Origin of the sequence: Microcoleus sp. Pol14D4 (genome assembly GCF_036701245.1) — a bacterium.
Taxonomy (GTDB): domain Bacteria; phylum Cyanobacteriota; class Cyanobacteriia; order Cyanobacteriales; family Microcoleaceae; genus Microcoleus.
Genome location: NZ_JAUBQM010000002.1, coordinates 1 through 57,671, shown reverse-complemented (window position 1 = coordinate 57,671; position 57,671 = coordinate 1). Strand labels below are relative to the sequence as shown.

The following is a 57,671-nucleotide window of genomic DNA, read 5'->3' as shown; positions in this document are numbered from 1 at the left end:
ATATTTTAAAAGTATAAGTTGTGAGTCAAACATATATTGGACATTAATGATGATATTTCATACAGTGATTAATAGGCGACATTGAAAATTAAACAATGGCTAATTTGGATATCAAAATTAGAGAAGCAGAGCTAGCAGATTTGGAATTAATCATGGATTTTATCTCGCAAAAAAGCGAATTTGATGGATCTAAAAATTTGTTGGCAGCAACAGCAGATAAATTGCAGCAAACGTTGTTTTGCCAGCCTCTGCTAGTGCGGGTTTTGTTGGCTGAAGTTGCAGGAACAGCGGTAGGCTTTGCTCTTTTTTATTCCTCCTATTCAAGTTTATTGACGCAGCCGTGTCTTTGGCTTGATGATTTATTTGTGCGAGATCCTATGCGAGGAATGGGAGTCGGCACAGCGCTGTTAAAGTATTTGGCACAAATTGCTGAGTCCACAAATTGCGGGCGTATGGAATGGACTGTTAATACTGGCAATGCGCCGGGAATTGCTTTTTATGAAAAGCAGGGAGCGCGCATTTTGGAAAATATTAGGGTTTGCCGAATCGAGGGAAGTGCGATAGCCCAACTCGCCAACAAATAAGTTGGTTGGTTTTGTGAAGAAGAATTTTTTTAACCGCAGAGAACACAGAGAACACAGAGAAATAGAAGACAAATTTAGGGTAGTTATCATGGCACAAAATTCTTGGAATACCGCTCTTTATGAGAAAAATCATGCTTTTGTTTGGCAGTACGGCGAATCTCTTTTGGAGTTACTTGCTCCGAAGGCTGGTGAACAAATTCTGGATTTGGGCTGCGGTACGGGACAGTTAACTGAAAAGATTGCTCAAAGTGGTGCTTTGGTGCAAGGTATTGATTCATCTTTGTCGATGATTTCCACGGCCAAAGTTAACTATCCTCACATCAAGTTCGATACAGCGGATGCGATGACTTTTCAAGTAGAAGAGCCGTTAGATGCTGTGTTTTCTAATGCGGTTTTGCATTGGATTAAACAGCCGGACGCTGTGATTAATTGTGTGGAAAAAGCGCTGAAGCCTGGAGGGCGTTTTGTGGCTGAGTTTGGCGGTAAGGGGAACGTGGGGGCGATCGTCCGGGCAATTTTGAGTGTTTTGTCAGAAATTGGCTGCCAGGAGCCTGAAGCGCTTAATCCTTGGTATTTTCCGAGTATTGGCGAGTATGCTGGGCTTTTGGAAAAGCAGGGATTTGAGGTTAGTTATGCCGTTTTGTTCGATCGCCCGACTTCCCTAGAAGGTGGCAGCGCGGGTATGGTAAATTGGATTGAAATGTTTGCTGGCGAGTTTTTGTCGGGGTTGTCTGATGGTGTGCGATCGCAGGTAATGAACTCCGTTGAAGAGCGTTTGCGGCCGACGCTGTACCGCGATGGTAATTGGATTGCAGATTATCGCCGAATTCGCGTTGTTGCTGTCAAAAATTCCTATTGACAAATATAAGGCTACAAATCTCCCCGATTTGTAGCCTTCGTCCACTCAGTATCCCCATCGCGCCGCACGCTAGTCCCAGCAGTTATTTTCTTTTCCTATTGTAACTGCGCTTTTGTGTAGATCCCCATCAATTATCCCCTGCCAAAAGCTTACGAATCAGGCTTTTCGGATGTTGAATTTTACAGTCATATTTGTAGGGGTAAGCCGGCCAAATAAAAAATATTGTTGGCATGATACTTAGCCTCAACCAAAATAGACTCTTCCTTAACAAATAATAATCTAAGCTGACGCTTCCATAGGGAGCCGAAAGCAAAAACGAACTAACACTTAAAAACATACATAACAAATACTACAAAAGTTACGGTCAAAGCGTTTAGCCCTTCTCCCCAGTGCGACCAATTTCCCGCAGCAAACTGCCCCGCTAGCCATTTGTAAATTTGCTGATAGCGAAAAACTCGATCGGGAAAATGTGCGATCGTAAATTCGTATCCGCAAACACCGCAACAACTCGGTTTCATGGATAAACCGGGTTGCTAAACACAGACCTTAGTTTAAATCTGTTCTTCCCCTTGATTAAAACGCTGAATTTCGTGATTTTCCTCGATTTGCAAAGTAGCATCATTGGGAATATTGAGGATTCCTGTAAATTAACTTTGGCTTATTTTCCAAGCTTGTTCCTTATTTTTGTGTTCGGCAAGTTCTCGCTGTAAATTGTCAATAATCTGTTGAAACTGAGCGGCTTGTCTCAGCATTTCTTGTTCTGAAAAGTCCAGCAATTGCATCAGAGTAGCCACTTGATATTCCAGTAATTGGGTTTCGCAATTATTGTTATTTGTAAGAAAGGTTGTAGGCTTTTCTGAATATTCAAAAACACTCTTTTCGTCGGGAAGGAACAATGCTGTTTTGACACTAAGTGCCAAATCTTTAAACATTTCAGCCCTGCGTTGGGAAATTTTAACTTTCAGGAACATCACTACCGCAAACAAACTTCCTGACGGCAGAAGTCCCCCAAATCCCAAGACAGACTTGACATTGTAGGGAATAATTAAAGAATTTTGCTCAGGAATAAAGGGGCTGCCTTTTGCCTCTGATACATAAAAAATATTTAATACTGCCGGCTCTAATTGCAGGAACCTTTCTGGCTCACTTCCGAGGAATGTAGGAATGTCTAAACCAAACTGCCGGATTATTTCCGAAATCGCCGGCATTTGAGCCACTAATTTTGTGCTAACTAATGGAATAGCTCTATTTTCTGCTGCTGTGTGCCGAGAATTCCACTGCGGTTCTGTGCCTGCGGCTGCTAGCAGAGTCCAACATTTCATGTCGGCGGCGGGGGAATTGCCCTTCATCAAGCGGCGGGCGGATTGTTGCAATGAGTCTTCTAATTCCCGGTAGGGATGAGTTTTGAACAAACGCACTAAGGCACAGCTATTTTCTCCAGTTTGCGAATCGCAAAAATGTTGGTAAATATAGTTAACAATCTTCTGGCTGGTGGCTTCCATACTAGCAGTATTTCTACCTAAGTGGCGCAGGACTAAGCTGCATTTAGCCATGTCTTGCGGGGTAAATAAGGTAATATCGTACATGAAAAAATGCTCTCCAAGAGCTCAAACACTCTTGTTCATTTATCGTTAAGGCCGCTACGGCATCCGGAATCCTACTGAGAGTTTTGAACAAAGTGTTAGTGAAAATATGTATAAAATTAGCCCGCCAAATGCAGCCCTTGTCTGGCAGGATACAGAAATTAAGATTAAAGCAAAAAAAAATCTATTTCCTAGGGTAGGCGACAAGGACAGAAAAGCAGATGTACAATCCTTAAAAAAAAATTTAATGACAACTCTCCTAAAGAAATTAAAGAAACGGAGTTTTTCACCGGATATGCCTCGCGTTTTACAGGGCATTTTCGTAGATAAAAGTCGGTTTCTGGGTAAGCCATATTCACCGAACTCCTAGAAACTCAATCTGCAATTTTTGTGGCGGGCGATCGCACGCCGATCGATCAAAAATTGGTAAAATTTCGGCAGTCTTGGACGCAGAAACCGGGTTTGCTTACAGAGAAAAAACCCGGTTTCCTGGGTATTGGTAAGTAGAGGGTGTGTTCAAAACTTTTAACCACCCTAAACAACTCTATTGAGCTGGTTGAGACTTTGCTTCCAGGGCATCTTTAGCAGACAATCCCTGATCTTGAACGCCAAAATACCACAAACTAGCAGCAGCTTCGGCGCGAGTCACGGCTTTCTTCGGCTGAAACAGAGTAGTAAAACCAAAAACGCGGCGAATATTCGCCAAATCTCCATTGTTAAAATCAGCTAAAACTGCCCGCGATGCCTGGGAATCAATCTTAGAAGCATCTTGAAAACCCCACTTTTCTTTCACTCCGTCAATGTTAGCTGTCGGTAAAACTTGACGACTATCTAAAGGCACTTTCCAGAGAATCATTGTTTCGCGAGTTAAAGGTGCATCGGGGCGAAATTTCACATCTTTACTTTCACCCGAAAGCGAACTCGGAATTACACCGGCTTCTGCTAAACCTTGAATTGCTGAAAAATCCGGGTCTGTTTTGGGTACGTCAGAAAAGGCTGGTTCGCTAGAGTCTACAGCTAATCTAATTTGTTTGGCTTGACGGCTAGCATAAATCTGATTGTTAGCTGCTACTAACCAGCGGGCGTATTCGCGGCGAGTGACAATTTTGTTGGGTTTGGGCAAAGTGCTGGCTGTTTCTAAATTAGCACTTTCTGTCGTTAGCGAAGCGCTCGGAGAGGATCGCACTTTCAGCACTTCCAACTGACTTAAATCAGCTACATACTGCCGCAACTGTTGAGGAATTTGGGTATCTAGTTGGCTAACTTGTGCTGATTTTGGCGAGGCGGATGGCGTTGGAGTAGTTTCCTCTGAATTAGATGGACTTGGTGAAGCGGTTGGAGATGCGCTAGACTCGGAATTGTTAGGTTGGGGACTGGTGGCAATTTCGGGGCTTTCTTTGCTGTAGTCGATCGCAAATTCTGTAGAACCCCCTACTTTCTGAGTAGGAGAAAGCGACACAGTTACCCGTAAATTATCTCGCGTTGCTACCAAAGAACCTTGTCCCTCGGCGGTGGGGCGGCTGACTATTTCCCAGTTGCGACGCCCAAACTCTGTGGAGTAAAAGTTCTGAACCGAATTAACAGGATCAGTGCTTTCCCAGCGCAGCCGCACATTTTTTTGCGACGGATCGGTTTGCCCACCAACTTCTATTAACTCAGCATTAGGATAGAGTGGAATCTCTGTCGGGAAATCGGGAGGAAGTTTGGCGGTAGAGTTTGTCTCTATTGCTGTCGCTGGTGGCGGGGAAGAGAAAACTACTGGGTTTTGTTTTAATGTGGGATCGGCGGCTAATGATTCTTCGAGGGCCTTGCTGTTGGGGCTGTTTGCACAAGCTGTGACAGCAGCCAACAGACACACAGCCAGCCAAGTATTTACAGCAGCGAGTATATTGGTTTTAGATCGACCTGGAGATTTGCCTTGCCGTTGAGTAAATATAATATTCAGCATAAATCGCCCCTTTGCAGATATATTTCTAGGCTAGCGCAGATCGATCGGGCATATATAATTTTTACCCAAATGAAATTTCTGTATTTACTTCTAGTTACTGCTACATTAGTTTCATACCCTGTCAAGTTTGCCCGTCCCGCTGCATCTCAACCAGCCCCGCTGCGGGCAGAAATTCAGACGCCAGAGTGGCAGCCATTTTGCTCGGCGATGGGTCAGTTTGCGATCGATATGCCCGCAAATCCCAAAATTAATTCCGAAACTTTTTCAAATCAAATTATTGCTCATACATACCGATCGAACTTAAAAAACAAAGAAACTTATTTGCTTCAATACTTTGACCTTGATTTTCGGCTGAGGAACAATAATATCAATAATACCAGAATTACTTTAAATAATGCCGTTGATTTTTTCGTCGTGGCAGCGAATGCTAAAGTTTTGCAGGTGCGGGATATTTCCCTCGGAGGCTATCCCGGAAAAGAATTTGAGTTTCAGCCGCTTTCTCCCAGTGAACCCGTAGGTGTAGGTCAAGTTTTTTTGGTGGAAACGCGCGTTTACGGCCTGGTTGCCACTACCCCAGAACCAGAAAGTGCTCAAAAATTTCTAGACTCTTTTCGTTTGTTTTGAAGCAGGAAGTTTGGCAATGAGTAGTGTAGGAAATTTAACATATTTAATGGAGAGAGGTTGAGGGAATAAGTCACAGGTTCCAGGGAATAGAGAAAAATTAGTTGGGATTGGCGATCGAATTTATTAATAAAACTTACGCTTTTCAACTTGTTGTCTAGGAAAAAAGTGACCTGGGCAAAGAAAAATTTCGGCATCAACCGAGTTTCTGAGGAATAATGCGGTCAGAACTCATTAAGTTAAATGTGACTTAAGACCTTATTTTATTTTTTGTACTCTATCTAACGGAATAGATAAATTTTACACCTGTGGAGCGATGTAGATACTTCCTCAAGTTTATATATTTGATATAAGGATTTTTAAATCGCAGAAAGCACAAGCAAAGATGCTCTCTTGCTCCATCTGGCTCCCATCTGGCTCCCATCTGGCTCCCATCTGGCTCAACAAAGTCAAGGAAGTGAAGTCAAGGAAGTCAGGCTCATCGAAAGCTTACCCGGAGGGTATTAACATATTATGAACAAACTAACACCCATTCTCCTCAGCGGCATCCTGTTATTTGGAGCTGCTGCTTGCAGCGAAGGGGCTAAAACTAGCGCTGATGCTCCTAATTCTACCACAGAAAATACCACCAGCCCGCCCCCAGCGGAGACAGTTCAAAAAACTCAGGGTGACGCAACGAGCGATATTCGCAAAAACCAAGCAAATTCTGATATCAGGGCCAGAGAACAGCGCAACAATGTGACGGGTGGCGATGCTATAAGAGCCGATGGCGACCTCCAAAGTGAAGTGCGCTCCAAGTTAGAAGTAAACATCACTAAAGGTCAGCTAACTGTTGATGCAAAAGACGGGGTTGTCACCGTAGGTGGCACAGTTCCCAATCAAACTGATTTAGCTAAAATTGAGCCACTAGCTAAAGAGATTAAGGGTGTTAAACAGGTCAATGTTACCGCTGTTGTCGCCCCCGCTGCATCCGCATCGCCTAGCAGCAATCAATAAATGTGAAGGAAGAAGTCCGAGGAAAAGAAGGGAAAAGGATGTAGTTATCTAGGAGAGAAGTCTGAGGGTAGAGGGTAAAGTTTGGCATTGTAAGATTGCTTTCGGAGCTGATCGCAACGCTTAGGTAACTCTATAGGGAGAGCGTGGTTTTAAGTTAAAGAGTTTAAATTGAAGTTAAAATTCATGAACTCAAAACTCCCGCAAGACCTACACTTTCCCCTTCCTAATTTCCGATTTCCCATCCCGGAGAATTAGTTGGAAACCAGCCTGAAGATAGAGACAGAGGTTATTCCCAGCGACCGATGAAAATTGTTGGGAAAGAATGAATAAATGTGATTGATGGCAGCAAGCAGAGCATAAATTCTGTGGTTGTGAAAAAGTAGTATATTTTGCAGGAGAAAGAAAATGGCTTTAGGTCAACACAAGCGAGCTGTAGGAGCATTTTCTACTTACCGAGATACGGAACTAGCCCTGAAGGAGCTACAAAGTTCCGGGTTTCCGATGAATAAAGTTTCGGTAGTTGGGGAAAATCTCGATCGCAACGAAATTGCGGGCGCTACCGCTGGTAAGGGTACCGACGAGAAAGTGGGCGGTGGTGCCAAAGCAGGCGCGACAGCGGGAGCAGTGACGGGGGGTTTGATTGGGTTACTCGGAAGCATTGGAGCGCTAGCGATTCCGGGAGTGGGTCCGGTGATGGCAGGGGGTGCGATCGCAACTCTGCTGGCAGATACTGTGGTCGGAGGCGCGATTGGGGCTGCAGCAGGCGGTTTGGTCGGCGGTTTGGTCGGCTTGGGAGTTCCCGAAGAAAAAGCTAAAGTTTATAACGATCGCGTCTCGCGCGGAGAATATTTGGTATTCGTAGAAGGAACAGATGCCGAACTTGCCACAGCCGAAGGAATTATGAGCGTGCGGGGCATTCAGGATTGGGGCATTTACGATGTGCCGGCAGACACCGGTCGCAGAGCTTCGGGTCGCCAGAAGCGCGCCGTGGGAGTATTTTCAACCCGCCGCGAAACGGAACACGCACTGGGAGAACTGAGAACTGCCGGTTTCGACATGAATCGGGTTTCGGTCATCGCTAAGGATGCTGACTCGAAAGGAGACATCGCAGGCATTGACGTTCATGACAGCGCGGACAACAAATCCGATGAAGGAGCCACAAAGGGCGCACTCACAGGTGGTACTTTGGGCGGTTTGACAGGCTTGTTGGTAGGTCTGGGCCTAGTGGCAATTCCGGGAATCGGGCCGATTATGCTGGCAGGAGCCTCAGCTACGGCGATCGCCACTACACTTGCCGGTACGGCTTTGGGTGCAGCAGCAGGCGGCTTGATCGGAGCTTTAGTCGGTATGGGAATTCCCGAAGAGGAAGCTAGAGCATACAACGATCGCGTAGCGAGAGGAGATTACTTGGTACTGGTTGACGGCAGCGAAACAGAAGTCGCTCAAGCCGAAAGCATTCTGAGTCGCGGAGGTATTCAACATTGGAACACCTACGACTATCCCAGCGTAGATACTTCTCGGGCTGATTACGGCGCTCCTGGCACTCCCGGTGTTGATACCACGGCTGATATTTACGATCCCAATCAGGGCATCACCGGCCACCGTCGGATTTAATAATAATTCAGACTTTGTTTGGGGATTGTTTCTACTTCCAGCAGGGTAGTCGCACTCCCGGACTCGGATTGTCGAAAGCGATCCAACCAACATCGGCGAGCTAGCGGTTTTACGCTTCGTCGGTAAAATTATCTCAAAAGTCGGCTTTTTATCTGAAAGCCGGCTTTTGTTTTGTTCTGGGAACTTAAAAAAGCCACCTGTCAAAAGTTTAATTTTGATTGGGGTCCCAGTCCGTGAGCTCGGCTTTGCGCCGGAGGATCGATCGGCTCCCTGAATTTTAACAGCAGAAATCCGCAGCGGTTTTTTAGTCTGTAACACTCACTACTGCTCGATTTTAAACCCCGCAGTATTATCAAATTTAATGACCTAAATTACCACAGATATTGCCCAGTTAGTCAAAGAGCGACTATCTTTAATTATGGGTAGCTAATTTCAGCAACTTATACAGGTGAAGTAGCCAGTCCCGCGCGCCGAGTACGGCATGCAGTGGTCGGCAGCTATTAGAATAATATTGTCGTCGCCTTCCCGCAAGACTTAGGCTGGTCATTGCTTGGCTGTAGCAGCCCAATTGCTGTTGGCAAGACCTGCGGCATGAATACAGTTTTTCTGGGAATGCCTCAGAGAAACATTTGAGAAGCCCAGGAACAGCTTTTATGTCCGGGAGCGCGTCTGGTGTCGAGAGTTCTGTAAATTAGAACCGCAAGCGCTCATGGATCGAGAAAACATTAACAGCAAGCACAGCAGCGCGGGAATACGGGAACGACTCGCGATCCATTTTTTCGCGCAATCTCAGGCTCAGCACAGCGTATTGCTTGCTTCGCCGGCGATTCGCTCAGCACTCCGAGGGAAACAGCCTTCCTGTTGGTTTTCACTGGCACGGAGCACAGTGGGGGGAGGTGACACTAGCTGAGCTGGCCTGGTGCTGCCGTCCGGGTTACTCGAAGGTAGAAAGCACTTATTTAGAAGGCATTAGGCGTTGAAGCTCGGATATCTTCTTTCTTGATTGCACTCATAAATTCGATCGCCTGTACTGGCAAATTTTCGGGTGAGAAGGCCGCGCGGATGCCGCCAGCAATAATCCAAATATTCGATCGACCTTGACAAGATCGATCGACAACTTCTCGGTATTTTGGTAAAGAGTTAGCAGGTAATATTTAGTTGTTACCAGTTAGTATAAATACAACTAACCATTAACAACTAACCATTAACAACTAACTAATTACTAGCAAAATAATACTTACAGGACTTACAGGCGGCGAGAAACGCGATTTTTTCATAACTTCCGCGCTAGCCAAACTCAGATTATACCAGAACCCGGTTTATTTTCATAAATTATAACTAAGTGAGCAGGGTGATGGTAGGAATCAAGCAGTTTTGACAATTGTTAATGTGGCAGTATTAGTTTAAAAAACTGACTGGCAAACACGATAGTACAAACTTTCACACAACATAGAACATCGAGAAATTAAGGAAACTCACTCAATTTTTTTATGAATTTCACTGAAATTTTAAGTGCCGATGAACTTTTAATTAGACATAGAAACGGGGAACGAGATTTTCGAGGGACCAACCTCATTGCAGCTCATTTGAGTGAAGCTAATCTCAGTAGAACAAATTTGAGCAGCGCTAATTTGAAAGGTGCTAACTTAATTAGAAGCAAACTGATTGGATCTAATTTAAACGCCGCCGACTTGAGCGGGGCTAATTTGTCTAAGGCGAAATTAATTGAAGCTAATCTGGGGAGTTCTAGTTTAACTGGAACTGTGGCGATCGCCGCAGATTTTAGCGGGGCCAATCTCAGCGGAGCAATACTGTCTCAGGCTGACTTGAGCAAAGCAGTTATGACTGGAGCGAGTTTAGTAGGAGCTTGTTTGCTAAGCGGCTCGAAACTAACTGAGGCTAATTTGAGCGGGGCGACGCTGAGCCGAGCAATTATGAGCGGTGTTGATTTAAGCAGAGCTAATCTGACTAGAGCGATTCTCAGCGAGGTAGATTTGAACGGGGCGAACCTGAGCGGAGCAACTTTAACTAGGGCTTATCTCAATCGCGGAAATCTCAGCGGTGTCAATTTGGTTGGGGCTAGTTTGAGCGAAGCAAGTCTGCGGGAGGCTTCTATTTGCGCTGCTAATTTGAGCGGAGCTGACTTGAGCGGTGCTGACTTACAATCCGCCAATCTAAATGGCTCTAATTTGAGCGGTGCCGATTTGCAGGGAGCTAATTTGAGCAAAGCAAATTTGAATGGTTTGATTCTGCACAATGCTGATTTGAGGGCTGCGAATTTGAACAAAGCTTCTTTGCGGGGAGCTAATTTGAGCGGTGCGAATTTGGCAGGTGCTAGCTTGCTGGAAGCGGATTTGCGGGGGGCGAATTTGAGTCACGCCAATTTATCGGGAGCGGGTTTGCTGCTGAGTTCTCTGACCGGGGCGAATTTGACAGGAACTAATTTGTCGGAGGCTAATTTGATTGGGGCGAGCTTGAATGTTGCTAACTTGAATGAAGCAGCTTTGGGCGGGGCGATTTTGCCCAATGGAGCTACTCACAGCCGGGATTGATGAGTTGACTAACCATAATTAAGTGGCTCAACTTCAAAAAATCGAACACCGAGAAACCCGGTTTATGTAGGGGCTGTGCCAAGAGTGCTGGCCCTTCCTGCTTTCTAGCCTTTTCCATCGCCACGAGCTGATTAAAGCGGTTGGGCTTTAACCGCATTCTACCGAAAGCCGATTTTGGCAGGAAATATCGAACTCAAATCGAACTCAACCCGAACTCGATCGAGGTCAGAGCGCCCCAAAAAACCCTGATATCCTCGCGATCGCCGCTATTTTTGAAATATTTTTGGAATTTACTTGAAAATTTCTAGACACCGTGCTATCGTCAAAAGGTTTGAGACATTGTGAGTTAGAGGTAAAACCCCGCAGAATGAAACAATTGGGAACCCATCTGGTCGCTGATGCTTGGCAGTCTCCTGGAGACCTGCTCAACGATCCTGAACGTATCCGCCGCGCCATACTCGATGCGATCGAAGCCGGAGGAGCTACTCTCATCGATTTGTGCGTACACCAGTTTAGTCCTCACGGAGTGACAGCTACTGCTACTTTGGCAGAGTCTCATATAGCAATCCATACTTGGCCTGAACACGGTTATTTTGCTGCAGACTTATTTTTCTGCGGAGCCGGCGACCCTCACCGAGCCATGAAGGTGCTACAGACAGCTTTGGAAGCTAAACAGGTAAAACTCACTGAGTTTACGCGCGGTTTCGAGCCAGGGGTGGGCATCGTAGGTTCTGCTTGTGAAGAGCAGTATGCGCCTCGTTCAGTAGAAACGAGTGCCGCCCGAGCATGATGGCCAATTAGCGTAACTTTGAATATTTTATGCTAGGTTTTGTTTAAAATCCCACGGCTTGAGCCGTGGGATTCTTGTTGGAATTTACTTTTTCATTAATAAAGGGCGGACAACTAAATAACCTGCGCCGAAAGCTGCAATGACAATCAGAAAAATCGCGATGGCCAACCACAATCCGCTTAAGTCTGAGGTTTTTTTGGGTTGAGATATCACACGGTAAGGAGTTTCCTGCACCTCTGTAAATAATTTTTCTGGAAGTGGCTGCGGCATCGGGGAGCCTTTTGGCTCCGGTTCCGGTAGTGGGAAGGGGAAAGCCACTGTCTGAGGTGGTTGAGGTACCGTAGAGTTAGTCCGCGAGGTGGCAGGTGCTGGGGGCGGAGGTTCAATGCTGAAATTGAATTTGACTGAGGGCATCTGAGGCATCCCTGTCTGGGTGACACTCTGAGCAGAGTTGACTACTTGCTGTAACTGTTGGGATACTTGAACTACTGTTTCTACTTCTCGCCGCAGTTGTTGATTTTGTTGGACTAATTGCTGATTGTGGGTTTTGAGGGAGTCCACCATCGCTTGGGCTGCTTGCAGCTCTGCCGTGACTTCTCGATAGAGGGAAATTGGTACCGATGGAGAGTAACTATTTGAGTTTTCAGGGGAAGTATTGTCAGATAAGGTAGTATTTTGCATAATTGTAGATGGCGAGGGTGAACTTGTTTTAGTTTAGCCTGAGAGTATTTGCAATTAGATCGATCGCAACACAATTCGTCAAGATATTTGTTACAAATATTGAACGTAAATTTAATTTAATGTTACAAGTTATTAGTCAATCGCTATGAACAACTACGCCACCGAACAAAGTATGTCGCAAAAGTCAAGCACCGAGGAAATGAAATACGGCGAACGCCAGATATTGGAAGGGGAGTTAATTACTTTCCCGAATCCGCGAGTCGGGCGGCGCTACTCTATTAACATTACTTTGCCGGAGTTTACTTGCAAGTGTCCGTTTTCTGGCTATCCAGATTTTGCGACAATTCACGTTACTTATGTGCCCGACGAGCGGGTGGTAGAGTTAAAGGCGCTGAAACTGTACGTTAACAGTTATCGCGATCGCTACATTTCTCACGAAGAATCGATCAATCAAATTTTAGACGATTTTGTGGCGGCTTGCGCGCCGCTGGAAGCGACGATTAAGGGAGATTTTTCGCCGCGGGGGAACGTGCACACTGTGATTGAGGTGTCGCACCAGAAGTAGGGTAGGTATTGAGCTGTTGTGGCATTGAGATTTAATTGTGGGGCGGCGTCGAAGCGCACCCCACAAGGGTTTTAAGCAATAAAATTGTTAAAATTAGTAAGTAATTGTAGAGTGCGTCAGGGCAGCCCTCTTAATGTAGTCAAAAATTCCTTCAAACGCTTAAACTCTCGTAGTTGGTAGGGTGTGTACTGCGCGTAGGTTGAGTTTGTTCCCCATCGGAGAGTACCGAGAAACAGGCGTTTCAGCATTTGGATTTTGTAAACCAAAGCTCAGTATAGAAATTTTCATTACTTGAAATTTGAAAACTCGGAAAGTGAAATAGCGGTTTTCTGCTTTTTCTCCGGTTCACATTGACCACCTCAACAAATCTGGCAAGGCGCACCCTACAAACTCAACTAATCTTTTTGATATTTATCGTTGGTGTAAGGTGCGCCTAGCGCACCCTACGGTTAGCTTTGACTTGCAACAGAAGCCGGGGCGATCGTACTTTTTTCCTCTGCTGTTTTCGATTCTGCCAACTTGTCCAAAATCTCCACAACTTCTCTTTCAAAACTTACCTGGGCACGATTCGTGCGCCCGCCGACGTAGAGTTTGCCGTTTTTTTCCAAAGCCCAAATTTGCGAGTGAGACAGATAGCTCATCAGCACGCTGAGCATTAGCAACCCGAAGCCAGTATAAACTATTGGAATTCCTGGATCGGCTTTAATTTGCAATCCCGTACTGCCTACAACTTCGTCAATTGTCAGCATCACTCCGTTAACTTCTACCGCCGTCCCCGCGCGAACTGTAGTTAACAATTTGCCATCCGTACCGTACACTAACATCGTTCCTTGCAAGTCTTTTGCTAGCAGAGAAACTCCCGCACTCAAATCTGGTTTTGTGGGAATCCAAGCACCCCAAATTCGACCTTTACCTTGAGTGTCTAACTGAGCCATTGGCAATTGTAAAACCGGGCTTTTGTTGAGGCGAACTCGCAGGGCGGATATTGCCCAATCTGCTTGATAAAAAGTGACTCCCCGGTATCTGAGGGGCTGGTTAACATGAATGGTTTTGCGATCGACCTCTTGGCCTGTTTTGTCCAAAACTGACAGGTCAGAGTAAAATTGGTCGATGCCACCCTCGGGAGTGTAATCAATCCAAAACCGATTAACTCGCATCGACCAATCCTTCGGTATTTGCGGCCCCGCCCAAGGCCCCGCATCCAGGATATTCTGCACCTGAAATGTTTCACCGCTGGGAACCATTTCTTGACCGAGAAATCCCGTCATCGCGCCCCACATCGACCCAGCTAAAATAATTAGCATACTGGCGTGAACAATAATCGGACCGATTTTACCAATTATTCCCTTGCGAGCATAAACTTTTTCGCCTTCTCGAAATATGCGGTAGTTTTTTTGCTGCAAAAGTTGTTCTAACGAAGTTAAAGAAACTGTTTCTAATTCAGCACTGAGAGCTAATTTTTCAAACTGCTTTGGTTCTTCATAAAATTTCCAGCGGCGGGCGGCTTTTAATGCGGGAAATTGTCGGGTAAATGTACAAGCTGTTAAGCTGCTGCCGAACAAAATTAGGATTGACAAAAACCACCAAGTCCGGTATACGTGGTCTAGTCCTGCAATTAGCACAACTTTCCAAGTTAGAAAGCCGAACAAAGCGGGGTGTTCTGGATAGTTAGATTGGTAAAATGGTACTGATTGACCTTGTTCGATGACAGTGCCAGAAATGCTGAAAAATGCGATCGCCAGCAGCAAGATAATTGCCAGCCGCAAATCTGCTAGCACCGGCAAGATTTCTCGCTTGAAAAACTTTTGAGGGGCTGTCGCCCAGTTTGATTCTGATGTCATCGGTTATTGGTTATTTGTTATTGGTTACTGGTTATTAGTTATTGGTTACTGGTTATTTGTGAGTAACACATAATATCAGATTCCGCTTGAATCTCCCCATTCTTTCTTAGTCCGCGGAGGCGGACTGTGTTTGTGTAGTAGCGGTTTCAACCGCCGCTTCAAGCCGAATAATGTCGATTTTAATTAAGCCGGAAGTATCCGGGAAAGCAGAGAGAAAACGCCAAATCCTACTAGCAAAACGCCGCTAACAGGAGTAATCCAACTCGACCACCGACGTAATTCTAACAACTTTTTAATGCTAGCAGTGAAAGTCCCTGCTATAATCAGCGGAGCGACGTAGCCAGCAGCATAAAACAGCAGCAGCACACCGCCTAAAACTGTATCTCCCGTTTTGGAAACCCAAGCTAAGAGTGTAGCTAAAACAGGCGTGCTGCAGGGAGACGCTACCAAACCAAAAGTTAAGCCCAATAAGTACGATCGCACGCCTGCGGGCAAATCTTTCGGCACCCACCCCACAGCGTCAAAAGACGGCATTTGCAAGGGTAAAGCTTCGAGTAAATTCAGCCCCATTAGAATAGCAATAATGCTGACAAGAATCGGCAAACCCAGGCCAATTTTGCCGTAAACTTGTCCGGCAAAGGATGCTACAATACCTAAACCCGCAAGGGTGGTGGCTAATCCCAGGGAAAACCACGCAGACTGGGCTGCAGCTTGCAGGCGACTTTTTGCTTCGTATCCACCGATGTAGCCGATCGTGATCGGCAACATGGAAAGCATACAGGGCGTTAAGCTCGTTAGCAACCCTGCCAAAAAGATGACTCCGACGCTGACTAAACTGAGGTTTGTCAGTTGAGTGTTTACTAAATTATTAGCAAATTGTGCTAGTTCGTAAAGTTGAGTTTGCAGGGTTTCCATCAGTCGATTTTAGATTTTAGATTTTAGATTTTAGATTTTAGATTTTAGATTGACTCTACAGCAGAGCGATTTTAGACCTTAGATTTTAGATTTTAGATTGACTCCACAGTCGATTTTATATTTTAGAGAGCCTCTACAAATGAATCTGGGAGCTTAAACTAAATATCTAATATTTTTGCTGTTGACGACTCCTGGCGGGGGCTTGTATCCCTAGGCAGGTGCCTTCAGCTTAGGGGCTGTTCGGGCTTTGTTGAAAATTGTAACAGATGCGCGCAGGTTCGGTTTGAGATTTAAGATTTTATTTACTGGTTCGGAGTTAAAAGGTCGATCGCACCCTGGTTTGAATTGATATCTTGACAGCATCCTCAACAAGCTATGGGCAACGGGCGCAGCTTGGGAGTTAAAAGGTCGATCGCACCCTGATTTAAATTGATATCTTGACAGCATCTTCAACAAGCTGTTGGCAACGGGCGCAGCCTATTGCACCAGATAATTCATTGACTGCGAAATCAGCCCTAAAGCCTGTTGTTGAAATTATTCAAGCAGACTTTAATTTTACTCTACTGTAAATTAAAGCCACTTTCTTCATTAATAGACCCGTCCGGCATTATTGCCCCTGCTAGCACCGCACCTCTGAGATTTGCGCCCGTTAAAATAGCGCCTTCTAAATTAGCATTGCTCAAATTTGTGATTTGTTTGGAACCTCGGAAAAAGAAGCTGTGCAAGTCAGCACCTGTTAAATTAGTGTCGGCCAAATTAGCATATTGCAAGTCAGCACCGTGCAGCGTCGCATCCATTAAATTAGCTTGGGTAAGATTGCTTCCCCAAAGCCGAGAATCTAAGACATTAGCATCTTGTAAATTGGCGCGGCTCAGATTTGCCAAAGTCAGATTAGCATCCCACAACTTCGTGCCGTTGAAATTAGCTTCGGTCAAATTGGCTCGACTGAGATCCGTGCCTAAAATATCAGCATTTGCTAAATTAGCGCCGGTGAGGTCTGCGTCAGAAAGATCCGCATTCTTTAAGTTAGCACCGGACAAATTAGCGCCGGACAAATTAGCGCCGGACAAATTGGCTTCTTGGAGATTAGCGCCCCGCAAATCTACAGTGCTCAAATCGCATTGCTTCCACAGAAAGCTGACGCACCAATTATCTTTTAATAGGTGACTCAAATCCTCCGAATTGGCGGCCATCACAGGAGGAGTTAAGTAGAGAGTGAACAGGAAGATCGCCAACAATGCAGCGAAGAAAGTTTTCAACCTCATAACTTTTTTCATTGGCACTAATTTGCGTCATAAATTATTGATGTCTAATCAAAGCATAGCAAATAATCTGCAACTTCCCTCAGCAAGATTACTCAAAAATATTAGTGTAGTGAAAGGTTAATCAGGGTTGGCGCAGGCACAAACTTAACTTAGCTACTCTTAGACGCGCTTTGAGCTAGAAACCCGGTTGATTCACAGATACCTCGCTGCCAAACTAATATTTTTCCTAAAAACCTGGTATAAAATGACCGCAAGTTTGACCGGGATTTGCCAGTGGAATATCGCTACAAAGTAATACTTGCCGCAGGCAGTTGCGATCGCTCCCCCAGGGGCATATCTGCAAACAATCCTGGTATAAACTCCTCAATATGGGAATAAAGAAACCGCTCCTCTAGCCTACAAGCCTTATATTTAAAGGATTCTAGACGGCATTTTTGTTAATTGCGATCGGCATCACTAACTAAGCCCAACTTTCATCACACAACTCAAGCCCCAGCATCACGCACTCTCATCAAACTTATCACGTACCTGAGACTGCGGATATCACTGTTAATAGCTCAGCTATGGAGGAAAATAAGAGCATACAGTTGAACAGCACTTCTCCCATGCCTACTATCCCCCTTTTCCCAACCCAATTAGTTGTCACAACTATTTTCAATTCGATCGAATCTTTGGGATTCACTAATATTGCTGGCGTATTTTCGGGGGAGCAAGCTGAATCCCGACAACAGGCAAATTTAAAAATTAGTACCAAAAAGTTTTACACTCAAGGTTTAAAAAATCTAGAACAACAAGACTTGCACGGCGCTATTAAAAATTTTACTGCCACAATTAACATTAATCCGCAATTCGCGTCAGCTTACCACGATCGCGGTGTGGCACGCTACAAATTAGGCTACAAGCAATCGGCGATCGAAGATTTAACTACAGCCATCGAACTCAATCCTTACCAAGCCAAGTATTACAGCAATCGCGGGTTTATGCTGACTCGTTTAAAAGATTATACTGCGGCGATCGCAGATTACACCTCAGCACTACTGCTCAACCCTAATGTAGCTCAATCTTATTTTAACCGAGGTGCTATCCACCTGCAAATGGAGAATTCCCTGGCAGCACTAGCTGATTTTGAATCAGCAATTCGCCTCGATAGCGATTTTGCTAAAGCTTACTTCAACCGAGGAGTAACTAGATATAAACTGAGAGAGGTTCAGGGAGCATTTGAGGATTTCCAAAAGGCGGCTGAGCTTTTTAAGCAGCAGGGGAGAATGGATTCTTATCAAGAGGCAGTTTCTCAAATTACAAAGCTATGGTGTTAGTTTAATTTCGTAATTATCAATTGGCAATTGCCAATTGATAATCAGGTAATGTGTACCGAAAAGCACCCTACACCTATAATTATTGCCTCAGTCTTGTTAGAGTTAGCCAATACTCAAGGCGGCGTCTCTGGAAGGCAAGCTATCGGCAACGACAGCAGTAGAAAAGTTAATTGTAAAAGCAGCATTTTGAACTGCTGCGGGGGTGGCATTTTGAACGACAGCCAAAGTAGCTCCTCCAAATTGAATGAGTGTGTTGCTGCCTGATTGGGTGAAGGAGGTGTTGGATAAACCGCTGGTTAAGCCAATACGATCGCCATCTCCCGGCCTAAAATCAAGAATTATATCGCTCGACCCATCCAACTCCAGATTTTCACCCGTAACCAGAACAAACGTATCAGTACCGCCACCGCCGGTCAGAGTATCACTGCCAACATCGCCAAGTAAAATATCGTTACCATCGCCCCCGATTAAAACATCGTTTCCTCTGCCGCCTCGCAAAAAGTCATTACCAGCATCGCCATTGAGATTATCGTCGCCGAGATTTCCGTTGATAATATCGTTGCCAACACCGCCGCTAATCGAGTCGTTACCTTTGCCGCCTCGCAAAAAGTCGTCGCCTGCTTCGCCCGTGAGGGTATCGTTGCCTTGGCTGCCATTAATTGCATCATCAGTGGGTGAACCGAGGATGCGATCGTTTGCGCTACCTCCCACTACACCGTTAGGATTTTGCTGAGAGTCTTGGGAAGTGACTTGATAGTTGTTTGGGGTGTTGGCCAATCTGAGGGCCCCCAAAGGCAGATTTACAAAATTGGTACTATTAATTAAATCGTTGAGCACATTAACATCGCTAATGATGCTAGAAACCCGACTGGGGACGATTCCTCCAACGACTTTTGCTGTCGAAATGCGATCGCCCTGCTGCACCGCATTCACCGTTTCAAAACCTTGAATAACGTTGCCAAAAACAGCATAATTACCATCCAAAAATGGCAAATCATCCAAAGCAAAATAAAACTGCGAAGAAGCCGAATCCAAAGCATTAGAACGAGCCATTGCCACGGCCCCGCGATTGTGCCGCAACTGCGGCGTCTGGGTTACAACTTGGTTGTAAACAGGTTGCGCGGCCCCTTGCGGCTTAATTTCCAAAGGAATAAAACGCGCCTGATTGGTATCCGGGTCAATAAAACTACCCGTTCCCAATTGACTTGCTGGAATTGTCGTATCTCTGCTGCGCGGGTCGCCTCCTTGCACCACAAAAGGATCTGGCTGACGCACAACTCGGTGAAACATCACCCCGTCGTAAATGCCGCGTTCAACTAAGTCAACAAAATTTCCTCCAGTAATCGGGGCATTAGTGCCGTCTACTTCGATCGCAACGGGTTGACCGTTAATTACCTGGACTACTATAGCTTTGCCTGTTAACGGGAGTGCAGCGCTCATGGGTAAATTGCTATTTGAGTAAGTGATATTGGGGTTTTAGAAGCAATCCACGAATTGCCCCTACCCATTTAATCAGAAAACTGTAAACTTGTCTTAAGTACAGTTCTACTTCTAAATTTATGATGTCTCGCCGCAAGTTTTTTACCACTTTATTGGCAATTTGTCTAGTTTTTCTAAGTTTCAATTTTGCCACACCTGCATTTGCCCTCGGCGGCAAGCTTCCGACGGTAAATCAACCAGCGCCGGAGTTTTCTTTGCCAACAAACAGCGGCGACGGACAAGTCTCCCTCTCTGATTATCGCGGTAAGTGGCTGGTAGTCTATTTCTATCCGAAAGACTTTACATCGGGTTGTACGATCGAAGCACGTCGATTTCAGCAAGACTTGCCGAAATACTTGGCAAAGAATACTCAAATTATCGGCATTAGCGCGGATGATGTCGATTCTCATGCGGAATTTTGCGATTCCGAAGGTTTGAAATTTCCGCTGTTAGCTGATACCGACGGTAAAGTGAGTAAAGCTTACGGTTCTTGGATGAGTTTTATCTCGGCGCGCCACAGTTTTATTATTGACCCTGAAGGCATTTTGCGGGAAACTTTTGTGAAGATTAATCCGGCGATTCACTCAAAAGAAGTGTTGGCTCGTTTGGGAGAATTGCAGGCTAATGGGTAATACAATTTTAGATTTTAGATTTTAGATTTTAGATTTTAATAATTGGGCATTGTTGATGAAGCTTGTATTTGTACTGAAGACTAAAGTCCTCTGTATTTTCAGAGGACTTTAGTCTTCAGTACAAACGTTATCCCGTTGATTTTACTGGAAATGATGGCTGGTAACGTGACAAGCAATATCAGAGTAAATCTAAAATCTAAAATCGCTTGTGCCGCCATACTCAGTGAGAATTAAACTTGCTATTGACTGCAACAGGCTCGGCAGAAGATTCAGGCTCGTAAAGTTTTCTATTTCTGCTAGCAAGGCGGCGTTCTGGGTCAATTCCCTCGAAGGTTGGCGGCAACCAAACTCGGACTACCAACAACACTCCCAAAACCAGCAAAAATGCACCTGTTGATAATATTTGAACCCAGGGAGTTTCCAGCACTCCCCGCACGATGACTTCTCGCAAAACAGATACTATACACACTTCCACAGCCACCCCTATCGAAACGCGCTGCTCTTGCAAGTAAATAATTAGCAGCCGAAATAATTCCACCAAAACCAATAAAAATAGAATGTCTGCCGTCACTTGCTGAAAATTCAAAGGAGGCAGCAGCGAGAAAAACATTTCTCGCAGCTCGATTACCATGAAACAGAACAAACCAATACACAAAGAAATTACAATTAAATCTTGAACAGTTTCCAGAGCGGTGACTATTAGTTTTAGATTCAACCATTCCGGGGGGTGATTAATCGGGTTATTTGAACGGTTTTGCATAGACTACTCCTGCAATCTGTTTGACTTAGTTACAGCTTAAGTTAATCTGAACTTATCTTTGACAAAAAATAGGTTTAATTTATTTATCACCCTTATAAAAATTCCCTCTGTTGACAATTTCCCACAAACTTTTATTTACTGCGCTGGCGGGTTGACATTTTGCCAAACTTTGTGCTATTTAAAACCTGCTATTAGTAGATTTGACTGGTGAAAAGCAGAACTCAAAATCCTAAACTGCTGCAACTGCTATAAAATAGGAAAATTGTAAAGAATTATTTACCACAGCTTGATAAACTCAAGCTAGTGACTCTCGGCTTTAGTCATACAAAAGCCACCAAGTCAACCGAAAAACCAAAAGTAATCCAGAGAGGATTGAACACCATGGCATTTGAACTCGCACCATTACCCTTCGCCGCTGACGCCCTAGAACCAGCTCATATGTCGGCTGAGACGTTTTCGTTCCACCACGACAAGCACCACGCTGCTTACGTCACCAATCTGAATAAACTGATTGAAGGAACTGAAATGGCGAGCAAATCCCTTGAAGAAATTGTCAAGGAATCTGCTAAAGACCCATCCAAAGCAGGCATTTTTAACAATGCAGGTCAAGTTTGGAACCACAATTTCTTTTGGAATTCCCTCAAACCGGGCGGCGGCGGCACTCCGACAGGAGCTTTAGCTGACAAAATTAACGCTGACTTCGGCAGTTTCGACAAATTCAAAGAAGAATTCAAGACTGCTGCGACAACTCAGTTCGGTAGCGGCTGGGCTTGGCTGGTTTTGGACAACGGCACTTTGAAAGTCACCAAAACTGCTAACGCCGACACCCCGGTTGCACACGGCCAAACTCCGTTGCTGACTTTGGATGTGTGGGAACACGCTTATTATTTGGATTTCCAAAACCGCCGTCCTGACTACATTACTAATTTCTTGGATAATTTGGCTAACTGGGATTTCGCAGCAGCAAATTTGGCTGCGGCTTAGTAGCATCTGAGTTTGAGGACTTTAGTCCTCACTACCAACCGATAAAGTTTGTAGTGAGGACTAAAGTTGTGATGAATGAGAATTATTTAACTCAACTTGCGATTAGCACACAAAAACAGCTTTCAACATTCCTTCGCTTCGGTCTGGTTGAAGTTCAAATCCTAGTTTTTTACAGAGGCTCTGCATCTTGTAGTTGCTATTGAGAATGTAGCCAACGATCGCCTCTAATTTCTCTTCCTGACCAATTTGGAGCAGTCGCCTCAATAATTCTGTTCCCAAACCGCGCTGCTGATAGCTATCGCTAACGATCAGGGCAAATTCGGCTTCGTTTGTGCCGTGGAGTTTGCTCAGGCGCGCTACTGCCAAAATCCGGTGTTCTGAGGTTTCCGGGTCTTGACGATCGGCTACTAACAGCATTTCGCGATCGTAATCGATAAAACAAATCCGGGTCAAACGTTCGTGAGCGATGCGGTGCTTTAACTTTACCATGTGAGCGTAGCGCAAATACACGCTCTCTTCCGAAAGTTCTTCGTGGAACAGCACCATCAGCGGCTCATCTTCTGGGCGAATCGGACGGATGGTGATGGGACGATCGCCATTAGTTGACCATGTTTGAACGTATTGCGTAGGATAGGGGCGAATCGCGGGTGAAATGGTGTTTTCTGTTGTTTGGAGAACAACGCGGGCATCAAGAGCGATCGCACCTTCAGGAGAAACCAGCAGCGGGTTAATATCGATCTCGGAAATTTGAGGTTGCTCGACAATCAGTTGACTGAAACGAACTAATAACTGTTCGAGTTGTACCAAGTCAATTGCCGAGCGACCGCGCACTCCTTGCAAAGCTTTATAGATGCGCGTTTGCTCCATCATCCGCCGCGCTAGGGTGGTATTTAAAGGCGGAAGTGCTAACGATCGATCCTGAAAGACTTCCACTAATTGTCCGCCGGAACCAAACAGCATCACCGGCCCAAATTGTGGGTCGATACTGCTACCCAAAATTAGTTCATAGCCTTCCAAGTGCACCATCGGCTGCACGGTTACGCCGAGAAACGCTGCAGGATCGATCGCCCGTACCCGCTGGGCGATCGCGTCAAAGGCACTAATTACAGCCTTAGCATCGCCTAAATTTAGTTTTACGCCCCCCACATCGGTTTTGTGAGTAATCGTCTCAGAATGGAGTTTTAGCACCGCTGGATAACCGAGACGATCTGCAATTGCCACAGCTTCGGCCGCACTCGCTGCAATTTCTGTCGCTACGGTGGGAATGCCGTAAGCTGCCAGCAACTGTTTTGATTCGTACTCGGTTAATAAAGTGCGATTGTTTTGGCGGGCTGCAGTCAAAATCTTCGCAGCAGTCGCACACCCGGAAGTCTCGATTTCGCAATCAGCCGGGAGAGATGGCGTTTCGTAGATAGCGCGCAGGTTGTACGTGTACCGCCACATATAGTTGAATAACCTGACGGCGGTATCGGGATAAGGGAAAGTCGGAATATTTGCCTGATTGAGAATTTGCGTTCCCGCTGACACTTCCACGCCACCCATCCAGCTTGCTAATAAGGGCTTTCCGAGTTGGCTGTAAGACTTGAGTTTTTCTGCGGTTTGCGTCGGATTTGTCATCGCTTGTGGCGTCAGGATGACCAGCAATCCGTCACTATTGGGATCGGGAGCGACCACTTCTAGAGTTTTGGCGTAACGATCGCTACTAGCATCGCCCAAAATATCGATCGGGTTGTGATGACTCCACTGAGGTGGCAAAAACTCATCAAGCTGCTGCAGCGTCTCCGGTGCCAAATCTGCCAGGGCACCGCCGTCGCTAATTAAGGCATCAGTGGCGATCGCCCCCGGGCCTCCCGCATTAGTGACGATCGACAGTCGGTTGCCCTGCGGTCGCGGTTGCTTGGCCAGAATTTCTGCCATGTCGAACAAATCGGAAATCGTATGTACCCGCAGCGCGCCACAGCGGCGGAAAGCAGCGTTAAGCACGTCATCGCTGCCGGTCAAAGCTCCCGTATGGGAAGCGGCGGCGGCTGCTGCTGCTGCGGTACGTCCTACCTTGAGAATGATGATCGGTTTGTCGATCGCCACTGGGCGGGCGGCGGACAGGAAGGAACGAGCATCACCCATAGATTCCATGTACAAAACGATACTGTGAGTGTGGGGATCGTCCCCGAAATACTCGATCAGATCGCCCCAACCGACATCGAGCATAGAGCCGATCGACACAAAAGCGCTAAAACCGACATTTTCCCCCAAACTCCAGTCGAGAATCGAAGTACAGAGGGCGCCGCTTTGACTGATGAAGGCGACATTACCCGGACGGGCGATCGTACCTGCAAAAGTAGCATTCAGCCCGAGCACAGGATTCATCACGCCGAGGCAATTTGGGCCGATAATCCGCATTCCGCCCAGACGCGCTTGGGCGAGAACTTGCTGTTCTAAAGCCTCCCCAGCCGGACCAATCTCTTTAAAACCAGCAGAAACAATAATTGCCCCTTTCACCCCAGCAGCGATACATTCGCGGATCACTTGCGGCACCCCAGCAGCAGGCGTAGCAATCACCGCCAGATCCACTACTTCCGGGACGCTAGCAATGTCAGGATAAGACTTGAGCCCCAAGACGCTGCGGCGCTGCGGATTCACTGGAAAAACTGTTCCGCCAAACGGATTCCGAATCAAGTTCCACAGGAGAGTACGTCCGACGCTTCCTTCTCTCTCTGTTGCGCCGATTACAGCCACGGAGCGAGGTTTAAAAATCCCATCAAGCGGATGACGCTGTTCTTTCCAAATATCGTGAGCCGGATCGCTCGCAGTGCTTTGATTTTTTGAATTTATCTGCATAATACCCTATTTCAATTCAGCAATTAATATTGCTCTGCTTTCGATAACAATTCTCTAATCCAATCTGAACTATTTTTCTGCTATTTTTCTGCTTTTTATTCATCTTCTTCTGGTGTTCGCGGTTCGCGACCCAAAATCTCATTGCGCGTTTGGAACCGACCCGCCCTTAAACAACATTTCCGTTGTCAAAGTGTTAGTTCGGAATCCCATTTTGTCAGAGCTTGCTCACAAATCCTAGAGGTTGTTCTGCCTACTATCTATCTTAATTCTTCCCACAGAATTAGCAAGTAAAGTTTTGTAACAAAGAGCGAACAGGCTGTTTAAAATATTGAGATTAAATATATAGTAGATATAGCGGTCCCAGAAGAAAAAATCGATCGCTAACAAAAAATAGAGGTGAAAGCAAGCTATGTTAGTAGAATGGCACGGCTTTACAGAAGGCAACTGGACAAAGGAAGTCAACGTTAGAGACTTCATCCAAAAGAATTACACCCCCTACGAAGGGAATGCAGAATTTCTCACAGCACCAACAGAAAAAACCCAGCAGCTTTGGAAAAAAGTTCTGGAATTAATGAAGCAAGAGCGCGAAAAAGGTGTATTGGATGTTGATACAAAAGTTCCCACATCCATCACGGCTCATGCAGCAGGATACATCGATCGCGACTTAGAACAAATAGTAGGTTTGCAAACCGATCGACCTTTGAAACGCGCGATTATGCCCTTTGGCGGAATTCGCGTTGTCAAGGCAGGTTTAGAAGCTTACGGCTATCAGCTCGATCGGCAAACAGAAGAAATATTTACGAAATATCGCAAAACTCATAACGATGGTGTATTCGATGCTTACACGCGCTCGATGCGTCTGGCGAGACGTTCTGGTATCATCACAGGTTTGCCAGATGCCTACGGACGCGGGCGCATTATCGGTGACTACCGGCGCGTGGCTTTGTACGGTGTCGATCGCCTGATTGATGATAAAAAAACACAGCAAGAATCACTCGAACTAGAGGCGATGGACGAGGCAACAATTCGTTTGCGCGAAGAGTTGTCCGAGCAAATTCGGGCATTGTTTGAGTTAAAAGAAATGGCTGCTAGCTACGGCTTTGATATTGGCCGTCCGGCGGCAAATGCACGAGAAGCTGTCCAGTGGGTGTATTTTGGCTACTTGGGAGCAGTGAAAGAACAAAACGGGGCAGCGATGTCTCTGGGGCGCGTATCGACGTTTTTAGACATTTATTTCGATCGCGATTTGCAAAGCGGCGCGAGTTCAGAACAAGAATTGCAAGAACTGATCGACCATTTTGTGATGAAACTCCGCATGGTGCGGTTTTTGCGAACTCCCGACTATAACGCTCTGTTTTCTGGCGATCCAACTTGGGTAACAGAGGCGATCGGCGGTACCAGCAGTGACGGTAGAACATTGGTAACTCGTAACAGTTTCCGATTCTTGCACACCCTCTCAAACCTCGGTACTGCACCCGAACCAAATCTCACCGTGTTGTGGTCGGAAAACTTGCCCGAAAACTTTAAAGAATTCTGTGCGAAGGTCTCCAGCGACACGAGTTCAATTCAGTACGAAAACGACGACTTGATGCGTCCTCAATACGGCGATGATTACGCGATCGCCTGTTGTGTCTCCGCGATGCGAATTGGCAAGCAAATGCAGTTTTTCGGCGCGCGAGTTAACTTGGCCAAGACTTTGCTATATGCGATTAACGGCGGTAAAGATGAGAAGTCCGGCGACCAAATCGCGCCGCAGTTCCCAGCAATTACTACCGAATATCTCGATTATGACGAGGTAAGAGCCCGGTTCCAAGAAATGATGGCGTGGTTGGCAAAAACGTATATCAATACGTTGAATGTCATTCACTATATGCACGACAAATACTGCTACGAACGGCTGGAAATGGCACTGCACGATCGCGATGTTTACCGGACAATGGCCTGCGGAATTGCCGGACTGTCGGTGGTGGCGGACTCGCTCTCGGCGATTAAACACGCGAAAGTTAAGGTGATTCGCAACGAGGAAGGTTTGGCCGTAGATTACTCGATCGAAGGAGAATATCCACAATACGGCAATAATGACGATCGCGCAGACAGTATAGCCATCGAACTTGTGCAAAGCTTCATGAACGAAATTCGCCAGCACAAAACCTACCGCGGCGCTGTAGCGACTCAATCGGTACTCACAATTACCTCTAACGTAGTTTACGGCAAAAAAACTGGTAGCACTCCCGACGGACGTAAAGCCGGCGAACCCTTTGCTCCCGGTGCTAACCCGATGCACGGCCGAGATTCCTGTGGGGCGATCGCATCCTTATCTTCTGTAGCAAAACTGCCTTACAGTGATTGTCAAGATGGCATATCGAATACTTTTTCGATTCTACCGCAGGCTTTGGGCAGAATGGAGAGCGATCGGACTAACAACCTAGTTGGTCTCCTAGACGGTTACTTCCACGATGGCGGCCATCACATCAATGTTAACGCGCTCGATCGGCAAACATTACTAGATGCGATGGAACATCCAGAAAACTATCCCCAACTAACAATTCGCGTCTCCGGTTATGCGGTTAATTTCATCAAACTTACCCGCGAACAGCAATTAGATGTGATTAAACGCACATTCCACGAACGTGTCTAAATCCCAGCAGAAAAAACTCGGCAGTTGAAACCGCTCAAGAGTCAAACTTTCATCCGAACAGAGGGGGAGCGATATCAAATCTGTTAGCATCAGAATTATTCCTATCTCTCTTCTCTTAATCTGCGTGAATCTGCGTGAATCCATTGTTATCTGCGGTTAACAAATTATCTCTTTTTAGCGCAGATACAGGCAGATAAACACAGATTAACGCAGATGAATTAGATCGAGTCCGGTTGCACTCTCCATCCGCGATCTGAAAGTTTTCAGGCTATTGTTAACCCCGCCCTCCCGCTCATCCCTACTCTCAAAATCCCCACCAACAAACAGCAAATTAAATGTCTGGAATTGGTCGCATTCATTCAATCGAAACCTTTGGCACCGTAGACGGCCCCGGAATCCGGTTTATCGTCTTCACCCAAGGCTGTCCGTTGCGCTGTCTTTACTGTCACAATCCCGACTGCCGCAATTCCCACGAGGGAAAAGAAGTAACCGTCGATTATTTAATCGAGCAAATTACAAAATGTAAATCCTACCTGCGGAAAGGAGGCGTTACAGTCAGCGGCGGCGAACCCTTGATGCAGCCGGATTTTGTCAGAGAAATCTTTACCCGCTGTCATCAAATAGGTTTGCATACAGCTCTAGACACATCAGGGTTCTGTGTTTTAGAAGCTGCTAAACCGGTTCTGGAAATGACCGATCTCGTTTTATTGGACATCAAATCCTACATTCCCGAACTGTATTACAAAGTCACCAACGTTTCCATCGAGCCTACTTTAGCAATGGCCAAATATCTCAGCGAAATTGGCAAACCGACGTGGATTCGCTTCGTTCTAGTTCCTCACCTCACAGATGACATCGAAAACATAGAAAAACTAGCGGATTTTATTGCCACTCTAACCAATGTCGAAAAAGTAGAAGTCTTACCATTTCATAAAATGGGAGAATACAAATGGGAACAATTAAAACTGGATTACGAACTCAAAGATACACCTCCAGCTTCACCGGAACTCGTGCAACAAACTGTTGATATTTTTCGCAGTCGCGGCGTCAATGCGATCGGAGCTAGCGGTATATAATAATTAAAAGACCGCGTTCACAATTCACCAAAAATCTTGAAATTATCTGCGTCGATCTGCGGGTTCCTACCAATCAAAGATTGAGGCAATAATCTTCCCGAAATAAACATCAGGAAAACAACATGAAAGTTACCAATTTAGAAGAATTAGAAGTCCTAATTCAAAAAGTGAAAGCAGCCCAAGCTGAATTTGCAACCTACACTCAAGAACAGGTCGATCGCATATTCAAGCAAGCAGCTTTAGCCGCCAATGCCGCCCGCATACCCTTAGCCAAAGCAGCAGTCAAAGAATCGGGAATGGGAGTCATCGAAGATAAAGCAATCAAAAATCATTTTGCCTCAGAAATGATTTACAACAAATACAAAAACGACAAGACTTGCGGTATCATCGAGTCCGATCGGCATTTTGGCTACGAACGCATTGCCGAACCCGTAGGAGTGCTGGCGGGAATCGTTCCTGTAACTAACCCGACTTCCACCACCATCTTTAAATCTTTAATCGTACTCAAGACGAGAAATGGCATTATATTTTCGCCCCATCCTCGCGCCAAATCCTGCACGGCTGCGGCGGCAAAAATCATCCTCGATGCTGCTGTAGCAGCAGGAGCACCACCGGATATTATTGGGTGGATTGACGAGCCAACTGTGCCACTTTCCCAAGCTTTGATGCAGCACCCCGATATCAAACTAATTTTGGCAACTGGCGGGCCGGGAATGGTAAAAGCTGCCTACTCTTCAGGACATCCCTCCCTCGGTGTCGGCGCCGGAAATACTCCCGCCATCATCGATGAAACCGCCCACATCCAAATGGCTGTCAGCTCAATTTTGCTCAGCAAAACTTTCGACAACGGCACGATTTGTGCTTCGGAACAATCGGTGGTTGTTGTGGATGAGGTGTACGATGCAGTGCAACTGGAATTTATCAAGCGCGGTGCTTATTTCCTGAATGCTGAAGAACGGGAAAAAGTGCGGCAGGTAATCTTAATTGATGGTCGATTGAATGCCGAAATAGTCGGACAATCGGTGCAAAAAGTGGCGCAGATTGCGGGTTTTGTAGTGCCGTCAAACATCAGGGTTTTGATTGGAGAAGTGGATGCGGTTGGTAAAGAAGAACCCTTTGCTTGTGAAAAACTTTCGCCGATTCTCGCCATGTACCGCGCCAAGGACTTTACTGAAGCAGTAGACAAAGCTGAAGCGCTGATAATTTTTGGCGGACACGGACATACTTCTGTACTCTACACCGCCCCCCACAATCAGAAGCACATTCGTTATTTTGAAAGCAAACTAGAGACTTCGCGGGTGCTGATTAATACGCCTTCTTCTCAAGGTGCGATCGGCGATTTGTACAATTTCCGCCTCGATCCCTCCCTTACCCTCGGTTGCGGTAGCTGGGGTGATAATTCCATTTCTGTCAACGTGACACCCCATCACTTGCTCAATATCAAAACCGTAGCAGAAAGGCGCGAGAATATGCTCTGGTTCCGCATTCCTCCCAAGATTTATTTTAAGTCGGGTTGTCTTCCTGTAGCTTTGAGGGATCTTGCAGGTAAGAAACGTGCTTTGATCGTGACGGATAAACCTTTGTTTGAATTGGGATTGACTAAGGAAGTCACAGATAGTTTGGAAGAAATCGGCATCGATCACTACACATTTTACGATGTGGAACCCGATCCTTCGCTGGCTACTGTTCGCAAAGGTTTAGAAATTTGCAATAGTTTCCATCCAGATGCGATTATTGCTTTTGGTGGTGGCTCGCCGATGGATGCTGCTAAAGTAATGTGGCTGATGTACGAGCATCCAGAAATTGAGTTTGAAGGATTGGCGATGCGGTTTATGGATATTCGCAAGCGGGTATACGAACTGCCGCCTTTGGGTTCAAAAGCAATTATGGTGGCAATTCCAACTACTTCGGGAACGGGTTCGGAAGTCACGCCTTTTGCGGTTGTTACGGATGAACGATCGGGGATTAAGTATCCGCTTGCAGATTATGCTCTGACTCCGAGTATGGCGATCGTCGATCCAGAACTTACGCTGAATATGCCCCGGAAACTGACTGCTTACGGCGGCATTGATGCGCTAACCCACGCTTTAGAAGCTTATGTTTCTGTGTTGGCTTCTGAGTATACAAATGGTTTGGCTTTAGAAGCGATTCGTTTGCTGTTTAAATATCTGCCCAGCGCTTACAAAAATGGTGCTAACGATCCGAAAGCGCGGGAGAAAGTACATTATGCTGCTACGATCGCCGGCATGGCATTTGCTAACTCTTTTCTGGGGGTTTGTCACTCAATGGCTCACCAATTAGGTGCAACTTGCCATGTGCCTCACGGTTTAGCGAATGCGCTGATGATTTCCCACGTAATTCGCTACAATGCAACCGATGTTCCGTTCAAACAAGCGATTTTTTCTCAAAACAAGTATCCTAACAGCAAGTGGCGTTATGCTCGAATTGCAGACTATCTGAATTTGGGTGGCGATACCGAAGACGAGAAAGTGGAGAAGTTGATCGCAGCGGTGGAAGATCTGAAGCGTGAGGTAGATATTCCTAGCACGATTCAGGAGGCGATCGCCAGTCAGGGAATGAGTGATGATTTCTTTTTTGCTCGCGTTGAGGAAATGGCCGATCGAGCTTTTGACGATCAGTGTACCGGAGCGAACCCCCGCTATCCGCTGATTGAAGATTTAAAGCAACTTCTGCTGCAAGCGTATTCTGACGGTGACACTTCTGAGCTCAATCGAGTGTTAACTTTAGTTTAATCGGCGCGGTGCAATAGATTTCTCCAGAAAAGCCTGTCAATGGGGGGCAGGATGCCTAACCCCTAATCCCCACAGTTTCTGGAGAAGTCTAATGCAGGGTCCGGCAGTGAAAATAAACCCCGAAGCGGATCAAAATATCAAGTACGGGTTGAAAAATTGTGTTATGATATTAGAGGTAACTATTTTACGAATTTTGTAGTTTCAGTGGCTGTTCGCGCGATGACCTCTTCACCAACCATAGCACCCGTTCGATCGAGTCAAGTTACCCGCAAACCTTATCCCAACTATCGGGTAATAGTTCTTAACGACGACTTCAACACATTCCAGCACGTTGTGGAATGTTTGACGAAATACATTCCGGGGATGACGAGCGATCAAGCTTGGAAACTCGCCAACCAAATCCACCACGAAGGCCAGGCCACAGTCTGGGTTGGCCCGCAAGAGCAAGCAGAACTTTATCATATGCAATTGAGCCGTGCCGGACTGACAATGGCTCCGCTAGAGTCAGCTTAACATTTTTTAATTAACAGTTACAATACTTACTTTCAAATTTGCCAAAATGGCAACATCACTTCATCCTCTTGATTTAGATTATGGGTAAACAAGCTTAATCTTTTACTCAAGTAGGATACTTTTATGAATCATCCTTTTGATCTAGATATTGCTGATCTCGAAGCAATTGATTTGGATTTTGAAGAGACGCTAACTGATGAAGAGTCCACCCGCATCGGAGGTGGATTAAGGGCTACCACTCTAGCTCTAGGTGAAGAAGGTGGTGGTGGGATACAGTGTATCTCAGCTCCCTGTCCGGGAAGTGAAGGAGGAGGAGGATTTCCTCCCCCGCCTCCTATTTTCGACCCTCCGGTGACCACTCTGGCTATAGGTGAAGAGGGTGGAGGACCTTACACAAAAGCTTGGTTTGAAGGCGGTGGAGGTCATCTTGATTGGTAATCTCATTCGTGGCGACAATGGTAGAGATTCTGCCTAATTCCTGAACTATTCCGCTTGTTTCTGTAATAAGACTTTCAAAGATTCAGCGTCATTCGAGTGTTTTTTTTAAAGTTTTTTTCAATATATAAAAAGTTGCAACACTCTCAAAACAAGTGATGCGACTTTTCATATTTGTACTTGATTTTAGTACATTTTTAATTTTTAATTTTTCCATGAACATTTTAATTCTGGGTAATGATTCAGATGCTCATGCTGCTCATATAAAAGATGCTCTCACCCAAGCCGGTGCAGAAGTAGATTATTTAGATACCTATCTGTTTCCAAGACAATTACGTCTGTCTTGGCAACCTGATACCCTGGTAGGGTGCTTGACGCTACCCGGAGGTCGCCAGTTGAATTTTCAAGACATTCACAGTGTATTTTGGCGCAATTTTTCCGGTGTTGGCGTTCCAGCTTTAAAAGATGCAAATCAACAGCAAGTTGCATTGAACGATTCCATGAGTACAGTGCGATCGCTAATGCAAGCTTGTCCGGCTCGCTGGATTAATTCCTGGCAGGCATACCAATTTCATAAAGAAAAACCCCTACAACTAAGCCGGGCAAAGCAAATAGGAGTTACAATTCCTGCAACTTTAATCAGTAACAATCCAGAGCAAGTTAGGGAATTTTTCCAATCTCAGAAAAAAGTAATTTTTAAGCCAGTTTATGGTGGCGCTCATACCAAGTTGGTGACAGAGGCACATTTAGAACCTAATCGGCTGGACTTAGCTTTGAGTATTTCTCCAATCACAATACAAGAGTATATTCCTGGGACAAACATTCGCAGTTATGTGATTGGTGAATCAGTCTATTCTGCCGAAATTCGCAGTCAAGCTTTGGACTTTCGGGAAGATTTAGAGTCCGAGTTAATTCCGATAGATTTGCCAGACTCTGTTCACCAACAATGTTTAGCAATATTAAAAGCATTTATGCTCGATTGGACTGCTATTGATTGGCGTCTCAAGCCAACGGGTGAGTATGTATTTTTAGAGGCAAATCCTAGTCCGATGTTCAGACATTTTGAGCGTCAGACTGGTTTTCCGATTACACAAAAATTAGTCAATCTGTTAATGTATTAACGGGGATTTAAGAGGCGATCGTAATTTTGCCAATCATTCCCGCCTCTGTATGTCCGGCTACCGTACAGCGCAGGTTGTAGGTTCCCGATTTCATCGGTACAAACACCCATTCTGCCATAGCGCCCGGTTTAAGTTCCAATTCGTGAATCGCTCCTTTAATTTCCACCTTACCCGCTTCAACTTTTTGAGTCCAACTCGCATCAGCAAAGTTTTTAGCAGTAAAATAATGTTTCTGGGAACTGGGATTTTTCAGCACTAATTTATAGCGCTTGCCAGATTCAAATTCTAATAGATTGGGAAAAAACTTTAGTTCCCCAGCTTCGTTACCTAAACTAACAGTAATTTCGGTGACAGGCTGCCGAGACAAATCACCTGCCGCACTAACAATTGCCGCCGGCATCAAGATTGTACTCAAACATAAAATTACTCCCAAAATCACCTTGAAAGTTTTTTGTAACCGCTGACAGCGGTAGAATTTGCCTAATTGCCAACCGAGTATATTGATCGTGGCTGTTCTAACTCCTGTTAACTATTAACTGACTAATGACTACTCACTGCTGACTTAATTCGATCGCCAAACTTCATCCCAAGGCCCGCCCCCAACTTCCAAACCGCATAAAGAACTTTGAGCCTCTAAGATAATTCTAGAACGCTGCTTGCCATTTTTTTCCACATTTCCCCCCAACAACTCTCGCAGTTGCAAGCGCAATTGGCCGTGCGTCGTATCCCGGCAGCAAAAAGCCATACCTTTTTCTGTAGGAGCTCGCAGATAAGTACCAGAACTGTTTGTAGTGCCAATTAACTCAATTTCAAACTGACTGTTTCTCGCCTGCATTTTCCAGGTTCCCCAAGGTTCAATATTCCAACTAACTTCCGAATTCCAAGGCACAAATTCGTAAAACTTACCTCGGTAATGCAGACAAATCATTGCTACCGATTCCATCCACCACAGCACGCCCCGCTTGCCGCCGCCAGCAGTTAAAGCTAAATCATTTTCGCCTTGAAAACAATTGCAATTAATCCAAAACCACTTTTGCGGAAAAGCACCGCCCCAGTTTTTTTCGCTGTAAGCGGGAGCATCTTTAAAATCGTAGCGTTCGCCGTTCCAATCAATCCAGCCAGTGGCTAAACCGTGAGCCATTAAAATTTGCCATCCAGGCTCAAATACAGGCAGGAAAGATAGCATTCCCGCCGTTGATTTCTGGATTTCTTTAGAGTTACCCCAGCCATAAATAGGTTGAATTTCGTACTGCCAAAAACAGTGGCTGCCACTTCCCGGATCGTGCAGATAACCTTGATTTAAAGTAGCAGTAGCTTGATAGCCTTCTTCGACGCTGCTGTCGAATACTTGCGGTTCTAAATATCCGGGTTTAAGTTGTAAATCTGTTTTGCCCCAATGTCCGAAAGCCAAACCTTCTCGGTGTGCCCAAAACTTATTTACATCGGGAAAGGTGCGACACAAATAGCTATCTTTCGGACCGAGAATTTGAGCTGCACCGCCACTGTAAGGTTGACCGCCTCTGGGGTCTTCTATTGAATACATGAATGCAAAGGATTGTCCGTGAATCGGTAATGTTATTCGGTAGTACCACCCTTCAAAAAAGCGCCGGGAACTGCCGTCCCAGTGGTAGCCGCTGTGGGGAGTTTCAATAGTTTTGAGTTTTGAGAGTGAATTTGACATAAAATTACCAATAGCAAGATTTTAATAGTTGTAAGTTGTGAGTTTAGGCAAGAGAAGCAGCAGGAAATTCGGCAACAGATTGGCTCGACGGATTTAATGGATAGAATTCCCAATTACCAATTACCGATTACCAATTACCGATTACCCATTACCAATATGATAGGTTATTAATTATGTCTTTAGCACTTTGGCGATCGCCCTTAGCTCACGCGCTCCACCGCAACCGCAGTCTCGCTTTTGCCCGCTACTTGCAACTAGCAACTGTTCGCGCCACAGGGCGTCCGGCCAACCGCACTGTGGTGTTTCGAGGTTTTTTAGCTGATACTAATCAGTTGAAATTTATTACAGATATTCGCAGTCAAAAAGCCGAGGAAATTAACCTCTATCCTTGGGGGGAAATTTGCTGGTATTTCCCAAAAACTCGCGAACAATTTCGGATTGCTGGAAAGCTAGTTTTGGTAGGGCCAGATTATCCAGAGGCAGAGTTGTGTTCATCGCGGTGCACAACTTGGCAGGAGCTTTCAGAGGCGGCTAGAGCGCAGTTTGCTTGGCCGCATCCGGGGGATGACAAAGCCGAGGCTAGTGCTTTTGATTATGCTTCCCCAAATGCGATCGAGCCGCTGCCTAATTTTTGCTTGCTGTTATTGGAACCGGAAACGGTGGATTTTTTGGAGTTGCGGGGGGAACCGCAAAACCGGTCGCTTTATTGGTGCGACGGGGAGGGAAATTGGTCTGTGCGATCGGTTAATCCTTGAAAAAGAAGTCAGTAGTCAGTAGTTATTGGTTATTGGTTATTTGTTGTCAGTTCCAATGCCCAATGCCCAATGCCCAATGCCCAATTCAAATTTTAGATGCCGGTGCCGTCAAAAAACTCTTGAATTGCTTTATCTTTTAACTGACACGTGGTGGCAACAGCTAATTGGGTTTTTTCAGCTACAGCTACATTGCTGGTTTGATTTAAAGTTGGGAATGCTGAAGGCGAATTGGGAACAGAATTTAAGGAGACAGATGCTTGAGGAAGCAAACTTTTTACTTGCTGTTCGAGGGATTCGATACGATCGAGCAAAGAGCGAATTACCACAGCTTCCGAATCCGGCAAACTGCCGTGTTCTAGCGGATTGACGCGCACTCCCGATCGATAGACGATGCGGCCGGGAATCCCTACCACTGTGCAGTCAGATGGTACGTCGCGGAGCACGACGGAACCGGCGCCGATGCGGACGTTATTGCCAATTTGCAGATTGCCGAGTACCTTGGCGCCGGCACCGACAACTACGTTTTCGCCTACGGTAGGGTGACGCTTGCCGCTTTGTTTGCCAGTACCGCCAAGGGTGACACCTTGGTAAATTAGGGCAAAATCGCCGATAATGGCTGTTTCGCCGATCACAACCCCCATACCGTGGTCGATGAATACGCTTTTGCCTATGGTTGCCCCTGGGTGGATTTCAATTCCGGTCAAAAAGCGAGCAATGTGGGAAATCAAGCGGGGGATGAAGGGAAGTCCCAACACATAAAGCCAGTGTGCGAGGCGGTGCAGCACTAGGGCCTGAAGACCGGGGTAGCAAAACAAAACTTCCAGCCAGTTGCGAGCGGCAGGGTCGCGATCGAAAATTATACTGAAGTCAGCTCTAAGAGTCTTTAGCACTTTCGGAGTTACCTATTTTGGTTAAACACGCCACTTTCGATTTTACATTTTACTGGATGGGAGAAGTGAGCGGTCGATCGGGAGATTGGGTAGTGGGAGATTAAGAGTGTGGGAGATTGGGGCAGTGGATCGCTCGGAGATGGGAAGATGGGGGTAGAATTTGACGGCATTTTATTGTGGCTATGCCACAGCGTCGCTGCGTTCTATTCCTGTACAGAGATTGTATAGTTAGACTTGACTCCGGGTTCGACAGTACCGACCCAAATCTTGTAAGAGCCTGCTTGCCAGTCTGAATCAACTATGCCAGCATCTTTATTCTGACCTATATCGTCTCCGCAGCGCACCGCATTACCGGGGCCTTGTACGAGTAAGGTTGTGTCCTTGCCTCCGCTGTTGACTTGGAGCGTGAGTTTTGAAAAGTTTTCCTGCAAGACTATGATGTGGTCGGGAGTTGGGGTGGCAAAACCCAAACATTTGTTTTTGTGGCGATCGGCGTTGGCTATCACAGATAGAGAGTACGATCCGCCTGTGGAACCTCTCAAAACTGCTGTTGGGGCTGCAAAACCTCGCGATAAAGTTAAAGTGCCGAAATTGGCTGTTTCTGCTAAAACTGGTAGGGCGGCGATCGCGGCAATCGCAGCCAAGAGCGCACCGTTTTTGAAATTGGGTCGCTGATTATACAACATGGCAATACTCCTCGGTCACAACTTAAAACCACAACTCAGAATCTACCCATCGCAGCTCCTAGAATCCAAACTTGGGAGGAAGAATAATTTTTTTTAAATTTGTTCAAAACCTCCTGGCTTCTCTTTCTTATGTCTATCAGGACAATCCCTGTACGATCGCGCTCGCTTGTGCCACTCGGATTTCTGCCACAGGCGAGCCACTCATATCCGAAATTGTACGGTGTCAAGATGATAAATTTGATACTCCTCGCCTTGCTGTTGGCGATCGGTTCCCTATTGACACAGGCCTTGGTATTGTTACCTATAAGCCTATCCGGCTGGCTACACCTCCCTAATTGGCTGAGCCTGGCCTTGATTTTTCTGGCTACTTCTTGGTGCTTGGGGGATTAGTCAGCAGTCAGCAGTCATGAGTGACGAGCTATTAGTGATCGGTCAAAAGTTAACGATCGATCATTCCGTTTCTCCCAAGAGTCAAGGCCCGATTGTCCCCGGTTTGATGATGTATACTTCACAATTGACAATTCAAGAATCTAAAATCTAGGATTTGACATCTACCTATAGAATGATGCAACGACAAGTTTATTCAATCTCAGCATTTCCCTCTTCTGACAAAACCCTCGCGGAAACTCCTAAGAAACAGGAGCGTCCGATACACCGGGCGATCGTGTTAATGCTGGTGGCAACAGGTTTGCTGGGCCTGCACGCTAGTCGGCTGGTGGAATTGCAACTGATACAAGGGAAGCAACACCGGGAACGAGCCGAAAACAATCGCGTTCGCCTAGTGCCAATGCCGGCGAATCGCGGACATATCATCGATCGCAAGGGCAACTTGCTAGCAGCAAACAATTTAGCTCGATCGGTATATTTGTGGCCGAAAGAACAAACGCCGGAAGAGTGGAAAGCGACAGCAGAAAAGTTGAGTCCGCTGGTTAAAATCCCGGCGAAAGAAATTTTAAAAAAATTAAAAGAGGTCGATCCTCAATCCTACAGACCGGTGCGGCTCAAGCAAGCAATGCCGCCAGAGGTGTTTGTGCCACTAGCAGAACAGGTGGGACAGATGCGGGGAGTGGAAGTGCGGCCAGAAGCGAACCGCTACTATCCCGAAGGCAGTTTGGCTGCTCACGTGATCGGATATATTGGCGAAGCTACTGCAGCAGACTTGGAAGCTCATCCTGAATATCCGATGGGGATGATTGTCGGTCAGATGGGCATAGAAGCGAGTTCTAACAAGAAGATTGCAGGAGTTTGGGGCGATCGACTGATCGAGGTAAATGCCCAAAATCAAGAATTGCGGCTGATGGGAGAGACACCGCCCAAACCCGGTGAGGCGGTGCAGCTAACCATAGACTTGTCCATGCAAAAAGCAGCCGAAAAAGCCTTGGGGAACCGCCGGGGAGCAGTAGTGGCGCTGGATGTCAAAACCGGGGCGGTATTAGTTATGGCCAGCCACCCGACTTTTGACCCCAATCTGTTTACGCGAAAAATCACTAAGGATGAGTGGCAAACTCTTCAAGACCAGGAAAATCCATTTTTGAATCGGGCCATGCAAGGCTATCCCCCCGGCAGCACGTTTAAAATTGTGACTTCCGTCGCGGGTCTGGAGTCGGGCAAATTTTCGCCGGACTCAATTCTCGGTACTTCGTCTTACATTACTGTGGGGGGAATTGATTTTAACGAACACAGCGGCGGTTACGGCGACATCGGCTTTCGGGAGGCTTTGGCTTTCAGCAGCAATACATTTTTTTATCAAGTGGGGATTAGTACGGGGCCGGAGCAAATTTCTAAGTGGGGACACCGCTTGGGAATTGGCAAGGATACGGATTTGAATCTTTTGGGGCTAGGCGGTGGCACTCACGGTCAAATCCCGACGCCGGAGGAGAAGGAGAAAATTTATAAAGAACCTTGGTATGCGGGTGATACGGTAACGATGTCGATCGGTCAGGGGTTGGTGTTAGTGACTCCTTTGGAGGCCGCTGTGATGGTGAGTTCGATCGCTAATGGAGGCTATCGGCTGAAGCCTCATCTTTTGACTTCTATGACCGGCACAGCGGAGACTAAACGGGTACATACAGGGATGAAACCTTCAACAATTCAGGTGGTTAAGGAGGGACTGATCGCGGTGGTTGCCGAGGGTACTGGGCAGGGGATGAATGACGGTACGATTCCGATGACCGCAGGCAAAACAGGGACTTCGGAGGTTATTGGACAGGAGGATCACTCTTTATATGTAGCGTTCGGGCCTGCTGACAAGCCGGAAATTGCGATCGCCGTGGTTGTGGAAAATGGCGGTTATGGTTCTGTTGCCGCGGCCCCGATCGCCAAAGAGGTATTTCAAGCTTATTTTGGGCAACCGAAAAAGGTGAAGCAGCCAGTAGTTATTAGTCCTTAGTCCTTAGTTATTGGGTATTGGGAATTGGGCATTGGGAATTGGGCAAGTTTCTTGTTTTTCCTTCTTCCTTCTTCCTTCTTCCTTCTTCCTTCTGACTAATTCAGCCGCATAAATATTGTAGCTTTGCGAATTCCTGCGATCTCTCCCGTACTGGTGACAGTGAGCGATCGCAAGTGGTCAAACAAGGGTCTTGCCGAAAGTTCAATTAACCTCAACAGCGGGATTTGTTTTTCCCAAATTGCTCTGCTGGAGGGCCAGTCTAAATAAAAATAGCCGTCGTTAGATGGCGGTAGCGGTTCAATGCTGGTTTGAAAATCTTGATGGGCAACTAAAGAGCCTGTTTCGGCTGCTTCTAGTGCTGCGTCCATTGCTTCTACTGAAGTGGTAAAAATTTCGTATTTGCCGACGGTAGCTCGAACTCCTTTTGCCTCGGTTTCGATCGCACTTTTTCTATTATTTTCTTTTCCATAATTCTGGCTCGTTGTCAACTGCGTCCAAGCGGTAATTTTCTGGTTTCTGAGAGTGAAGCTGCCGATGCTGTATTCTTTGCTGCGGGCAATTTCATCCAGTTTGTCGATCGCCTTTTGGGAATCAGCAGATTTTTCGGCGGCAAAAATCCAGTCCGCATTGTTTGACGAATTCGGAAGCACTGCTAAAGCGTATTCTCCTTGTACCCAATCAAATATATCCTGCGGCAGGTTGACGCCCCAAAGTTGCTGAATATCTGCCAGAGCGCGATCGATTAATTTTGAGACTTCTGCATTAGTGGACACCGCCGATGACAAATCAGTCCAAAAATTCCTTAAATCGGTGCTGGCGACCGCGAAAGGACTGGCTGAGGGAATGTACTGCAAAGCTTGCACAGGTTCCGAGAGTGTTGGAGAAGCTGTGTTTTCTCGCGATGTCACTAAAGCAGTTTGAGCCAGCAATCCCCGTCGGTTGACTCCGACAGCAACTGCGAGAGAATTAAGAGAAACTTGGGGATTTTGCTCGGCTGCTGATTGCGGGAGATTGACAAATGCTAAAGCGATTCGGCCTTGAGTTAGCTGCTGCAAAGCTTTTTGATATTCCGGGGTATTATCGAGATTTAGGTTAGCTGATTCAACGTTATTAATTGCATCTCGAATCACAATCGGGCTATTGGAGAATAAAACAAAACTTTGGTTATTCCCAGAATTTAAATTGCTGCCGGTGGCTGCTGTTGCGAAGCTGGATGGCAACTTTGAATTCGGCAGAGAAAACGGGTTAAAAGGCGAAAGCGAAGCAGATTTTTTCTTTGCTATTGGTGCTTGTTTATAATTAATTTTCACGCCTTTATATATTTCCGACTGCACTGTTTTATCGCCACGAGATTGTTTGCGCCAGTAGGAGTCGAGAAATTGTTGACTGCGATCGACCTTTTGGGAGGAAACGGCCAGTAAAAACCCAGCTTGTTGGCCGTTCCTGCTGTCGCCATCGAAATCTGGCGTTGTGACGGCGAGGGTAATTTCGTCACCTATCCAAGGTTGGATATCTCTACTGTAATCGAGGCCTGTATTGGCGAGGAAACTTTTTTTGATTTGCTCAAATTCTGCGTGCGATTGACTTCTTTCTTCAGGAGTGGCAAAAACTTGTCGCAATGCTTCGAGGCGATCGGGATTTACCAGCATTGATGCTAACAAAGGTGCTTGTTTCGAGACAAACACAGCCGCAGCCGGAGTAGTTGTCGGCCCGCCGGCGAGCAAATTCAGGGGAGTTTGAGTTGTCAGCCAGTAAAAACCACCGGCACTCAAGCCTAAGAGTGCCAAGACGCCCGCAATGAGGAAAGAAAAGAACGATCGCAGCTTCATACAACAAGGACTAATGACCACAGTCTATTATTAACTAGAGTAGCGCATGACCGTAGCTGTCGGCAGATACTTTTTGTGCTGTTCGCAAAAAAAAGATAAACTAAAATATTCTCCAATTCTAAAATCCAAGTAAAATGCTAACAATATCAACGCCCGCCGAACAGCGAGTTTTACTGCAAAAGATCAGTTGGCAATTATATGAAAGCCTGTTAGCGGAACTGGGCAACAAACGTTCCACCAGAATTGCTTATCATCAAGGTCAATTAGAAATTATGGTGCCGCTACCGGAACATGAAAATCGCAACCGGCTGATCGATCGCTTAATTGTAACTCTCATAGAAGAACTCAATCTAGAGTACAACCCCTTTGGATCGATGACTATTAAGAAACGCAAAAAAGCAGCCGGAAAAGAACCAGATTCCTGTTATTATATCCAGAATGAAGCACTGGTCAGAGGGAGAACAGAATTAGACTTTGCTCAAGATCCGCCACCTGATTTAGCACTCGAAATTGATATTACCAGCAGTTCCTTAAATCAATTCGATTTATATGCAGATTTAGGCGTACCAGAAATTTGGCGTTACGACGGACGAAGCATCAAGTTTTATCCATTGCAAAATGGCGAATATGCGGAGTGCAATTTTTCTCTGGCTTTCCCCATGCTACCGACTGCAAAAGTTGACGAATTTATCGATCGCTGTCAAACTACAGGCGCAACCGCAGCAGTGCGAGAATTCCGGGAATGGGTAAAAAATCAGTAATTGTTGAGTCTACCACGGCACTCCTCGCGCATCGGAAAAATCTGCATCTAGAACCGCCCCCGGATCGAATACAGCATCAGTTAAATCAGCTTTTCTAAACGACGTTATCGACAATTTTTCTATCTGTTCAACAGCGATAAAAAATCCGATCGCAGTTAACCCAAGAATTACCCCCGAAACCAAAAATAAGACAATTCCCCTGATAGTATCTCCGCCCAAAAATGTCACAATACCGCTAGCGCCGATCGCAGCAGCAGCCCCAGCCACAGCCCCCGCCACAATCCCAGCCTCGCACCGAGTCGCAGCAATTGCCGTAGCAGCGGTTCCGGCCACCGCCACAGCCCCCGCATCCGCCCCGGCAATCAGTCCAATCAAAGCCCCAGCCGTCGTCACTGTCACCGCAGTCACCCCAGCCCTAGCAATCAAATTTCTCACCCGCCTGCGGCTTTGTCCGGTTCTGACACCCTGAAAATTTGCCCCCCTCAAAATCGCCCCAGTGAAATTGCAGCCTCGAATGTCGCAACCGCTGAAATTCGCCCCTGACAAGTCAAGCCCTTTAAAAGAACGGTTCCGCAAGTTTTGGTTAGCAAAATTGAAATTTCGAGGTTGAGTCATTCGATTTTAGATTTTAGATTTTAGATTTTAGATTTTAGATTAACCAACCCAAAGACCTAGGTTTATAGATTTTAGATTTTAGATTATAGATTTTAGATTAACCAACCAAAGGGCATTTAGAATAAAGCCTGTGGTTTATAACGAGTTTCCATGTCTCCCATCTCCGAATCCCCATTTTCCCCCGAACAAATTGCCGGTGAAAGACTCACACCTGAAGAATATGAAGAAATCGTTCAGCGTCTAGGTCGCCATCCCAATAAAGCTGAATTGGGAATGTTCGGCGTCATGTGGAGCGAACACTGCTGTTACAAAAATTCGCGGCCGCTATTAAAACAGTTTCCCACAGAGGGCGATCGTATTCTAGTCGGACCCGGAGAAAATGCCGGCGTCGTAGACTTGGGAGATGGCTTGCAACTCGCCTTCAAAATTGAATCCCACAACCACCCGTCAGCAGTCGAACCTTTCCAAGGTGCAGCAACCGGTGTCGGGGGGATTCTCCGCGATATCTTCACAATGGGCGCTCGCCCGATCGCACTTTTAAATTCCCTGCGTTTTGGCAACTTAGACGATGCTAAAACTCAGAGATTGTTCAAAGGCGTAGTATCGGGAATTTCTCATTATGGAAATTGCATCGGAGTACCCACAGTTGGCGGCGAAGTTTACTTCGATCCTGCCTATTCCGGCAACCCATTAGTTAACGTCATGGCCTTGGGTTTAATGGAAACTCAAGAAATCGTCAAATCTGGGGCATCGGGCATCGGAAATCCCGTCCTGTACGTCGGTTCAACTACTGGCAGAGATGGCATGGGAGGAGCAAGTTTTGCCAGTGCAGAATTGACCGACAAATCAATGGACGATCGCCCTGCCGTCCAAGTAGGAGATCCATTTTTAGAAAAATCCTTAATTGAAGCTTGTTTAGAAGCATTCAAAACCGGTGCAGTCGTCGCCGCCCAAGATATGGGTGCGGCCGGAATCACCTGTTCGACATCAGAAATGGCAGCCAAAGGCGGCGTCGGCATTGAATTCGATTTAGACAAAGTTCCCGTTCGAGAAAGCGGCATGATTCCCTACGAATACCTGCTTTCGGAATCCCAAGAACGGATGTTGTTTGTTGCCCAAAAAGGACGCGAACAGGAATTAATCGATATTTTCCACAGATGGGGATTGCACGCGGTAGTAGCGGGTACAGTCATCGAAGAGCCGATCGTCCGAATTCTATTTAAAGGCGAAATCGCTGCCGAAATTACCGCGACTGCTTTGGCAGACAACACGCCAATTTATCACAGAGAACTGTTGACAGAGCCGCCAGAATATGCTAAAAAAGCATGGGAATGGACGGTGGATTCGCTGCCACAATCCACAGTTAAAGGTATCGAAATTAACGGCAATTTCCAAACTTGGAATCAGATTTTGCTGACGCTTTTAGATACTCCCACCATCGCTTCTAAACGCTGGGTTTATCGCCAATACGACCATCAAGTGCAAAACAATACTGTTGTTTTACCGGGAGGCGCTGATGCTGCGGTTGTCAGATTGCGTCCGCTAGAACCCTGCCAATCTTCCCTTGGTAACGGGCTAGAAGTACACCCCCTTGCTAAGGGAGATTTACAGAGAGAAAATGCTATTTCTCTAGCTTCTGAAAGCAAACAGGAAGAAGAGGTAATTCCTCTATTTAAAAAGGCACAAGGTAGGGAAACTCCAAAAGTTTCTCCCCCCCTTAGCAAGAAGGAAGCGCCCCTGGGGGTGATTCCTGGAGTTGCTGCAACGGTTGATTGCAATTCTCGTTATGTTTATCTCGATCCTTATGAAGGTGCAAAAGCAGTCGTAGCGGAAGCAGCGAGAAATTTAAGTTGTGTGGGTGCTGAACCTCTCGCAGTTACTGATAATTTGAATTTTGGCAGTCCCGAAAAGGCGATCGGATATTGGCAGTTAGCGTCAGCTTGTCGCGGGATTGCTGATGCTTGTCGGGAGTTGGGAACGCCTGTTACTGGCGGCAATGTTTCTCTTTACAATGAAACTGTTGATGCTGAGGGGAATCCTCAACCAATTTATCCGACTCCGGTAATCGGAATGGTGGGGTTAATTCCCGATTTGAAGAAGATTTCCGGTCAAGCTTGGCTAAAGAAAGGTGATTTAATTTATGTGTTGGGAATGGGGGAATCATCCAAAAACTCAGAACTTTCATCTGAAAGCTCAAAAATCGCAACTTCTCCTACTCTCGGAGGTTCGGAATATTTAGCGGCAATTCACGGGATTGTAGCTGGGAAACCGCCAAGGATAGATTTTGAATTGGAAAGAAAAGTGCAATCGGTTTGTCGCGATGGAATTCGGCAAGGTTGGGTAGGTTCTGCCCATGATTGTGCGGAAGGTGGAATTGCGATCGCCCTCGCGGAATCCTGTATCTCTGCTAAAATGGGTGCGGAAATTCATCTCAGTTGTAATTCGGGAAATGTCAGCCGCTGGGATGAAATTTTGTTTGGTGAAATGGGCAACTGCATTGTAGTTTCAGTCGCGCCGAGAAATCAAGAAATTTGGGAGTCTTACCTGCAAGAACATTTGACCAAAATGTGGCAAAAAATTGGTTTAGTTGGCGGGGCTGAATCAGATTTTCGGGTTTTTAGTGCTGACAATGAAGTGTTAATTGAGGTTGGGATGAGTGAGATGGGCGATCGATTCTATAATGCGATCGAGCGTCGGATTGCATCTGTTTGATTGCGCCTCATATAGAGGGCGGTTGAAACCGCGTCTACACAGACGAAACCCCGCCTTCGCGGGTTACATTTCTTGAGTCCGCGAAGGCGGACTTTGTTTGTGTAGTAGCGATTGAAAGAGACTGTTGGCGAATATCTGAGGGGTCAAACCTCTCAGATATCGCCGTCCTGAATAGGCAGAATGATTGTGTAATCACGCACCATATTAAATCATTTATTATTACTCTTCACCCTCGCGACAGATCATTGATTCCAGAAATGAGCGCCTCCGTAGCACGAACCTCCTTTCTCCAAGGCAATCCCTATATGAAATTGCGCGACGAATTAGGAGTATTGTATTTGGATGCTGACTTTATTACCTTGTTTCGAGCTGACTGCTGTTAAATTGCTTTATCACCTAGATAAGATTCGGCGGTTGAAAGCGCTGTATAGAGCCAAACGCAGTCTGCGGAGGCCGATTGGAACAAGTAAGGCGCTCTTCGGCGCCCTTTACGCTATTTTGAGAAAAAACAAGCTTTCGTTAGTGGAGTTTTCAAACTGTCCACTCGCTGCGAGTCTTCCTTGAGACTCAAACCCTATCTACACCGTTGAAATATTTAGTAAAAAGCCCGATCGCACTGTTCACTTATCGAAACTGTCCCTTCCTCTCCTGACCGCTTCACTCACGCTATCTATTCTTTAAGTTAATGAACCAAAAGATATATTTGACTTAGAGGCACTATGCAGAAACAAATCATACGCCAAAAAGATACTAATGCTTGGATACTTCAGTGCTGGCTTTCTTTTATTCTTGCCATTTCCGCCACTACTGTAGGTATCATTTATTTACAGGTAGATCCCTGGCAAAAAGCTTTTATGGGTATGGGTTTAACTTTTTCAGTCGGCTCGTCTTTTACTTTAGCAAAAACCATTCGCGATAACAACGAGGCAACAACATTAACTGCCAGAATCGACGAAGCTAGAGTTGAGAAAATTCTCGCTGAACACCATCCTCTCAAATAATGTTGGCTATACAATGTATACAAAAAACAGCCCGCGCGGGCTGTTTTTGTTGTTTGAACCACAGGTTTCAAGCTGCGGATGGGAATTGGGGATTTCAAGGGCTACCTTTGAACTTGCGATCGCGCAACTTATTCTTTTGTCGCTGGCGAACACCGGCCCGAACCATCGCCATATCCACCGGAAAACCAACGACAGGCATCACCTGATTCTTGCGTTCTTCTTCCAGATTCTTAAGTTCGGTGTAATCAACCCAGTGAATGCAATTCACCGGACAAGTGTCGATCGCCTCAGCAATCAACTCTTCAGAATCCCCGTCTTGTCGCACTACGCGCGATCGACCGTAATCGGGTTCAATATAAAAAGTATTGCGAGCAACGTGAGCGCAGTGCTTGCAGCCAATGCAGGTAATCTCATCAACATAGACACCTTTTTGGCGCAACACGCCCCCCAATTCCGGTTCCAAACCAGAGCGATCGGGCGAATCCCGCAAAAAACCTCCCAACTCCGGCTCTAAACCAGAGCGATCGCTTGCTGTATCTATTCCGAGTCCAGAAAGCTCAGACATTTAGACCCCCACAATAGTAAATAAGTCCGCGAAAGCGGACTTTGATGAGACAAGATTGCAAAAATCTCGAAAAATTATTAAGCGCACCAGCGTTGCACCACCAAGCGGAGTGAACCGTCTTGATTTTGCTTTTGCTCAGAAATTTGGAAACCCTGCTTAGCGCTTTCATTCACCACAGTATGGTAAGCGTAGCGCTGAGTCACCTTATTCAGAAAACGGTCTACAGACCAAGCTTGCTGCCAAAACTGCAAGTCAGCCACCAATTCATACTCAGTCCCGTTCCAGCTAAAACCTACGTCGTAGCCGTTTTTTTGCTCAATCACGACCTCAGCGGTGCTGGTGAGACCGCGATAGCCGCGCACCTCAGTCGGGCCCGACTTCCAGTCGATACCCAAGTCAGTTAAAGCAGCTTCCAAAGAATTCAAATTGCGGATCTGGGTCTTAATTTGGCTAAAATGTGACATGGTGGTTCCAAAATAATTTAAGTGAACTCAACAACAAAAATTACCAATCGCTAAAAGCCACTTGGGCCGTCGCTTCGGCTGACTGATGCAGCGCTTGCGTGAAATATTCAGATGTTGACTCTTGGTGAAGCACCACGCCGAGCTGAGCTTCAATTGCAGCCGTTACCTCAGCACAGGAAGCACCGACAATGCCGGTGACCGTTTCCTGTACGCGGCCATCTGGATAGATCACAAACTCTAGTGTTTCCATAATGCGGGCTGACTGAATAGGAATATTGAGAACAGACACCGACACCAGCAAGCCAGGGACGATGCCTCCTGAAGTAGCTTCTTGAGAGTTGGCTGACTGACAAAGCGCTATATCAATTTTGACGAATTGATAGGTTTTGAGTCACAACTTAACAGAACTTATTAATAGGTAGAAGCAATACATCAGTTGTATGTAAAGTTTCGCGTAGATTGTGACAGCAGTCAAGTCATACATGAGTGGTGAATATTCGCAACGGCTATTTGGGATTGATCCTGGGGGAGGGAGGATGGATCGCGAGATAGTAGGCCGAGGGTAAGGTGCCGTGTGCTTCGCCCTACAGATATTGACACTCCCGGGCGTGAACGCGCGCGGATTCTTGGTTCAGCCAGTTGATTTGCTCGTTGATGTCGCCACCAACAAGTAGAGATCAGTCTGTCCCCAAGCGTTAATTTCGGTGTGCCCCACCGTATTTAAATTAATTCCTGCTTGCTTCAACCCTTTAGCCAAAATGTTGCGAGCCGCGTTGTGGTCACGATCCAGTATCGCACCGCAGCCGCAAATATGGGTTCGGGTTGACAACGTTTTCTTAACAAAATTGCCACAATTTGAACAGTCTTGGGAAGTATAGTGAGGCCCAACAGCAATCACTGTTTTACCGTATACTTTTCCAAAGTATTGCAACCATTGAGCAAACTCTGACCACGCTGCATCACTAATAGATTTAGCAAGCTTGTAGTTCTTAACCATATTCTGCACCTGAAGCTCTTCGTAGGCTATAAAATCGCTAGATTTCACCGCGCACAACGCCGTCTTGATGGCGAAGTCTTTACGCTGCCTGCTGACCTTCAAGTGCTTTCTTCCTAACTTGTTAATCGCTTTTTTCCGATTGCCAGAACCTTTTTTCTTTCGAGAAACCCGCTTCTGCAATCTTTTTAAAGCTTTTTCACTTTTTCGGAGGTAGCGAGGGTTGGGAACTGTGTCGCCATCACTGTCGGTATAGAAATGGTTCAATCCCACATCTATTCCAATAGCTTTATCAGTAAAGACAAATTCCTCTTTTCGCTCCACATTTATACAAAATTGGACGTAGTACCCGTCCGCACGACGCACAACCCTGATTCGTTTAATCTCATCGGGAGCATAGAAATGCAAATCCCGACTGCCGACTAACTTAAACTTCCCAGCAGCAAAGCCGTCCTTAAATGTTAAACATCTTTTGTCGGCAGAAAGCAGCCATCCTGATGTTTTGTATTCGACGGAACGAGTATGCTTTTTGAACCGTGGGTATCCCTTTTTGCCTGGTTTTTTGGCTTTGCAATTAGCGAAAAAACGTTGGATCGCAAAAATGGCACGTTCAGCCGAGGCTTGACGTGCCATTGAGTTAAGCTTGCCTGCCCATTCAAACTCTTTTGCCATAATGGCGCATTGTTTGTATAGGTCTACTAACTTAACTCCTTGATTATGGATCCAATATCTAAGAGTTTTATTGCGGACAAATTGAGCTGTTCTGATCATGTCGTCGATGACCCGATATTGCTGCGCTTTGCCTTTTAACTTAAACTCTAATGTGATCATGTAGTTAGTCTATCACACCCCTAAATCACGACGCTTATAAAGTGTGTTTAATTTATATTTTTTTACCCTTTATAGAAATTAAAGCCGTCCTAGAAGTACGGGGCTTTAGACCAAAAATTTTTGGTAAAAAATAGTTGAATGCGTTCCGGTAGGGGTTAAGGTGCGTCATACACACCCTACAGTATTAGTTTGTGAGTAAGTCCTACTACCATAAAATCCTAATTAGTATTCTCTAATAGAAAAAGTATTCAAATTGATTGATAATTGTTGCGGCAACCGTAACCTTCTTTTAAGCAAGCTGTGCCATGACCTGTCGCACTGGAATCTTTACGATAAACTCAGTGCCCTTGTCCAGAGTGGAATCACACTCAATCTTGCCGCCGTGTTTTTCAGTGACGATTTGATGACTGATCGACAGTCCCAAACCAATGCCTTTGCCCACGGGTTTGGTGGTGAAGAACGGATCGAATAGTTTAGAGCGAATGAGTTCCGGGATACCGACTCCATTATCGGCAATGCTAATCGCGATCGAGTTAGCACTACCGATCGAGGTGCTGATGGTAATGGTAGGTTGTTGGTTATCCCTGACACCAGATGTCTGCAAGGCATCGATCGCATTGCTGAGGATATTCATGAATACCTGGTTGAGTTGACTGGGGTGGCATTCGACCTCCGGTAATTGCCCGTAATTTTTGATGACTTCGATGGCAGGAAAATCGGGTCTGGCTTTCAGACGGTGTTGCAAAATCAACAGAGTGCTGTCGATACCGGCATGGATATCAACGGGTTTGCAGTCCGCTTCATCGAGGCGGGAGAAGGTCCGCAGAGAGAGCACCAGTTGGCCAATCCGATCGCTCCCCATTTTCATCGAACCCAGTATCTTCCACAAATCCTCTTGCAAAAATTCCAGATCCAGGTATTCTGCCCGCTCTCGGATTTCTGCTACCGGATTGGGATAGTGCTTCTGGTACAATTGCACCAAGTCCAGCAGATCCTGAGTGTATTGTTTGACATAGTTCAGGTTGCCTTGAATGAAATTCACCGGGTTGTTGATTTCGTGTGCCACTCCCGCCACCAATTGGGCTAGGGCAGACATTTTTTCACCTTGCACGAGATGCACTTGAGCTTGCTTGAAACTTTCTAAAGCCTGGTTGAGTTCGTTGGTGCGCTGTTCCATGATTCGGGTGGCATTCCGCAGTTGGAGATGCACCCGAATCCGTGCCAAGACTTCTTCATGCTGAATCGGCTTGGTGATGTAGTCCACCGCACCCAGGCTCAGCCCTTTGACCTGATCCACCGAGTCGGAGAGGGCGGTCATGAAAATAACTGGAATATCGCGAGTGGCCGGATTAGCTTTGAGCCGCTGACAGGTTTCAAACCCGTCAATTCCTGGCATCATCACATCCAGCAAAATCAAATTGGGCTCAGACAATTGCACTCGTTGCAGGGCAGTTTCACCATTTTTGGCGATCGCCACCCGGTAGCCCTGTTCGCTCAACAAATCAAACAATACTTGCAGATTGGTTGGCGTATCATCTACGACTAAGATCGTGTTTTCTTGAGATATAGAATAGACTGACATCAGCAAACTCCTAAATATATTGAAGGGATGAATGGCCAATTGTAGATCGATAAAGTTGCTAAACCCGTGGCTCGATTAGATGCAGAATGGCTTCCTCATCAAACTGTTGACTTAGTTCTAGAACTCTGTTCGCAAAGGCAATATATTCCGGCGCTAATTTCTTCAAGCGATGGGCTTCCTGCTGGATATCGGTCATAAAACCACCCTGAGCCGCAGCATAGAGGGTTGCCAGTTCAGCAGCAGGCGGTATTAAGATGCTAACCTCATCGGCGTTGCTGACAGCGGGTTGAGTCGCCTCTGTTTCGGTTTCGTAAATCCACTGCAATTCTAGATATCGCTGCAATTCGGCAAGCAACCCAGTAAACTCGATCGGTTTGGGGAAAAAGCTATTGCACCCTGCATCCAGACTTTCCTGTACATCCACCTGAGACAGAGTAGCAGGGGAGGCAATGATGGGAGTTTGGGCAAAGTCTGGCAGTTGTCGCAGGCGACGGGTCATTTCTAAGCCATCCATAATCGCCATATGTACATCGGTAATAATCAAGTCGGGTCGCGTCTGGATAGTGGTATCAAAACCTGCCTGCCCATTATCAGCTTCCGTCAGCTTGAAGCCCAGCGGTTCCAACATATTCACTGCCACCAGACGGTTTTCTTCGCGATCGTCAATGACGAGAATTTTGCGTCGTTCGCCCTGATAGCCAATAACCTTATGGTTGGCGATCGCATTTTGTGTTGTCCAATCCGATGCTGGAAGCAACTCGATCTCAAACCAGAAACTGCTGCCCTGGCCCATTACACTTTCGACGTGAATTTCGCTGTCCATCTTCTGGATGATTTGTTGACCGATGGCAAGTCCTAGTCCAGTGCCTTCGATGTTGCGATCGCGTTTCCCGGCCTGCTCAAAGGGTAAGAAAATCGTGGATAGTTTTTCAGGCGCAATGCCAATGCCAGTGTCTTTAATTAGGAAGCGAATTCTTGAAAGTTTTGAGTTTTGAGTTTTGAGTTCTGAGTTTGAGTCTTCTGACTCCACCGCTTCTACCCGAAACGTGACGGTGCCAAAATCGGTAAATTTGACCGCATTGCTGAGCAGGTTGAGCAACACTTGCCGCAGGCGTTTGTCGTCAGCATGGACGGCAGTGGGCAGGTTGCTCGCGGGCTGGTAATGAAACTCTACGCCTTTTTGCACTGCCTTGACGCGGCAAATATCCACAGTAGAAGAGAGGAAGTTAGCCAGATGGAAATCCTGGGGATAGAGTTCCATCTTTTGCACTTCCAGCTTCGACAGATCCAGAATGTCGTTGATCAGGGTGAGTAAATGGGAACCGCATTGATAAATCACCCCCAATCCTTTCATCTGTTTGGCGGTGGTGGCGGGGTCGCGCTGGAGGATTTGGGTATAGCCGAGGATGCCGTTGAGGGGGGTGCGGAGTTCGTGGTTCATGTTGGCAAGAAACTCGCTCTTGGTGCGGTTGGCGGCTTCGGCTGCTTCTTTTGCCCGCAATATTTGTAGTTCTACGGACTTGCGATCGCTAATATCGCGGCACACAACAACTCCCCCTTTCAATGCACCACTGGCATCTTTGAGCGGTCTGCTACTAACTGTCATCCAGATGCCCTGCTGGGCTTTGCTATGACGGCTAAACAGTTCCATATTGTCTATCTCCTCACCCCGAACAGCCCGCACTAAGGGAATTTGCTCCCCTAGGATCGGAGTTGCCCCATCGCCGTGAAACAGTCCATATTGCTCGGACGATTCTTCCGGCTGGCTGTCGGTTATTTTGCCAAACATCTGCTCTGCAGCGGGGTTAAAAACCAGGAATCGACCGTTTTCATCGAGAACGAGCACGCCATCGCTCATGCTGTTGAGGATTAGTTGTAAAAGGCCAGTCTGGTTTTGAAACGTCTGGTTACTTTGCTGAAGGTCGGTTTCGGCTTGATTCCGCTTCAGGATTTCACGGCAAATCAGGCGGTAAGTCCACAGAATAATTCCGAGGTTGAGGGCGATGCCCACCAGAAATGCCATCATTGCCAGAATGGTTGTGTGGGTGGCAGCTTGCTGTTTCTGCCGCCACCCTACGATTTCGATCGCTTCGATCTGCTGGGTCAGCAGCGTAATCTCGTCGAGCAGTCGTGGGGGGGTGCGATCGATCGCCGCCGCCACCCCTTTGGTGTCCCGGAGTTCCACGCCCTGCCGGAGTTCCTCCAAGCGACGCAGGATAAATTCTTCCAGGCGCTTGGTAGCTGCCTGTTGGCGGGGATCGTTCTCTAGCAAGCTTTGCAATTGTCGCAATTCTTGATCGACATCGATCGCCCGAAGCCCTAATTTCCTGAAGTCATTTTTGTTTTGCGCGAGCAGGTATTGCCGCTGGATCTTTTCAGCATCCTGAAATGCACTGGTCAACGCTTCCAAACTATTGAGCGCTTTTAGATGTTGGGCGATCTGGCGGTTAGTTTCTAAGGTGCGGTTAGCGCTCCAAAATGCGATTCCACTCACTGCTAATGCCAGGAAAGTGGCTGCTCCCAGGCTCCCGGCAACGGTTTTGAGAAAGTTAGAGGGTTGTTTCATCATGTCTGTCTCGTGCTTAGTTTCGTCGATCTAAGACCGCAGAGGGCGGAGTCCAAATTTTTGAAATACTGCCATTGCCCGATCGCTGCTTACAAAGTCCAGATATGCCTGCATTTCCTGGAGATGGGGAGAGGTTTTAACCACAGCAGCACCGGAGCGAATTGGCTCATAGAGGTCGGGCGATACGGTGGCTAATACCTTGACCTTGGAAAAAGCTTTGGCTTCTGGCAGAAAGGTAATGCCCACCTCTGCCTCTCCCTGCTCGACGGCTCGCAAGATTTGCCGCACATCCACCTTTGCCCAGACTGCCTTGGATTCCACTGCCTGAAGGATGCCTAACCGACTCAGAATGGGGTGGGTATATCTGCCAACCGCCAGGTCTTTGTTGCCAATTGCCACCGTTTTGAGGCGATCGCTCGCTAACTCGTGCAAATCATTCAGTTGCACCGCAGAATCAGCCGCAGCAATCACCACAATATCGGTGGTCACTAACTCCCGACGGCTTTCGGGCAGAATTAACCCTTGGGCTTGCAACGCATCCAGCACTGAAATATCGGGTAACAAAACCCCATCAAAAGGTTCTCCCTGCTCAAGGGCTGCCCGGATTACGCCTGTTCCGGCAAATGTCGGATTCAACCAGATATTGGGGTGTTCCTGCTGATAGACTCGATCGATTTCCTCCACGGCTGTGCGAACCATGCCTGACGCAGCAACATTGAGCGTCACCGCCTGGATTTGGGGTGGGGAGGAGCAACTGCCCAGCCAGAGGGTGAGCGTCAAGGAGAGGAAGCACAATGTCAGCCGTCGGAGGAGTTTCATATCAGGTTTCCTGAGATTTCAGTTTCTAAGCCTTGGATGGGGCTGTAGATTTCGGAACAGTAACTACAGCGACTCTCGGTTGTCTCTAATATAAAGTCTCTAATATAATTTCTTGGCAATGATACAAACCATTCCATTAATCATCTCGTTCTGAAGTACCTGTAAACCTATTTCAGATAGCCGATCGCACAACCAATTTTTATTGAGCCGCAGTTTTTGGTAAGAACTGGCACTGAATGACCACCGATCGCCCTGTTTTTGATAAAGTAAGTCATGGACTGCTACGCTGTTTTCCTGATACTCCAAGAAACAAGTGAGGATTGTAAATTCATCACTTTGTACAGGAATAAAACGCTGAGTTCCATGAAGCTCTGCTGAAACATAATCGCGGAAAGTTAAAATCAACATCCCATTCTCAATCAGCCAGCGCTCAATGTCCAAAAGTAATGAATCGACAGCACTCAATGATTCTAGGTGTGTAAGTGTGTCGCCCATGCAAACAATGAGCTGCGCCTGTTCCTGAATATGTTGCGAGAAATTAAGCAGATCGTCGTGAATGGTACGGATGGAAAGATGTTTAGCGCGATCGCGTAACTCTGAAAGTAGGGCATCACAGAAATCTATAGCTAGTACGGAAAAGCCTAATTTCGCTAAAGGAATAGATTGAAATCCTGAGCCTGCACCTAAATCAATGGCTAATCCTCGCGGTGCGGAGTCGAGTCCCAATTGACAAAAAAGAGCGTGATTTCGTTCGATCGCTTCTTCAGGATTTCCTGACATCCAACTGTAAACGGCAGCAAGTTGCTGGTTATAGTGGTCTTGTGCTGTGTTCATTATTATGCTAAGTTCGATGACTCCTTGAAAAGAAGCAAAATCATTCAATTCGATGGACACTAAACCACCACTGCCACCTTTTACGCGGGAAACTGCTAAAACTAAAGTTCAAATGGCAGAAGATGACTGGAATAGTCGCGATCCAAAACGAGTAGCTTTAGCTTACACCGAAGATTCGCCGTGGCGTAACCCTGTCTAATTTTTCAGTGGAAGGTAACAAACTAAGGGTTTATTAAAACGAAAGTGGGCACAAGAACTAGACTACAGTTTGAAAAATGAACTGTGGAGTTTTACAAAGAAGCTGATTTCTGTGCGCTTTGAATAGCAGTGGCATGAAGGTCAGAGTGCGGATTTCTTCCTTGAAATAATCCCAAAATATCGAAGGAAGAGGGAAAGGGGAACAGGTAAAAGGATGACAAAAATGGCTGCAAGACAGTTCTGCTGTGCTTTCCCACCCTTTTACCTATTTGATAATTTGACAGTTTATTGGGTATCAACTAATATATTCTCTAACTTATTCTTGACAAATATCCATAAAAATTACCCAATTTTCTGCCCGAATACCCACTTAAAATGTACTGTGCAAACGATAAATACGTTTGGGTTGTTTGGGACGAGCTACATATTTTGGCGCTGCCACTTTTTTGACTACTAATGATCTTTCAATAATTGTCCCTGTATAAGCGATGCTTGATAACCAAATTAAGGTCAATATCCTGGGTTCTGATACTTGGGCCTCTTCACTGTTATAGCTACCGCTTTTATAATCTATAAACATTTCTTCTATATCAAATATTTGTTTATAAGTGCTTAGAGCAGCTTTTAAGGTTTTCAATTTAGTTAATATAAACCATGCTTCTTTGACTGTGACTCCGCCATATTTTCCTTTCTATTTACAAGCGACATTAGCTTTAAATCTTTTAAATTTTGCTGGCGGGTGACAACCCCGCCCAAAAGCCAGACAGGGCAAAGATTTGACTCACCTGTGTAAAAAAAAGATAGGTCAAGCTAAAGTTACACTCGATCTATGCCAAAAATATGTTACCTAGATTCTATCAGACTCACTTCCAAAGAGAACTAACCCCCTCTCAATTTTTAGTTATAGAAATAGTGCTCAATCTCTTAATATCAGAAAAACAGGTGAGATTAGAACGACTTGCTCGCGTATTTCCGTACCCCATTACCACGCTCAAGTCGTCGCCGCAAGTTACAAAGATTTTTAGATTTACCCCAGCTTACCTTAACCGATCTGTGGTTTCCGCTAATTACCTATTGGTTGACAAATTATTGCCAACCGGGACAGAAATTATTGATCGCGATCGATCGCAGCCAATGGGGATGTATCAATCTGTTTATGGTTAGTCTGATATGTCCGCGAAGAGCAATCCCGTTATCTTGGTCCCTGTTACCAAAACGAGGTAGCAGTAATATCAATGAGCAGAGCGCCGTCATCTCAACTATTTTACCCTTATTTAAAGATTATCAGCTCGTGGTTAGGCGATGCCTGAATTCTGTTCAATAGATTTGGTCAACTGGCTGAGAGAGCAAGATGTGTATTTTTGCTTACAACTCAAACGAAATCATTGTATCGAAACCGAAAATATGCTGCAGGCTACGGTTAGATGAGTTAGGGACACGCGCGGAACATCTCTATACTTTCAAGGTGTAAAAGTTAGAAATACTAAGCCACTGGCAGGATTTGATATTGACTGCAAATGGAAAAGTAATTCTCAAGGATGGACAGTTAACGAGGCGTGGTTTATTCTAACTAACTTAGGTAGTTTGCCGGAAGCTATAGCTGCTTATAAGCAACGGGTGGGAATTGAGGAAATGTTCAGTGATTGCAAAACAGAAGGCTATAATTTACAGGGTACAGGGTTAATAGAAGACCGATTAATTAAAATGATACTCTTGATTACAATTGCCTATATTCGTGACCTTATTGAAGGTACTCTAGTCAAAACGAAGCATTTATCAAAGTATATTTTTTGCATCAAGGAACCCCAAAAAACTTATTGCATACGCAGTAAATTTGGGAGTGGCAATGATAGCCAACAGTGGGTTAATTATATTGAAAAATATGCTGAATATGTGGAAGAGTTAATGAAGTTAACTCCTAATAAGCATCACTTTTATCAAAAAGGTCTCAGGACTAGAACTTTGCTCAGGCAAGGTTTCTAGCTATATTTGTCACCCCCAGGATCGCAGCAGTTGCCCTTAATTTGATGAATCCTCACCGTTTAAGAGATTGGTTGACTCATTGCTGCTACCGTACCTCACAGCATCGGCAAGTGCTGTAAATTCCGTGCGATCGCGGATGGCAGCGCTGCAGAAATAG

General features: G+C 46.1%; 49 protein-coding genes and 2 pseudogenes. 26 read left to right on the top strand and 25 right to left on the bottom strand.

What is annotated here, in order from left to right; genetic code table 11:
* Positions 1-95: 95 nt before the first annotated feature.
* Together QUA33_RS01490 and QUA33_RS01485 are read left to right on the top strand one after the other, a co-directional pair.
* Complete coding sequence (locus QUA33_RS01490) at positions 96-584, top strand: GNAT family N-acetyltransferase (protein ID WP_333145887.1); 489 nt, start codon at positions 96-98, stop codon at positions 582-584.
* 13 nt (positions 585-597) lie between these two features.
* Positions 598-1,443 carry a methyltransferase domain-containing protein gene (locus QUA33_RS01485; protein WP_333145885.1) on the top strand — a complete coding sequence of 282 codons (846 nt, stop codon included), beginning with the start codon at positions 598-600 and terminating at the stop codon, positions 1,441-1,443.
* A gap of 320 nt (positions 1,444-1,763) precedes the next feature.
* Here QUA33_RS01485 and QUA33_RS01480 read toward each other — a convergent pair whose 3' ends face one another.
* The 3 genes from QUA33_RS01480 to QUA33_RS01470 form a co-directional block, all read right to left on the bottom strand.
* Positions 1,764-1,961: a hypothetical protein gene (locus tag QUA33_RS01480; RefSeq protein ID WP_333145884.1), complete on the bottom strand. Its 198-nt coding sequence runs from the start codon at positions 1,959-1,961 to the stop codon at positions 1,764-1,766.
* A 129-nt stretch (positions 1,962-2,090) separates the two neighbouring features.
* Positions 2,091-3,029, bottom strand: coding sequence for a histidine kinase (locus QUA33_RS01475; RefSeq protein ID WP_333145882.1), 939 nt, complete (start codon positions 3,027-3,029; stop codon positions 2,091-2,093).
* Positions 3,030-3,570: 541 nt separating this feature from the next.
* Complete coding sequence (locus tag QUA33_RS01470; protein ID WP_333145880.1) at positions 3,571-4,974, bottom strand: S-layer homology domain-containing protein; 1,404 nt, start codon at positions 4,972-4,974, stop codon at positions 3,571-3,573.
* Between the two features lie 69 nt (positions 4,975-5,043).
* On the opposite strand from QUA33_RS01470, the gene QUA33_RS01465 reads away from it, so the two are divergent.
* From QUA33_RS01465 to speD, 5 genes are all read left to right on the top strand, one after another.
* Positions 5,044-5,598 (top strand): hypothetical protein, encoded by a 555-nt coding sequence (locus QUA33_RS01465; protein ID WP_333145878.1) that lies wholly within the window; start codon positions 5,044-5,046, stop codon positions 5,596-5,598.
* Between the two features lie 510 nt (positions 5,599-6,108).
* Complete coding sequence (locus QUA33_RS01460; RefSeq protein ID WP_333145876.1) at positions 6,109-6,591, top strand: BON domain-containing protein; 483 nt, start codon at positions 6,109-6,111, stop codon at positions 6,589-6,591.
* A 405-nt stretch (positions 6,592-6,996) separates the two neighbouring features.
* Complete coding sequence (locus tag QUA33_RS01455; protein WP_333145874.1) at positions 6,997-8,205, top strand: histidine kinase; 1,209 nt, start codon at positions 6,997-6,999, stop codon at positions 8,203-8,205.
* A gap of 1,490 nt (positions 8,206-9,695) precedes the next feature.
* Positions 9,696-10,757, top strand: coding sequence for a pentapeptide repeat-containing protein (locus tag QUA33_RS01450; RefSeq protein ID WP_333098811.1), 1,062 nt, complete (start codon positions 9,696-9,698; stop codon positions 10,755-10,757).
* 367 nt (positions 10,758-11,124) lie between these two features.
* A complete protein-coding gene (gene speD / locus QUA33_RS01445; RefSeq protein WP_333098812.1) occupies positions 11,125-11,547 on the top strand; it encodes an adenosylmethionine decarboxylase in 423 nt (140 codons plus the stop codon).
* Positions 11,548-11,631: 84 nt separating this feature from the next.
* On the opposite strand, the gene QUA33_RS01440 is transcribed toward speD, so the two are convergent.
* Positions 11,632-12,228, bottom strand: a complete 597-nt coding sequence (locus QUA33_RS01440; RefSeq protein WP_333145872.1) for a hypothetical protein — start codon at positions 12,226-12,228, stop codon at positions 11,632-11,634.
* Positions 12,229-12,373: 145 nt separating this feature from the next.
* Here QUA33_RS01440 and queF point away from each other — a divergent pair, with 145 nt between their 5' ends.
* Positions 12,374-12,793 carry a preQ(1) synthase gene (queF, locus tag QUA33_RS01435; protein ID WP_333145870.1) on the top strand — a complete coding sequence of 140 codons (420 nt, stop codon included), beginning with the start codon at positions 12,374-12,376 and terminating at the stop codon, positions 12,791-12,793.
* Positions 12,794-13,242: 449 nt separating this feature from the next.
* Here queF and QUA33_RS01430 read toward each other — a convergent pair whose 3' ends face one another.
* The 3 genes from QUA33_RS01430 to QUA33_RS01420 form a co-directional block, all read right to left on the bottom strand.
* On the bottom strand, positions 13,243-14,634 hold the full coding sequence (locus QUA33_RS01430) for a cytochrome c biogenesis protein (RefSeq protein WP_333145866.1): 1,392 nt from the start codon (positions 14,632-14,634) through the stop codon (positions 13,243-13,245).
* A gap of 183 nt (positions 14,635-14,817) precedes the next feature.
* Positions 14,818-15,549: a cytochrome c biogenesis protein CcdA gene (locus QUA33_RS01425; protein WP_333233091.1), complete on the bottom strand. Its 732-nt coding sequence runs from the start codon at positions 15,547-15,549 to the stop codon at positions 14,818-14,820.
* Positions 15,550-16,109: 560 nt separating this feature from the next.
* Complete coding sequence (locus tag QUA33_RS01420) at positions 16,110-16,826, bottom strand: pentapeptide repeat-containing protein (RefSeq protein ID WP_333145862.1); 717 nt, start codon at positions 16,824-16,826, stop codon at positions 16,110-16,112.
* 593 nt (positions 16,827-17,419) lie between these two features.
* Here QUA33_RS01420 and QUA33_RS01415 point away from each other — a divergent pair.
* Positions 17,420-18,130: a tetratricopeptide repeat protein gene (locus QUA33_RS01415; RefSeq protein WP_333098818.1), complete on the top strand. Its 711-nt coding sequence runs from the start codon at positions 17,420-17,422 to the stop codon at positions 18,128-18,130.
* A 102-nt stretch (positions 18,131-18,232) separates the two neighbouring features.
* Here the strand turns inward: QUA33_RS01415 and QUA33_RS01410 are convergent, their stop codons facing one another.
* Positions 18,233-19,570, bottom strand: coding sequence for a peptidylprolyl isomerase (locus tag QUA33_RS01410; RefSeq protein ID WP_333098820.1), 1,338 nt, complete (start codon positions 19,568-19,570; stop codon positions 18,233-18,235).
* A gap of 119 nt (positions 19,571-19,689) precedes the next feature.
* On the opposite strand from QUA33_RS01410, the gene QUA33_RS01405 reads away from it, so the two are divergent.
* Positions 19,690-20,241: a peroxiredoxin gene (locus tag QUA33_RS01405; protein ID WP_333077893.1), complete on the top strand. Its 552-nt coding sequence runs from the start codon at positions 19,690-19,692 to the stop codon at positions 20,239-20,241.
* Positions 20,242-20,461: 220 nt separating this feature from the next.
* Here the strand turns inward: QUA33_RS01405 and QUA33_RS01400 are convergent, their stop codons facing one another.
* The gene (locus QUA33_RS01400) at positions 20,462-21,001 is read right to left on the bottom strand and encodes a phosphate-starvation-inducible PsiE family protein (protein WP_333145860.1); all 540 of its coding nucleotides are present in this window, start codon (positions 20,999-21,001) and stop codon (positions 20,462-20,464) included.
* A gap of 381 nt (positions 21,002-21,382) precedes the next feature.
* Here QUA33_RS01400 and QUA33_RS01395 point away from each other — a divergent pair, with 381 nt between their 5' ends.
* A complete protein-coding gene (locus QUA33_RS01395) occupies positions 21,383-21,985 on the top strand; it encodes a superoxide dismutase (protein ID WP_333145858.1) in 603 nt (200 codons plus the stop codon).
* 102 nt (positions 21,986-22,087) lie between these two features.
* On the opposite strand, the gene QUA33_RS01390 is transcribed toward QUA33_RS01395, so the two are convergent.
* Positions 22,088-24,823 carry a bifunctional acetate--CoA ligase family protein/GNAT family N-acetyltransferase gene (locus QUA33_RS01390; RefSeq protein ID WP_333145856.1) on the bottom strand — a complete coding sequence of 912 codons (2,736 nt, stop codon included), beginning with the start codon at positions 24,821-24,823 and terminating at the stop codon, positions 22,088-22,090.
* Positions 24,824-25,232: 409 nt separating this feature from the next.
* Here QUA33_RS01390 and pflB point away from each other — a divergent pair, with 409 nt between their 5' ends.
* From pflB to QUA33_RS01360, 6 genes and pseudogenes are all read left to right on the top strand, one after another.
* Positions 25,233-27,461, top strand: a complete 2,229-nt coding sequence (gene pflB / locus QUA33_RS01385; protein WP_333145854.1) for a formate C-acetyltransferase — start codon at positions 25,233-25,235, stop codon at positions 27,459-27,461.
* A 335-nt stretch (positions 27,462-27,796) separates the two neighbouring features.
* The gene (pflA, locus tag QUA33_RS01380) at positions 27,797-28,537 is read left to right on the top strand and encodes a pyruvate formate-lyase-activating protein (RefSeq protein ID WP_333145851.1); all 741 of its coding nucleotides are present in this window, start codon (positions 27,797-27,799) and stop codon (positions 28,535-28,537) included.
* 119 nt (positions 28,538-28,656) lie between these two features.
* A pseudogene (adhE, locus tag QUA33_RS01375) lies at positions 28,657-31,290 on the top strand (bifunctional acetaldehyde-CoA/alcohol dehydrogenase); the annotation flags it as partial.
* A gap of 219 nt (positions 31,291-31,509) precedes the next feature.
* Positions 31,510-31,803, top strand: a complete 294-nt coding sequence (clpS, locus tag QUA33_RS01370) for an ATP-dependent Clp protease adapter ClpS (protein ID WP_190743461.1) — start codon at positions 31,510-31,512, stop codon at positions 31,801-31,803.
* A gap of 123 nt (positions 31,804-31,926) precedes the next feature.
* Positions 31,927-32,241 carry a hypothetical protein gene (locus tag QUA33_RS01365; RefSeq protein ID WP_333145849.1) on the top strand — a complete coding sequence of 105 codons (315 nt, stop codon included), beginning with the start codon at positions 31,927-31,929 and terminating at the stop codon, positions 32,239-32,241.
* 212 nt (positions 32,242-32,453) lie between these two features.
* On the top strand, positions 32,454-33,359 hold the full coding sequence (locus QUA33_RS01360; protein ID WP_333145847.1) for an MvdC/MvdD family ATP grasp protein: 906 nt from the start codon (positions 32,454-32,456) through the stop codon (positions 33,357-33,359).
* Positions 33,360-33,366: 7 nt separating this feature from the next.
* Here QUA33_RS01360 and QUA33_RS01355 read toward each other — a convergent pair whose 3' ends face one another.
* The gene (locus QUA33_RS01355; RefSeq protein ID WP_445243208.1) at positions 33,367-33,774 is read right to left on the bottom strand and encodes a plastocyanin/azurin family copper-binding protein; all 408 of its coding nucleotides are present in this window, start codon (positions 33,772-33,774) and stop codon (positions 33,367-33,369) included.
* 147 nt (positions 33,775-33,921) lie between these two features.
* Positions 33,922-35,040: a tocopherol cyclase family protein gene (locus QUA33_RS01350; RefSeq protein ID WP_333145845.1), complete on the bottom strand. Its 1,119-nt coding sequence runs from the start codon at positions 35,038-35,040 to the stop codon at positions 33,922-33,924.
* A 173-nt stretch (positions 35,041-35,213) separates the two neighbouring features.
* Here QUA33_RS01350 and QUA33_RS01345 point away from each other — a divergent pair, with 173 nt between their 5' ends.
* Positions 35,214-35,795, top strand: a complete 582-nt coding sequence (locus QUA33_RS01345; RefSeq protein WP_333145843.1) for an Npun_F5749 family FMN-dependent PPOX-type flavoprotein — start codon at positions 35,214-35,216, stop codon at positions 35,793-35,795.
* A gap of 92 nt (positions 35,796-35,887) precedes the next feature.
* Here the strand turns inward: QUA33_RS01345 and cysE are convergent, their stop codons facing one another.
* Positions 35,888-36,685: a serine O-acetyltransferase gene (cysE, locus tag QUA33_RS01340; RefSeq protein WP_006634002.1), complete on the bottom strand. Its 798-nt coding sequence runs from the start codon at positions 36,683-36,685 to the stop codon at positions 35,888-35,890.
* 203 nt (positions 36,686-36,888) lie between these two features.
* Positions 36,889-37,371: a hypothetical protein gene (locus tag QUA33_RS01335; protein ID WP_333098838.1), complete on the bottom strand. Its 483-nt coding sequence runs from the start codon at positions 37,369-37,371 to the stop codon at positions 36,889-36,891.
* A 406-nt stretch (positions 37,372-37,777) separates the two neighbouring features.
* Between QUA33_RS01335 and QUA33_RS01330 the strand changes: the two genes are divergently transcribed.
* Together QUA33_RS01330 and mrdA are read left to right on the top strand one after the other, a co-directional pair.
* The gene (locus QUA33_RS01330; protein WP_333145841.1) at positions 37,778-37,912 is read left to right on the top strand and encodes a hypothetical protein; all 135 of its coding nucleotides are present in this window, start codon (positions 37,778-37,780) and stop codon (positions 37,910-37,912) included.
* A 21-nt stretch (positions 37,913-37,933) separates the two neighbouring features.
* Positions 37,934-39,760 (top strand): penicillin-binding protein 2, encoded by a 1,827-nt coding sequence (mrdA, locus tag QUA33_RS01325; RefSeq protein ID WP_333145839.1) that lies wholly within the window; start codon positions 37,934-37,936, stop codon positions 39,758-39,760.
* Positions 39,761-39,855: 95 nt separating this feature from the next.
* Here the strand turns inward: mrdA and QUA33_RS01320 are convergent, their stop codons facing one another.
* Entirely contained in the window at positions 39,856-41,589 is a 1,734-nt protein-coding gene (locus QUA33_RS01320; RefSeq protein WP_333145838.1) for a DUF3352 domain-containing protein, read from the bottom strand.
* A gap of 134 nt (positions 41,590-41,723) precedes the next feature.
* Between QUA33_RS01320 and QUA33_RS01315 the strand changes: the two genes are divergently transcribed.
* Complete coding sequence (locus QUA33_RS01315; RefSeq protein WP_333145836.1) at positions 41,724-42,350, top strand: Uma2 family endonuclease; 627 nt, start codon at positions 41,724-41,726, stop codon at positions 42,348-42,350.
* A gap of 9 nt (positions 42,351-42,359) precedes the next feature.
* Here the strand turns inward: QUA33_RS01315 and QUA33_RS01310 are convergent, their stop codons facing one another.
* Positions 42,360-42,965: a pentapeptide repeat-containing protein gene (locus QUA33_RS01310; RefSeq protein WP_333098846.1), complete on the bottom strand. Its 606-nt coding sequence runs from the start codon at positions 42,963-42,965 to the stop codon at positions 42,360-42,362.
* Between the two features lie 150 nt (positions 42,966-43,115).
* Here QUA33_RS01310 and purL point away from each other — a divergent pair, with 150 nt between their 5' ends.
* From purL to QUA33_RS01295, 3 genes are all read left to right on the top strand, one after another.
* Positions 43,116-45,677, top strand: coding sequence for a phosphoribosylformylglycinamidine synthase subunit PurL (gene purL, locus QUA33_RS01305; protein WP_333145834.1), 2,562 nt, complete (start codon positions 43,116-43,118; stop codon positions 45,675-45,677).
* A gap of 257 nt (positions 45,678-45,934) precedes the next feature.
* Positions 45,935-46,060, top strand: coding sequence for a hypothetical protein (locus QUA33_RS01300; protein ID WP_333146146.1), 126 nt, complete (start codon positions 45,935-45,937; stop codon positions 46,058-46,060).
* 336 nt (positions 46,061-46,396) lie between these two features.
* Positions 46,397-46,678, top strand: coding sequence for a YiaA/YiaB family inner membrane protein (locus QUA33_RS01295; protein WP_190662287.1), 282 nt, complete (start codon positions 46,397-46,399; stop codon positions 46,676-46,678).
* A gap of 94 nt (positions 46,679-46,772) precedes the next feature.
* On the opposite strand, the gene QUA33_RS01290 is transcribed toward QUA33_RS01295, so the two are convergent.
* From QUA33_RS01290 to QUA33_RS01255, 8 genes are all read right to left on the bottom strand, one after another.
* Entirely contained in the window at positions 46,773-47,243 is a 471-nt protein-coding gene (locus QUA33_RS01290) for a ferredoxin (protein ID WP_333145832.1), read from the bottom strand.
* Positions 47,244-47,320: 77 nt separating this feature from the next.
* Positions 47,321-47,707 (bottom strand): DUF1257 domain-containing protein, encoded by a 387-nt coding sequence (locus QUA33_RS01285; RefSeq protein ID WP_242716193.1) that lies wholly within the window; start codon positions 47,705-47,707, stop codon positions 47,321-47,323.
* 40 nt (positions 47,708-47,747) lie between these two features.
* Positions 47,748-47,957 carry a DUF2997 domain-containing protein gene (locus tag QUA33_RS01280; protein ID WP_015176940.1) on the bottom strand — a complete coding sequence of 70 codons (210 nt, stop codon included), beginning with the start codon at positions 47,955-47,957 and terminating at the stop codon, positions 47,748-47,750.
* Positions 47,958-48,338: 381 nt separating this feature from the next.
* Positions 48,339-49,532, bottom strand: coding sequence for a transposase (locus QUA33_RS01275; RefSeq protein WP_333145830.1), 1,194 nt, complete (start codon positions 49,530-49,532; stop codon positions 48,339-48,341).
* Between the two features lie 289 nt (positions 49,533-49,821).
* Positions 49,822-51,114: a response regulator gene (locus tag QUA33_RS01270; protein ID WP_333145828.1), complete on the bottom strand. Its 1,293-nt coding sequence runs from the start codon at positions 51,112-51,114 to the stop codon at positions 49,822-49,824.
* Between the two features lie 58 nt (positions 51,115-51,172).
* Positions 51,173-53,683, bottom strand: coding sequence for an ATP-binding protein (locus tag QUA33_RS01265; RefSeq protein ID WP_333145827.1), 2,511 nt, complete (start codon positions 53,681-53,683; stop codon positions 51,173-51,175).
* Positions 53,684-53,710: 27 nt separating this feature from the next.
* Positions 53,711-54,499, bottom strand: a complete 789-nt coding sequence (gene modA / locus QUA33_RS01260; RefSeq protein WP_333145825.1) for a molybdate ABC transporter substrate-binding protein — start codon at positions 54,497-54,499, stop codon at positions 53,711-53,713.
* A gap of 99 nt (positions 54,500-54,598) precedes the next feature.
* On the bottom strand, positions 54,599-55,333 hold the full coding sequence (locus QUA33_RS01255; RefSeq protein WP_333145822.1) for a class I SAM-dependent methyltransferase: 735 nt from the start codon (positions 55,331-55,333) through the stop codon (positions 54,599-54,601).
* A gap of 52 nt (positions 55,334-55,385) precedes the next feature.
* On the opposite strand from QUA33_RS01255, the pseudogene QUA33_RS01250 reads away from it, so the two are divergent.
* Positions 55,386-55,658: pseudogene (locus QUA33_RS01250) on the top strand (DUF1348 family protein).
* Positions 55,659-55,901: 243 nt separating this feature from the next.
* Here QUA33_RS01250 and QUA33_RS01245 read toward each other — a convergent pair.
* Positions 55,902-56,168 (bottom strand): hypothetical protein, encoded by a 267-nt coding sequence (locus QUA33_RS01245; protein ID WP_333145819.1) that lies wholly within the window; start codon positions 56,166-56,168, stop codon positions 55,902-55,904.
* Between the two features lie 947 nt (positions 56,169-57,115).
* Here QUA33_RS01245 and QUA33_RS01240 point away from each other — a divergent pair.
* Positions 57,116-57,514 carry a hypothetical protein gene (locus tag QUA33_RS01240; protein ID WP_333145817.1) on the top strand — a complete coding sequence of 133 codons (399 nt, stop codon included), beginning with the start codon at positions 57,116-57,118 and terminating at the stop codon, positions 57,512-57,514.
* Positions 57,515-57,671: the final 157 nt, after the last annotated feature.

What these genes read in the sequence shown, in the direction of transcription:
- QUA33_RS01270 (WP_333145828.1), bottom strand. Translation starts at nt 51,114, where the DNA reads ATGTCAGTCTATTCTATATCTCAAGAAAACACGATCTTAGTCGTAGAT.
- QUA33_RS01330 (WP_333145841.1), top strand. Translation starts at nt 37,778, where the DNA reads ATGAGTGACGAGCTATTAGTGATCGGTCAAAAGTTAACGATCGATCAT.
- QUA33_RS01475 (WP_333145882.1), bottom strand. Translation starts at nt 3,029, where the DNA reads ATGTACGATATTACCTTATTTACCCCGCAAGACATGGCTAAATGCAGC.
- QUA33_RS01420 (WP_333145862.1), bottom strand. Translation starts at nt 16,826, where the DNA reads ATGAAAAAAGTTATGAGGTTGAAAACTTTCTTCGCTGCATTGTTGGCG.
- pflB (WP_333145854.1), top strand. Translation starts at nt 25,233, where the DNA reads ATGTTAGTAGAATGGCACGGCTTTACAGAAGGCAACTGGACAAAGGAA.
- pflA (WP_333145851.1), top strand. Translation starts at nt 27,797, where the DNA reads ATGTCTGGAATTGGTCGCATTCATTCAATCGAAACCTTTGGCACCGTA.
- QUA33_RS01405 (WP_333077893.1), top strand. Translation starts at nt 19,690, where the DNA reads ATGATGTCTCGCCGCAAGTTTTTTACCACTTTATTGGCAATTTGTCTA.
- QUA33_RS01275 (WP_333145830.1), bottom strand. Translation starts at nt 49,532, where the DNA reads ATGATCACATTAGAGTTTAAGTTAAAAGGCAAAGCGCAGCAATATCGG.
- QUA33_RS01350 (WP_333145845.1), bottom strand. Translation starts at nt 35,040, where the DNA reads ATGTCAAATTCACTCTCAAAACTCAAAACTATTGAAACTCCCCACAGC.
- QUA33_RS01285 (WP_242716193.1), bottom strand. Translation starts at nt 47,707, where the DNA reads ATGTCACATTTTAGCCAAATTAAGACCCAGATCCGCAATTTGAATTCT.
- QUA33_RS01365 (WP_333145849.1), top strand. Translation starts at nt 31,927, where the DNA reads ATGAATCATCCTTTTGATCTAGATATTGCTGATCTCGAAGCAATTGAT.
- QUA33_RS01265 (WP_333145827.1), bottom strand. Translation starts at nt 53,683, where the DNA reads ATGATGAAACAACCCTCTAACTTTCTCAAAACCGTTGCCGGGAGCCTG.
- purL (WP_333145834.1), top strand. Translation starts at nt 43,116, where the DNA reads ATGTCTCCCATCTCCGAATCCCCATTTTCCCCCGAACAAATTGCCGGT.
- QUA33_RS01425 (WP_333233091.1), bottom strand. Translation starts at nt 15,549, where the DNA reads ATGGAAACCCTGCAAACTCAACTTTACGAACTAGCACAATTTGCTAAT.
- speD (WP_333098812.1), top strand. Translation starts at nt 11,125, where the DNA reads ATGAAACAATTGGGAACCCATCTGGTCGCTGATGCTTGGCAGTCTCCT.
- QUA33_RS01315 (WP_333145836.1), top strand. Translation starts at nt 41,724, where the DNA reads ATGCTAACAATATCAACGCCCGCCGAACAGCGAGTTTTACTGCAAAAG.
- QUA33_RS01460 (WP_333145876.1), top strand. Translation starts at nt 6,109, where the DNA reads ATGAACAAACTAACACCCATTCTCCTCAGCGGCATCCTGTTATTTGGA.
- QUA33_RS01295 (WP_190662287.1), top strand. Translation starts at nt 46,397, where the DNA reads ATGCAGAAACAAATCATACGCCAAAAAGATACTAATGCTTGGATACTT.
- QUA33_RS01470 (WP_333145880.1), bottom strand. Translation starts at nt 4,974, where the DNA reads ATGCTGAATATTATATTTACTCAACGGCAAGGCAAATCTCCAGGTCGA.
- QUA33_RS01320 (WP_333145838.1), bottom strand. Translation starts at nt 41,589, where the DNA reads ATGAAGCTGCGATCGTTCTTTTCTTTCCTCATTGCGGGCGTCTTGGCA.
- QUA33_RS01490 (WP_333145887.1), top strand. Translation starts at nt 96, where the DNA reads ATGGCTAATTTGGATATCAAAATTAGAGAAGCAGAGCTAGCAGATTTG.
- QUA33_RS01360 (WP_333145847.1), top strand. Translation starts at nt 32,454, where the DNA reads ATGAACATTTTAATTCTGGGTAATGATTCAGATGCTCATGCTGCTCAT.
- QUA33_RS01480 (WP_333145884.1), bottom strand. Translation starts at nt 1,961, where the DNA reads ATGAAACCGAGTTGTTGCGGTGTTTGCGGATACGAATTTACGATCGCA.
- QUA33_RS01345 (WP_333145843.1), top strand. Translation starts at nt 35,214, where the DNA reads ATGTCTTTAGCACTTTGGCGATCGCCCTTAGCTCACGCGCTCCACCGC.
- QUA33_RS01300 (WP_333146146.1), top strand. Translation starts at nt 45,935, where the DNA reads ATGAGCGCCTCCGTAGCACGAACCTCCTTTCTCCAAGGCAATCCCTAT.
- QUA33_RS01395 (WP_333145858.1), top strand. Translation starts at nt 21,383, where the DNA reads ATGGCATTTGAACTCGCACCATTACCCTTCGCCGCTGACGCCCTAGAA.
- QUA33_RS01410 (WP_333098820.1), bottom strand. Translation starts at nt 19,570, where the DNA reads ATGAGCGCTGCACTCCCGTTAACAGGCAAAGCTATAGTAGTCCAGGTA.
- QUA33_RS01450 (WP_333098811.1), top strand. Translation starts at nt 9,696, where the DNA reads ATGAATTTCACTGAAATTTTAAGTGCCGATGAACTTTTAATTAGACAT.
- mrdA (WP_333145839.1), top strand. Translation starts at nt 37,934, where the DNA reads ATGATGCAACGACAAGTTTATTCAATCTCAGCATTTCCCTCTTCTGAC.
- QUA33_RS01310 (WP_333098846.1), bottom strand. Translation starts at nt 42,965, where the DNA reads ATGACTCAACCTCGAAATTTCAATTTTGCTAACCAAAACTTGCGGAAC.
- QUA33_RS01290 (WP_333145832.1), bottom strand. Translation starts at nt 47,243, where the DNA reads ATGTCTGAGCTTTCTGGACTCGGAATAGATACAGCAAGCGATCGCTCT.
- clpS (WP_190743461.1), top strand. Translation starts at nt 31,510, where the DNA reads ATGACCTCTTCACCAACCATAGCACCCGTTCGATCGAGTCAAGTTACC.
- QUA33_RS01390 (WP_333145856.1), bottom strand. Translation starts at nt 24,823, where the DNA reads ATGCAGATAAATTCAAAAAATCAAAGCACTGCGAGCGATCCGGCTCAC.
- QUA33_RS01255 (WP_333145822.1), bottom strand. Translation starts at nt 55,333, where the DNA reads ATGAACACAGCACAAGACCACTATAACCAGCAACTTGCTGCCGTTTAC.
- QUA33_RS01455 (WP_333145874.1), top strand. Translation starts at nt 6,997, where the DNA reads ATGGCTTTAGGTCAACACAAGCGAGCTGTAGGAGCATTTTCTACTTAC.
- modA (WP_333145825.1), bottom strand. Translation starts at nt 54,499, where the DNA reads ATGAAACTCCTCCGACGGCTGACATTGTGCTTCCTCTCCTTGACGCTC.
- queF (WP_333145870.1), top strand. Translation starts at nt 12,374, where the DNA reads ATGAACAACTACGCCACCGAACAAAGTATGTCGCAAAAGTCAAGCACC.
- QUA33_RS01430 (WP_333145866.1), bottom strand. Translation starts at nt 14,634, where the DNA reads ATGACATCAGAATCAAACTGGGCGACAGCCCCTCAAAAGTTTTTCAAG.
- QUA33_RS01280 (WP_015176940.1), bottom strand. Translation starts at nt 47,957, where the DNA reads ATGGAAACACTAGAGTTTGTGATCTATCCAGATGGCCGCGTACAGGAA.
- QUA33_RS01400 (WP_333145860.1), bottom strand. Translation starts at nt 21,001, where the DNA reads ATGCAAAACCGTTCAAATAACCCGATTAATCACCCCCCGGAATGGTTG.
- QUA33_RS01440 (WP_333145872.1), bottom strand. Translation starts at nt 12,228, where the DNA reads ATGCAAAATACTACCTTATCTGACAATACTTCCCCTGAAAACTCAAAT.
- QUA33_RS01465 (WP_333145878.1), top strand. Translation starts at nt 5,044, where the DNA reads ATGAAATTTCTGTATTTACTTCTAGTTACTGCTACATTAGTTTCATAC.
- QUA33_RS01335 (WP_333098838.1), bottom strand. Translation starts at nt 37,371, where the DNA reads ATGTTGTATAATCAGCGACCCAATTTCAAAAACGGTGCGCTCTTGGCT.
- QUA33_RS01415 (WP_333098818.1), top strand. Translation starts at nt 17,420, where the DNA reads ATGCCTACTATCCCCCTTTTCCCAACCCAATTAGTTGTCACAACTATT.